Genomic DNA, 57,671 nt, shown 5'->3' on the forward strand with positions numbered 1-57,671 from the left:
TGATATTATAAAAGATATGACTCGCCCTATTACCTATAATAATACAAGGCATAACTTACCGATTTATTGGAAAACAGGTACTTCCAGCTCATTTAGAGATGCAGTTAGCGTCGGCATATTCGGAAAATACGTACTTGCTGTTTGGGTTGGGGATTTCAAAGGGCAAACTCACGGAACATTTACGGGTAATATTTCTGCAGCCCCTTTATTCTTTAATATTATCAACCATAGCTAGACCAAATAAAGATGAGGATTTAATCCTTTCAAAAATTAATGCACTAAATATTACTAAAGTAAAAGTTTGTGCAGACACGGGAGATATCGATAACGATATGTGTCCGGTTAAAGCAGAAACCTTATTCATTAAAGGCAAATCACCGATAAAACAATCCGGTATTTATAGAAAAATGTTGATAGATTTAAAAACCGGTATGCCTGCTTGTAACTTTATTAAAGGACAAACAGAATATAAAACAGTAAATTTATGGCCAACAGATATGCTTTCGGTTTATCAAAAAGCAGGAATACATATACATATATTACCGAAACCAATACCTACAAACCATCGCAATAGGTTGATAAATTGACATCATCAAAAACCTAAAATTATATACCCGTTAAAAATTCCGTACATTCAATTAAAAATGGTGATAACATTACCTTTTGTGCGATTAGCAATAATAAAAACAACAACATTTCTTGGTTTGTGGAAAATGAATTAATAGCAACCGCAAAACCAAACGAAGCAGTAATATGGAAAGCAAAAGCCGGTGAATTTATTATTAGAGCTATCAGCGATAGCGGCGAAAGCAACAGTATAAAAATTTATATTAAAGAATAGATTAGCGGTTATATATGAAATTTAAAATTCCTACAGAAGTTGATATTAAACCTTTCACAGAAGAAGAAACTGCTCTTGATTCTTTAAAAAGCAAATATTCTAAATGCATTGACTGAAGTGAATTATTCACTAATACCAGCAGGAAAAACACCAGAAGCTACAGTAGTAATAGGATTACCTTATAGCGGAAAAAGCACATTTTTAAATGCTCTTGGGAACAACCTTAAGATTATCGAAAACGGTAAAGAATTTACATTTGATAAATATATTTGATTTTGAAATAACGCCGGAAATTCAGCATAAATATGAACCGGCTATATATGATCCCCAAAAATTTGAAATTGCAGAAAAAGTATTTTGGGAATGCTCTAACGGAGTACCTGATATAGTGCAAGAGTTAATCAATGTATTTTTCATTAAAAAGCTAGTTCAAATGACCGATAAATTAAAATTTATCATAGTAGCAAAAGAAGAGACCGTAAAATCCCCTAGTATCTTTAACAGGATTATAGAAGACTTTAAAAATATTTTTCCTACAGAAGAACACAAAAAATTAAAAGGAAATGTTATATGCATAATAACACAACATAATGAAAATAATCATGAAAACATTATACCGATGTTACAAAATAGCATTGCTATTAACAAGGATATATTAGAATTCTCTGATATAAAATTTTTCTATAAACCTACTTCTCAAAATGGGGAAATAAACCTCTCTCTAGAACTAAAACACCTAGAAGAGAGAAAAGGAGTACAAAATTTAGAGATAAGAAGCTAAGTTCATTGCTAAAGGAACAAGACAGTCTGATAGAAAATTTACATACACAAATATAGATAAATGTAGAATGTATAATTAATACTATCCAATCAATTTTTGAAGACTTTAATGTATATACACCTCTTAACTACTCAAAATTTTTAGATAATAACTATGAGTGTTATATTAAACCATATTTACTCCAATACAATATCCGGCTACAGAAAAAACTCTTTCTTGTTTTGAAGGATTAGCACAATTATCAGAATTTCAAGCTATCATATTAAACAAACAAGCTAATAACCTTATAGGGGTAATATTTCAAATTTTAGACCCTATTGAGAAATTTACAGACAATAAACCGGTTATTCAAGCTTACCGATATGTATTAAACCTACAAATTAAAGAATTATCATTATTTGAAGAAATGTTATCTACAACATGGTTTCAATCCAATGATTGCTATAGTTCCTTAATTGAAATATGTGATTTATTCATACAAAATAACTATCTATCTTCTATAAAAAATATAGAACCTAAACACGATCAACCGGTGCAATATTATAAAGAAGCCATAGAGTGGTTAAATAAGTACTCGGACAAAGCAGAAGTGACTCAAACTATAGCTAGCTGCTACTCTAAAATAGGTGATATATTGAGCGAAGAAGAAGATTATAATGGAGCTCTAACATGTAATGAAGAACTTAAAGAAATGTACAATAAAATCGGCGATATGCTATTTAACTTAGGACGTGAAGACCCAGCTATCATATTTTATAGAAAGAATAATAAATTAGACTCTATATAAAATGTTATGACAGTCTTATAAATAAGGCTGAAAAGCCTATAAAATATGATTTATATATGGCACAAGGAAACGAATTTTGCTTTCAAAAACAACAGGAAACAGATACTGCAGAATCATATTTTAAAGCAGCTGGTGTTTGTACGTGATCCTCAAAAACAACGAGATGCAATACTTATGGCATACAATACTTTCTTAGGAAACCCAAATAATAACGCAATTCAACAAACAGATATTTCAGAACAACAACAAAGAGAGGGATATCTTAATGGTATAATCGGCGATATTATTGATCTGTGATCGTTCACTGGTGTTAAGCGGCTTATTATTCCTCTCTGTCATCCCGTGATTTAACGGAATCCAGTAAAACATATAAAAATAAATTTTTATATGTTTATTTTGCATTTAGTGTAGGTAACAATATTGAAGTTATTTTTTCTGGCCCCCGTGGTCAGGCCCATGGGATGACAATGCAAAACCCATGAACGCTCACATTGATCCATCTATCTCAGTAAATCATTTATGCTTACTTTAGCTCTAGTAGTTTTATCGACTTGTTTTACGATAACTACGCAATAAAGTCCAGGCTTACTGGCTTCCTTAGCAGGTAATACTCCTGGAACTACAACGGAATAAGCCGGAATTCTGCCGTAAATAATTTCACCTGTATCTCTGTATACTATTTTTGTAGAGCTACCGATAAACACCCCCATACTAATTACTGCTCCTTCCTCTACTATTACACCTTCTGCTATTTCCGATCTTGCACCGATAAAACAATTATCTTCAATGATAACAGGCTTTGCTTGCAACGGTTCAAGCACCCCACCTATTCCCGTGCCGCCTGAAATATGGCAATTCTTGCCGATTTGAGCACATGAACCAATAGTAGCCCATGTATCAATCATTGTTCCCTCATCTATATAAGCACCTATATTAATGAAAGAAGGCATAATTACAACATTTTTAGCTATATAAGTACCGGTTCTAACAACAGCTCCGGGCACTTTGCGTATAGCTGCTTCTTTGAATATATTTTTATCAGTATCTGCAGAAAATTTAGGAGCAACTTTGTCATACCAACTATTATAATTGTTATTATAAAGTTGTGATTCCGTAGTGATAAAATATAGCAATATAGCCTTCTTTACCCATTCATTAACTTGCCAACTATTTTCTTTCTTTTCACAAACACGAATCGTACCTTGATTTAAGCTTTCTATACTATCATTAAGAGCTTGCTTTAATGTTATAAGCTTTGAAGAATCTTGAAGAAGTTTGTCCTTAATTTGCCAAGCTTCTTCAATTTCTTTAATAAGAGAGGACATATCTTTTAACTGTTTTATTGCCAAAAATAATAAATGAGATTATCATGAAGTCAAACATAATAATTATAATTAACTATGTATATTACTTGCCCAAATTGCCAAATAAGATTTATTGTTACAAGCAATCAAATAGGTATTAACGGACGACGAGTAAAATGTTCCAAATGTAGCCATTTGTGGTATCAGAAATTAGACTATAATACTAGTACATTAAATGACTTTAAAGATAAAGTAAACACGGAAACTATTAAAACTCCTATTAAAAATCATTACAATGCTAATGTGCCGGTTATTTTACCGTATATTCCTCCTAAGAAAAAATATAATATATTTCCAATATTATGGACTAGCTTTATAATTTTTTGTTTAGTGATATTACTAATAGATAGCTTTAAATTCTTAGGTAAATATGATCAATTAAAGATAGAAGAAATTAATTTAGGCAAATCTCATCATATAGGTGGTATGAAGATATTTTATAAATTATCTAATGAGTCTGATTATTTAATTTCCGATCCTATAATCAAAGTGAGAGTAATGGATACTAATAATCAAGCTTTAGATGAATATGTATCAATTACAAAACTACAAACAAAAATCCCTGCAAAACAAGCAATATATCTAGAAATGAATATTGAAGGGATCCCTATTACAGCAAAATATATTGATATTGCTATAGGTAATAGATTAGGACTTTTATTTAAGTGAGGACGTTGTTGTATAGACCAACAAAATCCACTGTCATCCCGTGGTTTAACCACGTGGTCCATCAAAACAATTAAAACACTATTGAGTATTGTACGAATGTTGCTGTTGACCTGAGTATAAAGGCAATTGATGTTATTCCCACGTAGGCGGGAATCCAGTAAAACATATAAAAACTTGTTTTTACATGTTTATTTTTATTAAATATGTAACCTATATTCAGGTTGTCTTGTCCCTGCCTTTGCAGGAATGACATACTAAACGTTCATACAATAGAGAGAGTCAAGCCACACTATAACACCTAACGCATTTTTCGCCCCACGCAACGATGCCATGTGGGAATGACATAGAGGCTATGCAACAACATCACTTAAAAATAAAAATACCCATAAGCCGAAGATTATGGGTATCACTAAAGATATAATAATTTTTTCGTGTATTAGGAAACACCACAACTTGAGCTATTAGTATCACTTGATACCATATTAACAATATCTGGAGCTTTAAATAATATAATAATTGCAGTAACTACCACTAAAGCTACTTCCCACTGCAATTTTCCTCTTAATGTTTGAATTCCCAGAACAATTATACCGACAACAGCTATACCTTTTGCAGTATTGCCTCTAAATACTTTAATTAACTTACATAATGCATCACCTACAGGATCGGCGACACTACTACTACCTAAGCTATCAAAAGCTACCATAATAATAGCCACGCTTAGAATAGTAAATAATATGCGTAATAATAGATTATAATCGATTAATTCTTCATTTAATTTACGAATAGGAAAGTTCATATGTTTTACCTCAATAAAATAATTAGCATTTAAAAAATAATGTATAATTTATTTGTATATAAATCAACTCCTAAATATATGCAATTTTAATTAATATGCAAAAATATTTTAAAAACACTTATTTTAAGTAACATTATAATCACATATAGTATAATTTAACTTCCAAATATATAAACAAATGTAAATAAAAATAACCAAACTACATCCACAAAATGCCAGTACCATGCAGCACATTCAAACCCTAAATGTCCATTACCTTCTGTAGTAAAATCTCCTCTTTTTGCTCTAAAGTAGCAAATTATTAGAAATATAGTACCTATAATTACATGAGCTCCATGCAAACCCGTGGCTAAATAAAAATTAGAAGCATATATGCCATCTGTAAATTTAAACGCCGCATGGTAATATTCATATGCCTGCATAGTTGTAAAAAATATTCCAAGCAATATGGTAAGAGCAAGTGCAGTTACACAATCTTTTTGATTTTTTTCTTCTAAGGCGTAGTGAGCCCAAGTAACGGTAGTACCTGATAAGAGTAGTATTAAAGTATTGATAAAAGGAATATCAAACGGCTCAAAAGTTTTAATTGTAGGTGGAGGCCAAATGCCCTGCTTTACAACCCATACACCGTCTAAAAGACCTACGGGTGATAGACTTGATTTAAAAAAAGAAGCAAAAAATACACCAAAAAATACTATTTCCGTTAAGATAAATAACGCCATACCTATTTGTAAACCTTTTCTAACAGGACTAGTATGCTGATGTTCGACTATTCCTTCTTTCACTATATCTCTCCACCAAGAATATAAACAGTAACCTACTGAAATAATCCCTGCAGATAAAATATATATATTAAATTTGTAGCCATGCATGAACGAGACGCCACCTATAACCAAAAGAAATAAAGCAAAAGATGTTAGGACGGGCCAAGGGCTTGGGTCTACTATATGGAATAAGTGCGATTTAGTAATAGAATATGAATTATTTAAAATTATCTTTTGACTCATATTGTTATTTTATATTTCCTAATTATCACCAATAATCACCAATAACAAACTACAAAAGTAATCTGCTATTCGCATGAGTGAAAATAAATATAAATTATTATTGATGTAAAAGCAAATTCTAGAAACAGATTATATAAAAAATATAACCAGTAACTCAGAATTACATTATTTATTATTAATGACAACTAAAATCTCTTGACTCTTTATATTATTCAACTAATATATAGACCGCTAATAATGTTTAAGCTCCATTGTTGCAAAACCAATCTGTCAAAACTTAATATTAAGTTATGCTAGGGGTCTATTATTTTATAAGTGAGTAAAATCATGAAGTATAATGGAGGTTGTTATCTTATAGCAACGGAGCTTAACCACTGGCACCTTTATTTATTAATTCTAGATTAGGTTTAGGCATAAATTAAATAAAGGAATTGCCAGTAGTATTAGCTATGTTTGATAAAAATAAAGATTTATTAATTCTAAAAAATACAAATGCAAAAAATTTAAAAAAAGTTTTTCTTTTCATCACCATTTCTAATAATATTATTAATGTTTTTTATTATCTTCTTAATATCTTAGAAGTAAAATATTTCTAGATTTTTCAGCTAATTAAGCTGTTAACTTTAAATTTTCTTACTTAAAATTATAGAGATACGACAAATTATCTTCACTATTTTACTAGTTATTTCTGTAAATATTGCCTCAGTACCATCATTCCTTATAGCAATATTTTTATGTTCAATTTCATCAAGTCGAAATTTAATAATATTATTTAATAATTCTGACTCAACATTTTTATTTTCTAAATAATTTATTTGCTGTTCATAATGTTTTTCTATTACTTCCTCTACACTCTCTGTAATAAGCATCGCAGTTTTTATCCCCATCAAGGAAGATAAAGCACCAAGTAAAAATCCGTAATGATGCCAAAAAAATAATAAAAACGTGGGTCTTACTTCTTTTTCCAGTAATTTTTTTTCAAAATAATTTAAATGCACTTCTTCGTGGTCAAGCATTTCTTTAATCAATATATGATCATCTTGAGATTTAATATATTTTAGCTGTCCTTGATAAATTCTTTTTGCACCATATTCTCCGGCATGATTAACTCTAATTATCTCGTGAATTTGTTTGTCAGGGTCAGAAAAATCAGGTCTAGGCATAATAATGTATACTAGTTTAATTTGAAAAATTGGCTACGTCATCTTATAAGAGTTACAGTGCTCACGTATTAAGTTATACGGTCCGCTCCTTGCCTTATAGTCTCCTTGCTCTTTTCCAAATTAAACTTCGTCTACTCTTCATTTACTTTGGAGTATACTTTGGAATAAATCGAAACTAGCAGGATTTAACTTATAATCCACTTCTGCCTGTTGTAGCACTTTTAAAGTCTTTAGACATTCAGTGAGGCTAAGACCGTTTGCTATCTTCGTAAAATCATTAATATACTGATAGAAAATCGGTGGTGATAATGATTTTATTGCGAGTTCCAAACGCTCACCGCTTTTTACTTTCGACAAAACTATATATAAATTTAAATAATGCCTTATTAATGCTCTAATAATTAAAACTTCATTGATATTTTGTTTTTTTAATATATCAAGCTCTTGCAGAAAATTACTATAATCTTTTTTTGAAAAATACATTGCTAAATCACTACCGTTTGCCGTAATTTCGCTACTTATAACTTCTAGAACGTCGTTTAAAGTAATTTCGCGTGCGTCGTGAACAAAATATATTAATTTATTTATTTCGCTACAAATTAAATCATGATCACCTTTTAAATGAGCTTTTAAATAAGTGATAGCTTCTTTACTTATAACTTTATTAGTTTTTTCTACTTTACCTAAAATAATTCGTTCAATTTTTGCTTCATCGTCATGATAACAAGCAACTGCCGCTAAATATTCTTCGGTTTCAAAAAACTTTCTAATGCTCCCACTAGAAGTCATTTCTTCACCTATAAATACAGGAAAATTTATATAATCACTGCTTAGAATTGTTTTTAAATTCTTATCGATTGAATTCCCAACCGATCTAATTTTAATTAATTCTTTTTGACCAAAAAAATTAGACGAATTAAGTAATATTTCTAAAGATGAAATATTAAGATCTGCGTATTCTATAGAAGTTTGTAGCATATTTAAGCTTTTTACTAAATGCTTACAAATTTTTTCTATATAACCTTTATCAGGACCATATAGTAAAAGAGCTCTAATCTTTCCGGATGTTATTAGTTCAAATAATCTACCTATTTGTGAAAAATAAAATTTCATAGCTTAACTATTTCCGTGTAAAATATAAAATTAATCTGCTACGAATTTCTTCTGCTGCTTGATATGCTAAGTCTATTCCTGTTTCATCTCTTTCAACATTTGTTGCATATGGTGTAAAAATAGCATTATATGACGTGTTTTGGTAAAACTTCTCTTCAATTAAAACCTTTTGGCTTTCTATATCAATTAATTTATATCTAACTAATTGATTAATATATTCCCTTAAAACATTGGAGTTTTTTTCAATAGTAGCAGGCATAGTTGTTGCGATAAGCTTTACTTTAAGCAAGTATTTTGCTTGTGCTTTCTGAGGTAAAATACTAGTTAAACGATGATAAAACTCAGCTCCTTCAACTGTTCCAATCGGTTCAACTTCAATAGCTTCTAAATCATTATTTCTACTGTATTTTTCACTATATAACGGTTTTAAATTACAACTGCTCATTAGAAAGAATATAATTATTACAAATAAAGAACGCATATATTAGATTAAGATTGGTTTTTTATATTAATAACAGTTTATTTCGATTTTGTGAAAGAAAATCATAAATAATAATTAGCATTTATTAATATTTATAGTAATAATATGTTAATTTATGTTGACATTAATAAGTGAGGCTTGTATACTGCCGCTTCAAAATTTTTAAGGTATTAGATGGTATTAAATAAACTTGTTCGAAGTATTCTAATACAAATACAAATAGCATTAGTAAAAATAAGAACATATTTTCCACTCCTAGAAAAAGGAACTTTAACAAAATATAGCTCAACAGAAAATATTGAAACACTCAAAGTAAATACAGATGAAGCTAAAACTGTAAAGATTACAAAAGAGGATTTAGAAAAATCTTTTGAGTTATATGAAGAAAAATTAATAATATTAGCACAAAAACTATCATCACAAACATCAATTAGTTATGATGCTTATAACCCTCAAACAGAGTATTACCCATTGATAGGAGAAGATGGAAATATCAAGTATATCCCTACTACTGAATTATAATTTTTTAAGCTTTAAATTTAATCGGTAAGTTTTACATACTTATCGTTTTTTATTAAAGAACTCTCTATATCTTCCTTGCAAATCTAATACTCTATGTTAAATTTACAAGGAAGATGCTTGTCAGATAATTTACAAATTTTTTATACAAGCTCCATATATTGTATGCTTATTTTTTCCGATTATAGACATATTATCTTCTAAATATTTGTATCTTCTGCCAACCGTGCCATGGTTCTTCTATATTATCTCGTTCACAATTTTGCAATATTTCTAATATTTCTTTACTAGTATTATAATATGATGGAGTAAGACCTGAAGCATCTTTGATCATTACTAAATAAGGATTTTTTGCTAATAAAGCTTTGATAATCTCTTTGTTAGCAATTCCTACTGTAACTGCTGAATGTAACACTGTTGAAGCGTTATAGGTTATCTCTGTTACGTATTTAGCTAATTTTAATATTTTTTCAACTAATGTTTGTTCTTTATCCTCAACCGCATCATGTAAGATATACTTATTATTTTTATCAAATAGAAATGCTTTTAGTTCATCTTCATCATTCTTGTCTATTAATACTTTGAATTTTCTTAAGAAGCTTCTTTTTTAGAAACATCCCTCTCTATATCATCATCATCTGAACGTGGTGATGTTAGTGAATCCTGAGTATTAGAGTTATTATTATTTTTTGTAAAAAACTTAAAAAAAAGATGTTTTTTGTTTTATCTACTGTAGGTATTTGTTCTTTAGTCATTAATTCTCCTAAATTTATTAATTATTAATTATTTTAGGAGGAATTGTTAATTAGCTATGTTTCTTAGGTGGTGAGTAAGGGGCGTTTTTTCTGTCATTGCGAAGAAATTGCATAGCAATTGACGAAGCAATCTCAGGAGTTTGTTATTATTTCATGAGATTGTCACCCAGCCTACGGCTGCTCGCAATGACGATTTTAGTATGTATCCACGCAATAATGCTGTCTCGCTTTTGCAGGAGAATAACATAAAGAATATTTATCAATCCATACAAAAATGACCTAGTTGGCGAACTACTATGAGCTAATTTGCAATTCTCCTAAAATATAAGATTATAAATTTAAGAATAATAACACAACAAACCAAGTTGAATTATATACTACTTCATTGATTAAGAATTGTTAATTTATCACAATGTCATTAGTTACTGAAGTTTTATATTTTCCATATCCCAATCATGAGAAATAGTATTATACTTTAATATATAAGGCTTAGTATCTATAGAATCTAGAGTTACATCAGCAATCATATCATCATGCGACGAGATAAGTTCATTATAACCGAAATTAGCATAATAAGGTTGATAATTTCTAAATCTAACCGTTATAAACTTCTCTTTAGTAATAGCAGGTAAGAATTTCACCAAATCATCAAGATTACTTAAAGCTAAATCTTTCATCTCAAAAATTTGCAATCTATAAACATTTTTATAATCTTTAGTAAAAAACGTTGGTATAGAGCTAAAGCTACTACCGGATTGAACGGAAGCTATACTTAGAGCTTTAAGCGGAATACCTGATTTATTACTAAAATAATCATCGGCTTCAAAAAATACTGCACCGCCGAAATTTATCATTTTAGCGATTTTATTATTGTTCACATCATATAAATCTACTACTTGTTCTAGCTTTTTCCCGTCACGAAATATAGTAAGTTTAATAGCTATTCCTTTGAAATTATCCATTTCTCTATCAAATAATGCTAAATTGCCGCCGAGTTCCTTATCATTAACTGCCCAAATAATATCACCGGCTTTTAAAGATTTCGCGGCAGGTGATCCGGCTAGAACTGCCTTAACGCTTATCACTCTATTTCTACTATCAGGAAATTTCTTTATATATTTATCCATTTCTTCTTTAGGAAAATTGTGATGTCTAACTGCTTTATTTAAAGAATATAACTCGCTTATTATTCCTATATGTTTTCTGCCTGGTTGTTTATTATTCTTTAAACTTTCTAAAGTGCGAACTACATAATCACCGTGCAGCGCTAGAGAGTGAGTTTTACCACCACCATATAATACTCCTATAGCCTCAATCTTATCATTTAATACCGGTGAACCGCTAGCACCTCCTGTAGTATTTAAATTAATAACATAAGTACATTGCGGCATTAAACCTTCAATATTATAAAGATCGGACAAATAACCGGTATGGAAAGAAAAACCTTTTGCTTCTGTGTTACCGACTACAAAAACCTTTTGATTTAATTTTGGAAGTTCGCTTGCAAAAGATATTTGCGTTGCTGATGCCGGTATATCTTTACTCTCTACTTTTAAAACGGCATAATCTTGCCAAATATCGTAATAGATAAGTTTTGCTTCTGCCTGCTCACCGTTATAAAAAGTAACAAAATAAGTTCCGATGGACGCACCGCCGACAACATGAGTATTAGTAATTATATAACCGTTGTTCTTATCGTTGATAAATCCCGTTCCAGTCCAACTACTTGTATCGTCATATGCCGATACGGCAATTCTAGTATCGATCGTTACGATTGCTTTCTTTGCTTTTTCAAATATAATAGTGCTTGTTTCGCTAGATGCTAAAACTATATTATTTAGGAAAACTAAATTAATAATAAACAAAAGTTTTAGTAAAATCGGTAGTTTTTTCATTGTCACCTCTTGTAAAACCATTTAAGCCGCACTATATCAAATCAAAAGTCATAATAAAATAAAAAAAAGAAAACGAGGAATCTTATGGGAAAAGTAATAGGTATCGACCTTGGGACTACCAACTCTTGTGTTGCGGTCATGGAAGGTAAAGAACCAAAGGTAATAGAAAATGCAGAAGGTGAAAGAACTACGCCATCAATAATAGCTTTTGCAAACGGCGAAAAATTAGTCGGGCAATCTGCTAAGAGGCAAGCAGTAACTAACCCTCGCAATACTATATATGCGGTAAAGCGATTAATCGGTAGAAATTTTATCGATCCTATGGTTAGGAAAGACCAAGGTATTGTACCGTATAATATAGTTAAAGCCGATAACGGGGATGCATGGGTCGAAGCAGATAATAATAAATATTCACCAAGTCAAATTAGTGCATTCATTTTACAAAAAATGAAAGAAACTGCTGAGAATTATTTAGGGGACAAAGTAACACAAGCAGTAATTACCGTACCTGCTTATTTTAATGATGCACAGCGTCAAGCAACGAAAGATGCCGGTAAAATAGCAGGTCTTGAGGTCCTTAGAATAATCAACGAGCCGACTGCTGCAGCTCTTGCTTACGGTTTCGAGAAATCGGCAAGTAAAACTATTGCAGTATACGATCTTGGCGGCGGGACATTCGATGTTTCAATTCTTGAGATCGCTGACGGTGTTTTTGAAGTGAAATCAACAAACGGCGATACATTCCTTGGCGGTGAAGATTTCGATACAAGAATATTAAACCATTTAATAGATGTATTCAAAAAAGAAAACGGTATAGATTTAAGTAAAGATCCTTTAGCACTTCAACGTTTGAAAGAAGCCGCGGAAAAAGCTAAGAAAGAACTATCTTCTGCAGTAACTACCGATATTAATTTACCTTATATTACGGCTGATAGTAGCGGTCCAAAACACTTAAATATTAAATTTACTAGAGCTGAACTAGAAAAATTAGTAGATGATTTAATTGAAAAAACAATTGAGCCTTGCCGTAAAGCATTACAGGATGCAGGTTTTAAAGCTTCTGATATTCAAGAAGTAGTATTAGTAGGCGGTATGACTAGAATGCCGAAAGTACAAGAAGCCGTAAAAAAATTCTTCGGACGTGAGCCGCATAAAGGCGTAAATCCCGATGAGGTTGTAGCTCTCGGTGCTGCTATTCAAGGCGGAGTACTTAATAAAGAAGTAACGGATATATTATTATTAGACGTTACACCTCTATCCCTTGGCATTGAAACTCTTGGCGGCGTATTTACAAGATTAATTGATCGTAATACTACTATACCTACTAAGAAAAGTCAGGTATTCTCAACTGCTGATGATAACCAGCATGCCGTAACTATTAGAGTATTCCAAGGTGAACGTGAAATGGCAAAAGATAATAAATTACTTGGTCAGTTTAATCTCGAAGGTATACCTCCTGCACCAAGAGGTTTGCCGCAAATAGAAGTAACATTTGACATTGATGCTAACGGAATAGTACATGTTTCAGCTAAAGATAAAGCAAGCGGTAAAGAGCAGAAAGTAACTATTCAAGCTTCCGGTGGTCTTAGCGATGCGGAAATTGAACAAATGGTTAAAGATGCCGAACAAAATGCTGATGAAGACAAAAAGCGTAAGGAACTTATTGAAGCAAAAAATGCTGCTGATAGTTTAGTTTATTCTACTGAAAAAACTCTTACAGAATATGGCGATAAATTATCATCAGACGATAAAGGAGCTGTTGAAGAAGCACTAGCCGCTTTAAAAGCCGTGCTTGAGTCGGAAGATGCTGCTTTGATTAAAGAAAAGACCGAAAGTTTAACTGCAGCTAGCATGAAAATCGGTGAAGCGATGTATAAAGCACAAAGCGAGAGCCAATCTGCTGAAGAAAGTGCCGCTAATGATGAAAAAATAGTAGATGCCGACTTTCAAGATGTAGAGAAGAAGTAGAAGTAATTTCGTCATTGCGAGCAGCTATAGGCTGCGTGGCAATCTCGTTAAATATTCTGAGATTGCTTAGTCAAATTACTATGTAATTTTCTTCGTAATGACGTTACAATCTCATTTTATAAATTAAATTATGTCACAAAATTATTACCAAATACTAGGGGTTAGTAAAACAGCTAGCCAAGCTGACCTTAAAAAAGCCTATCTCAAGCTAGCCAAGCAATATCACCCTGATACTACTGATGCTAAAGATGCTGAAAAGAAATTTAAAGAAATCAATGCCGCTTATGATGTTCTAAAAGATGAGCAAAAAAGAGCTGCTTATGACCGTTTTGGACACGATGCTTTTCAAAATCAACAATCACGAGGGGGAGGAGAAAATCATGGCGGTTTTCACCCCGATATTAACGACATATTCGGTGACTTCTTTAGCGACTTTATGGGAGGCAGCAGAAGATCATCACGCCCAACTTCAGCTAAAGTTAGAGGCTCAGATTTAAAATATAATCTGACAATTAACCTAGAGGAAGCATTTCACGGTATAGAAAAAAATATTAGTTTTTCTAGCGCAGTAAAATGCGATACTTGTCACGGTAGCGGTTCTGAAAAAGGTGAAACCGTAACTACTTGCGATGCTTGCAGCGGTGTTGGAGCGACTAGAATGCAGCAAGGATTCTTTACGATCGAACAAGCTTGTCATAAATGCCAAGGTAACGGACACATTATAAAAAATCCTTGCAAGAAATGTCATGGCATGGGACGTTACCATAAACAACGAAATTTATCAGTAAATATTCCTGCCGGTGTTGAAAACGGTACTAGAATAAGACATACCGGAGAAGGGGAAGCAGGTATTAGAGGCGGTAATAGCGGTGATTTATACGTTGATATAGCAATAAAACCACATGATATTTATAAAGTAGACGGAGCACATCTACATTGTAAACTACCTATTAGTTTTGTGAATGCTGCTCTTGGAGGAGAGATAGAAGTACCGGTAATTGAAGGCGGAAAAGTAAAATTAACAATTCCTGCAGGCACACAAAACGGTGATCAATTAAGGCTACGCAACAAAGGTATGTCTAAAATGAGATCAACTATTAGGGGTGATATGCTTACGCATATTCATGTCGAAGTACCTAAAAATTTATCTAAAAGACAACGTGAATTACTAGAAGAATTCAAAAAAGAATCCATAAATGAAAAAGAGAATGACGGCAACTTTTTTAATAAAATGAAAAGTCTGTGGTCGTAAATTTTATTTACCTTTCCTATAAAAATGAAACCTCCAATATTATAAAATATTTGCATAATATTACCCGAGGTTTTTATGCCTTATAAAAATAATAACGATTTACCTGATTCAGTTAAAAATCATCTTCCGAGCCATGCTAAGGATATTTATCGCGAAGCTTTTAATCATGCATTTGAACAATATAAGGATGCCGATAAAAGACGTGGCAATGACTCTAGAGAGACAGTTGCACATAAAGTAGCATGGGTCGGCCGTAGAAAACAAATACCACAAAAATGATAAAGGACATTGGGTAGAGAGAAATAAGTCCAAGAATATAGACCTATTCAGAAACTCGTTTATAGGGAGGAATTTAAAGGAGACACAGAACGCAGAACCGCGGCTTACACTTGTACGTGAGGATTCGAGTACCGGATCGACGTACAAATTACCCCTAGAAGTAGAGTTTCTAAATAGGTCTAATTTATAAGTTTGTGAGATTTTAAATTGAATCCTTGAAATTCTGTAAGTCTATATGTATATTTAGTTATTAACTGAATTTAAGTTCTTATGAAATTAACAAAATTATTGAGTACCCTTTTAGTTATAGGGTTAGTTTTAGGCGGGTGCAAAAACAAAAAAAACAGTGATGACATAGTAGTCCCTATGCCTACCCTTTATAATGAAGGTATTACCTTATTGGAAAAGAAAAAATATAAGAAAGCTGCAGAAGAATTCGGAAGAGTATTTTACCAGCATCCAGGTAATGAAATGACGCCGCAAGCCGAATTGATGCAGGCTTATTCTTTATTTCTCGCCGCTCAATATGAAGAAGCGGTTGATGTGCTTGATATGTTCATTAATTTGCACCCTGCAAATGTTGACATTGCTTATGCATATTACCTTAAAGCATTATCATATTATATGTTAATTTCAGACGTAAATCATGATCAATCTAGAACTTTCCTAGCTAAAGATAGTTTTGAAGACGTAATAGCAAAATTCCCAAATACTAAATATGCTATTGATTCATCTTTAAAAATTGACCTAGTAAACGATCATTTAGCAGGTAAAGAGATGGTGGTAGGTCGGTTTTACTTAAAGAAAAAGAATCCGATGGCAGCTATAAATAGATTTGAAGAGGTAATTGATAATTATCAAACTACTTCTCACTCGGTAGAAGCTCTTTACCGTTTAGCCGAGAGTTATATGATGCTCGGACTTCCGGATGAAGCAAAAAAATATGCCTCAGTGCTAGGTTACAATTATCCTGATAGTCAATGGTATAGTTATGCGTACAGGCTAGTTCAGAACCACCAAAATTAAGCAACATATGTTCTGCAATCTCTCAGTTAAAAACTTCATTCTGATAGACGAGCTGGAAATTGAGTTTAATAAAGGTTTATGTGTTATTACCGGTGAAACGGGAGCCGGTAAATCTATTTTACTTGATGCTATTTTATTTTGCTTAGGTTATAAAACTTCAAATAATATAATAAAGCGTGGAAAAGATTACGCTGTTGTTAATCTAATATTCTCTTTAAATGAAGAAATAAAAAATTTTCTGATTCAAAATTTTATTGAACCTGAAGAGTTATTGTTTGTAAAGTGTCTGCAAAAAGCCAAAGGACGAAAAAATTTTTTCATTAATAATCAAGTGGTTACTAAAGCTCTTATACAGCAATTAGCTACTTATTTATTCGAGCTTCATGGACAAAATAATAATGTTTCTCTTCTAGAAGCAAATACGCAGCGTGATATTTTAGATAGTTATGGAAATCTTTTGGACTTTCGAACGGAGCTTTCCAAATGCTATCAGACTTGGCAAAATACTCGGAAAGAAATGGCCGAAATAACACTTAAGCAAAATTCTATAGAACAAGAAATTGATTATTTGAGCTTTGCAACGGAAGAATTAACTAAACTGAACATTCAAACAGGTGAAGAAGAAAAATTAGCAAATCTACAAAAAGATTTGCAAAATAAAGATAAGGATTTACAGCTAATAAAAGATATTCTAGAACAGATTAATAACCCTGAAATAAATACATCGATTAATAGAGCAGAGAAATTATTAGTAAGGCAAGGCAACAATGAGCGTTTTGGAGCTATCGTTACAAGTTTAGAGGAAGCCTATAATAATCTAGAAGAAGCACGCCAAGAATTATCAAATCTGTTAGATAGTTTTAATTATGAAGAATATAATCTTGAAGAAACAGAAGAAAGATTATTTTTAATAAAAGCTATTAGCCGTAAATATAATGTTCCTGCTGATGAGTTAGGTGTATTTTTAGATAAATCTTTAGAGCAGCTCAGTATATTAAAAAACAAAATAGCAAATAGTAATGAGTTAAAAGCTCAAGAAGTACTACTGCAGAAAAAATATTATGAACTAGCGAGTAATTTATCTGCAAAGCGTCTTATTGTTGCAAAACATCTAGAAGAATCGTTGCATCAGGAGCTAAAACAGCTTAAAATGGCGAAAGCAATTTTTGAGATTGAGATAAATGCTAAAGAACCAACAGCTGACGGTAATGACGATATTGTGTTTAAAGCGTCTACTAACCCAGGAACGGCAGCTGCAGTAATTAATAAAATTGCTTCCGGCGGTGAATTATCAAGATTCATGTTAGCTTTAAAAACTTCTTTGTTTGATAAAATGGTAAAACCATCTATTATATTTGATGAAATAGATGTCGGGATTGGCGGAGAGGTCGCAGATAAAGTAGGTGAGCGATTTAAAAAACTTAGTAGCGTTACTCAAGTAATAGTTATTACGCACCAGCCGCAAGTAGCAGGTAAAGCGGATTTGCATATAAAAATCGAGAAAACACAGCTAGAGAAAGAAACGAAAGTAACGGTAAAAGCTTTAAATTTAGCTGAAAGACAAGAGGAACTCGCCCGCATGATTTCAGGTAAAACAATCACGAAAGCAAGTTTAAAAGCAGCAAAGGAGTTGTTGCATTTGTAATAGGCACTAGCGGTACGGTTTTTATGTCATTCCTGCGAAAACGGGGATGACATAATAGGGAACATATGAACAACAACTACACAGAATTAGAAAACGAATTTGCAACCATCTCACATTTTAATAATATCTTGAGCATATTATACTGGGATGTTGCCGTAAATATGCCTATGGTTTCAGGTGAGAGTAGGACAAACGAAATAGTAACTTTAACGTCGCTAGTTCATTCTATGCTTAAATCTCCTATTCTAAAGGAGCTACTTAGCAAGGCAAAAGAAGAATCAAAGAACCTTGATGAATGGCAGAATGGTAATATTAGAGAGATTGAGAGAAAAGTAACAGATGCAAATTGTATTGACAAGCAACTACAAAAGAAATTGGTAGCAACTACTACTAAAGCCGCACTTGTTTGGCGAGAAGTAAGAAAACATAACGACTATAATTTATTCAAATCACACTTACAAAAAGTTTTAGATTATACGAAAGAAGTTGCTAAAGTACGAGCAGATGCTTTTAATTGCTGATTATACGACTCATTAATAGTAATAGATATGTTTGATCCAAGTAGAAAAAGTAGCGAGATCAAACAAGTTTTTTCAGTACTTAAAAAAGAACTCCCGCAGCTCATAAATAAAGTTTTAGAAAAACAGAAAACCGAGAAAGAACTAGTAAAGAACAGCAAACTAGCTCCTGAAATGCAAAAGCGTATCGGAAAACGCATTATGGAAATTATGCAGTTTGATCTAACAAAAGGACGATTAGACGAATCGACTCATCCTTTTTGCGGTGGAACGCCAAACGATATACGTTTAACTACTAGGTATGATAAAGATAATTTCATAAGCGGTTTAATGGGGATTATTCACGAAACAGGACATGCTTTATATGAGCAGAATCTACCGGAAATGTATAAAGGGCAACCGGTTGGGCTTACTAAAGGTATGACCTTCCATGAAAGCCAATCTTTATTTATGGAAATGCAAGTAGGTAGATCAAGAGAATTTACCGAATTTTTAGCTAAATTACTTAGAGATGAATTTGCGAAGAATATTCAGCGGCAAGTTTATATAGAAAAATTACAAGAGTTACGCCTGATTTTATAAGAGTAGATGCAGATGAAGTAACTTATCCAGTGCATGTAATATTACGTTTTGAGATAGAGGAAATGCTTATCAATGGCGACTTGAATCTCGATGAGTTACCAAGCTGTTGGGATAGTAAGATGCAGGAATATTTAGGCGTTAAACCGATAAGTTTTAGTAACGGCTGGCTTTCAAGATATTCATTGGTCACACGGAAATTTCGGTTACTTTCCCGCCTATACAAACGGTGCAATTATCGCATCAATGGTGATGAAAAAAGTAAAAGAGATACATTCAAATATAAAAGATGATATATTAAAGAGTGATTTTAGTAATCTAAATAAGAATTTTAGAAATCTCGGTTCGTTAAAAAATTCAGCCGATTTATTAAAAAGTGCTAGCGGTGAGGAAAAAATTAGCCCTGAGGTGTATATAAGATATTTAGAAGGGAAGTATTTATAGTAATAAAATCGTTATTGTGAGGAAATTACGAAGTATATTGACGAAGCAATCTCGGGAGAATTGCTGAAATTGCCACACTTCTTGCAGTCGCTCGCAATGACAATCAGGTATCTTCGCAATGACGACTTATGACAAAAACTGAACAATACAAACAATAATATGGAAGAAGACTTTAAAAAAACAGGTTATTTATTTGGCGGGAATGCTGTTTTTGTTGAAGAGCTATATAAGCAATATCTAGCCAACCCTGCCTCGGTTGATCAAACTTGGCAAGAATTTTTTGCCGGCATTAAGGATAATAATACTTTACTCAATAAAAATACGGCAAAAATAATTATCCCTGGTGAAATAAAAAAAGAATCGTTAAATAATAATTTATCTTCTGAAGACTTAAATAGTTTAAAAGCTAAGGAAATGATCAATGCTTATCGCAAGCATGCTCACTATTTAGCGAATCTTGATCCACTTGGTCTTGAGCTACGTAAAACAAAAAATGATTTAAAGCTTAATATAGAAACTTTTGGTCTTGATAGCGGTCAGCTAGAAGAAAATATCAATATTACGGATGAATTTGTCGGTACTTGGAATTGTAAATTATCTGAATTAGTGACCAAGTTCGATAAAGTTTATACAGGTTCTATAGGTGTAGAGTTTGAGCAAATAGAAAATGTAGAAGAAAAAAACTGGTTATATAATAAGCTAGAAAGCGAAGTTACGTTTTCTTCTGAAGACAAAAAAACTATTTTAAATGATTTAGTAGAAGTAGAAGGGTTTGAGCAGTATTTACATACAAAATTTCCCGGAGCTAAGCGTTTTTCCGTTGAGGGTGGTGATGCTTCTATAGTTGCTATGAGTAAAGCTATAGATTTATCCATGCATCATGGCGTCTCAGAAATCGTTATCGGTATGGCACATCGAGGGAGATTAAACACTCTAACTAAAGTAGTAGGTAAGCCATATAAAGCGGTTATTGCGGGCTTCATAAGCGGCAACGTATTTCCTGATGAGCTAAATGTTTCAGGCGATGTAAAATACCATTTAGGCTATTCGTCCGATAGAACTCTAGAGGATAAGAAAATACACTTGTCGCTAGCCTATAACCCTTCACATTTAGAAGCGGTAAATCCTATAGTTGCAGGGAAAGTAAGAGCAAAGCAAGATATTCTTGGAGATACTAAACGCAGCAAAGTCAAAGCTATTTTAGTGCATGGCGATGCTGCTTTTTGCGGTCAGGGTGTGGTTGCCGAGAGTCTATCAATGTCACCTTTAGCTGCTTATGATATCGGCGGGATATTGCATTTCGTCATTAATAATCAGTTAGGTTTTACGGCTAATGCTGCAGATACTAGAGCTAGTAGATATTCTACGGAGTTTGCTAAAATCATAGCTGCCCCGATTTTACACGTTAACGGTGACGATATAGAAGCAGTATTAAAAGCCACCAATATTGCGGTAGAATACAGGCAGAAATTCGGTAAGGATGTTGTAGTAGAAATTATTTGTTACCGTAAATACGGGCATAATGAGGGCGATGAGCCGATGTATACTCAAGGCAAGATGTATAACATTATTAAAAACAAACTGACCACTGGAAATATTTACGCAAATGAGTTAGTAAAAAGCGGTGTAATCGACAATAATTATTTTGCTAAGTTAAAAGAAGAATTTAAAGCAAAACTAGATAAGGAATATGAGCAGGCAAAAAGTTATAAGCAAGAAGCACATTTCTTAGGCGGATTATGGCAAGGTATTTCTCATACTCGTACACAAGCTACAATAACGGGTATCAGTAAAAAAACATTACACGATTTAGGAACTAAACTATGCGAAATACCGAAAGATTTTGCCGTTAATCCAAAACTTGTAAAACTATTTGAAGCTCGAAAAGCCACTCTAACAGCTGATCAACCTATTGATTGGGCGACGGCAGAACAACTAGCTTTTGCAAGCTTGCTTGCTTCAGGTACAAATATAAGGCTAACCGGGCAAGATTCGGGCCGCGGTACTTTCTCGCATCGTCATTCAGTGTTGCACAACCAAATTGATGATACTACCTATATACCTCTAAATAATTTATCTAAAGAACAAGCAAAATACGAGGTAGCCGATAGTAATTTATCTGAATATGCGGTGCTTGGTTTTGAGTATGGTTATTCACTCGCAAACCCAAAAAATTTAGTTTTATGGGAAGCACAATTCGGTGATTTTGCTAATGGAGCTCAGATTATTTTTGACCAGTTTATTTCAAGCAGCGAAACTAAATGGCTTCGCATGAGCGGGCTTGTGGTTTTGTTACCTCATGCATTTGAGGGACAAGGACCGGAGCATAGTTCGGCAAGACTTGAGAGGTTCTTACAACTAGCGGCTGAGAATAATATGTATGTTACATACCCTACTACCCCTGCTTCGATTTTCCATCTGCTACGTCGCCAAATACTTGATGATACCCGTAAACCGTTAATCGTAATGTCGCCGAAATCATTATTACGTCATAAATATGCCGTATCTAAACTTGACGAGCTAGGTGAAAATACTACTTTCTTACCGGTTTTAGATGAAGTAACTAAAGTAGATACAAACAATATTACTAAAGTAATTTTATGCAACGGTAAGGTATATTACGATCTATTTGAAATGCGTGGCAATAACAGTAATATAGCGATTATTAGGCTTGAGCAATTATACCCTTTTGAAAAAAAACTTGTAGTATCGCTATTAAAAAAATATAATAGGACGCAGGAATTTATTTGGTGTCAGGAAGAACCAAAGAATATGGGGACTTGGTGTTATATAGTTTCTCACTTAAACGATGCTTTAAAAGAAGCAGGAATTAATAATAAATTTAAATATGTAGGTAGAGAGGAATCAGCCTCTCCGGCAGTAGGTTCGCTGCAAGCACATAATAAACAGCAAGAGAAGCTATTAAGGGCAGCATTGGGAATATGATTCTTAGGGTATTGCCTAATAATCGTCATTGCGAACGACTAAAAGGAGCGTGGCAATCTCAGGAATTTGCCTGAGATTGCTTCGTCTACGCTTATAGCGTCTTCTCGCAATGACGATAAAACTATACAGGGCGATACTATACAAATATAGGAGTAAAATAAATTATGAGCGTTAAAATTATAGTACCGTCACTTGGGGAGTCCGTAACGGAAGCAACTATTGCCAAATGGTATAAGAAAGAAGGCGATTCGGTTAAAACCGATGAATTACTGTTAGAAATCGAAACTGAAAAAGTGACTTTAGAGGTGAATGCTCCTTGCAACGGTACTATAGGTAAAATATCGAAAACTGACGGTGCAAATGTAGCAGTTGGTGAAGAAATAGGCGAAATAAACGAAGGGGCAGCTGCAAATACTACCGGTACTCATAATGAATCTGCTAAAGCTCAAGCAATGACGCAACCTACTTCAGAAAAACCTGCCGTGGCTAATAATACTCTTGCTCCTTCTGTACAAAAATTAGTTACCGAAAATAAGCTTGCCCCCAATAATATAAAAGGAACAGGTAGAGACGGTAGAATTACCAAAGGTGACGTGCTTGAAACAATAAACACTACAGCTACTTCTGCTCCTGCAATAAGTAAATCTAATGAAGAAAGAGTACAGCGTGTTCGTATGTCACGCTTGCGTAAAACTATTGCACAGCGTTTAAAAGATTCACAAAATACAGCAGCTATTTTAACTACTTTTAATGAAATCGATATGTCAAAAGTAATTGCTTTGCGTAATCAATATAAAGAAGAGTTTGAGAAAAAGCACGCTGTGAAACTTGGGTTTATGTCTTTCTTTGTTAAAGCAACAATTGAAGCTTTAAAGCTTATTCCGTCGGTAAATGCTGAAATAGACGGCGATGATTTAGTATATAAAAATTACTATGATATAGGTGTAGCTGTCGGAACAGAGCAAGGGCTTGTTGTACCGGTTGTTAGGGATGCCGATAAAATGGGATTTGCCGAAGTGGAGAAAGCTATAGGAATTTTGGCTAAAAAAGCTCGTGAGGGTAAGCTTTCTATGGCTGATTTGTCAGGTGGGACATTTTCGATTTCTAACGGAGGCGTATATGGCTCATTATTATCTACACCGATTATTAATCCTCCTCAATCAGGTATTCTAGGCTTACATAAAACCGAGGAAAGAGCTGTAGTTATAGACGGTAAAATTGGGATACGTCCGATGATGTATATAGCTTTATCTTACGATCATCGTATAATTGACGGGAAAGAAGGAGTATCGTTCTTGGTAAAAATTAAGCAGCTTATTGAGAATCCTGAAAAGTTATTGTTAGATTTGTAAAAAATTGTCATTGCGAGCAGCCGTAGGCTGCGTGGCAATCTCATGAAATAATAACCAAACTCCTGAGATTGCTTCGTCAATTGCTATGCAATTTCCTTGCAATGACGTGGTCCCGTTTTTACTCTTTGAAAAAAAGTAAAATCATTCAAAGGAAGGAAGTATATAAATGATAAAATGTACTCGTCGTATTGAGTTCGATGCAGGACATAGAATTATAGAACATCAAAATAAATGTCAATTCCTGCATGGTCATCGCTATGTTCTTGAGATCGCTATAGCCGCAAACAAAACCGATAAACTTGGTATGGTAATCGATTTTAGTTTAATTAAGGATTTAGCTAAAAAATGGATTGATGAAAATTTTGATCATAGCTTAATCCTACATCAAGACGATAAGGAAATGGGGCAGCAAATAGAAAATTGTACCGGTCAAAAAATATATTACATGCAAAATAACCCGACTGCAGAAAATATAGCAACGCATTTAAAGAATGAAATTTTTCCTAAACTTTTCGTAAGTCAAAACTTCTTCGTAACGAGCCTCAAACTATATGAAACACCGAATTGTTTTGTTGAGGTTTAGGCATGCAAGATTGCTGTTTAATTTTAACTACTACTAATGATTTACAAATTGCCGAGAAAATAGCATCTGTTTTGTTAGAATTAAATCTTACTGCCTGCATTCAAATTGACGATATCAAAAGTTACTTTAGATGGGATGGTAGAGTAACTTTAGAAACTGAATATAGACTTGTAATTAAAACAAAATCTTCTAATTATAACGAAATTGAAAATAAACTCCTTGAAATTCATAATTATGAATTACCGCAAATAATAAAAATAAATATTGACTATGGCTTTCAAAAGTACTTAGAATGGATTGACCAAAATAATAAATAAACTCATAGTTGAGCAAATTTAAAAATTAAGTAAGTAAATTATGAAATTATGGCAAAAAGTTACCTTAGGATTAATCTTAGGTATTATATATGGTATATACTTACCACAATATGTTAATTATATTAAACCTATCGGTGACATTTTCTTACGTTTGATAAAAATGATCATTACCCCTTTAATTTTCTTCAGTTTGGTTTCCGGTATCACTAGTATGAATGATAATTCTGCCCTTGGTAGAGTAGGAATGAAAGCGGTAGCCGCTTTTTTAGGTACTACTTTTTTTGCCACGGTTTTTGGACTCACTGTTGCCTTAGTATTAAAGCCAGGAGTAGGCATACATATAGATTTCACCTCTTCAGGAACAACAAGCAGAACTTCATTTAATATAATTGATTTTTTTGTAAATATCGTCCCTGATAATGCTATTGGGGCTTTTGCAAACGGTGATGTCTTACAAGTTGTATTTTTTGCTATTTTTGTTGGGATTACCTTAAACAAAATGAAATCTATCGGTGAACCTATTACTGATTTAATTCATGTAATATCAAAATTAATATTAAAAATAATATCGTTTGTTATTCAATTATCCCCTTACGGTGCTTTTGCTTTAACAGGCTGGATTGTAGGTATGCAGGGAGTTGAGGTAATGATTAGTTTATCGAAACTTGTTGTAGCGGTAGTTGTGGCGATGACATTCCAATATTTAGTTTTTGGCTTACTTATATGTGTATTCTGTCGTGTTTCACCTATACCTTTTTATAAGAAAAGTTTTGAGTATCAGATACTTGCTTTTTCTACTTCAAGTAGTAAGGCGACCCTTGCAACTACTATGCAAGTTTGCCGTGAAAAGCTTGGCATTTCAGAGTCTAGTACTTCATTCATACTTCCGATAGGTGCGTCAATTAATATGGACGGCTTTGCTATAAATTTATCTCTTACCACCATATTTTTTGCTCAGATGATGGGAGTAACGCTTGCTCCTCACGACTATTTAGTAATTATTCTCACCTCAACACTTGGATCTATCGGTGGTGCTGGTATTCCTGGTGCCTCTTTGATAATGCTTCCTATGGTTCTTTCTTCGATTCACTTACCTATAGAGGGAGTAGCAATTATTGCTGGTATTGACCGAATACTTGATATGCTACGTACTACTATCAATATTACAGGCGATGCAACAATTACTATGATTATAGATAACAGCGAAGATACTTTAGATAAGGAAGTATATTTATCTTAATGATATTGCTAACTAAGGCCAGACATTGTCATTGCGAGCAACTATAAGCATTGTTGTCTGGATTGAAAAATGCGTTTTATTCCCACGAAAGCAGGAATCCAAGGAAAAACAAAATTAAAATATAGTTATCAAAATCGTTTTGGTATTCTATCGCTAAAAATAACTGTGATATTAATTGGGAAAATATACCATTACAAAAAAATCCTTTTCAGATTGTTACTACTAAAGGTTTAATTCAAGCATTAAAACCTAAAACCATAATTGAATTTGGAAGTTTTAAAGGAGCTCCCGCCCTTTGGTTAGCAGATATACAAAGTTTATGAATATTTTCATAATAATATTTTTGAAGAAGGGGATTATTTCATCATTGAAGATACTAATATTGACTATAATAATGCGTGCTATGATGTTTGGAAGAAAATTTTAGATAAAAAAACTTGTATAGCAAAATTAGAAAATTTAAACAATAAAATCGTTAGATTAAACTAGCTGGTTGAAAGAAAACAAAGATTTATTTATATTTAGTAGATACAAAATATGTAGATCCTTTCGGTATTATTAGTGCTTCTAAAAAACCGTTTTACATAAAAGAGATAGCTATACTCCTAAATGGGATGGGAAAGACCGTTATTTTATTAGAATATATTCAGTGAAAGATATATAAACCACGGTATATTAGCAAAAACCTTGGATATGGGTATAATAACCATTATACCAGACGGCTTTATGTAAATCACGTAAAAACGTCATTGCGAGCATTCATAGAATAGTGGTAATTGTCCAGTAGATAGGATCTTGTTGCATGGATCGATTTTTCAGTTGTCATACCGCGACTTGATCACGGTATCCAGCTTAAAATACCAAAATTATTAGCATCATAAGTTGTTTTATAGATATAATAGTCAAACCACAGCATAACATCACATGCATTTGTCTGATACATGCAACAACATCGCAGTCGTAGACTGCATGGCACTCCCCCAAAAATAATAAAAAAATTCTGTAAATCAGAATTTTTTCTCTTCCTTACTTCGTCAATTGCTATGCAATTTTCTTGCAATGACAGAGACAGAACATAAGGCAGAAAATTAAGATAGGTTTTTATCCTAACTTGTGAAGTATAAATAGAAACACTACAAAAATTTAACAGTGAGAATTGAAAAGCTTTTTTATTTCTTTTTTCTTTTCTTTGTTTTGAGTCTTTATGCTATTTCTTTCTTTTATAATTTTCAGTTTAGTTTTAAATGGAACAACAAATAAAGCAGTATAGTATACTGCGTCAGAAGCATGTAAAGTTCTATTAGCATCCACCGCTATCCAATCTAAAGGCTCTTTTCCCTTTGAAATCTTTAATTTTTTGATCTGCTCCATATTCTAATAAAATACGAGTAGGTTCAACATTAAGATATGATGATGCATAATAAGGGAAGTCATTCTGGTTTTAGAATTTTGAACATTAGGATTAACACCTAACTTAAGCAAAAGTTTTATTAAATCAAGATTATTTCTTTCTGCGGTTAGCATCATTCCGGTAATACCGTCTTCATATCTTAAATTAGGACTCATTCCCTGATTAATTAAAAGTTCGGCAATTTCTGGCTTCATAAATCCTACATTTATATGGATTAAATTCATGGATGCACTACACTTTAATAAAAAATCGGCAATTTTTATATTATTATTCGATATAGCATAATCTCAAGGAGTCCAGCCCAAGTATGGTTGATTTACTCCATATCCCTCATCTAATATTTTTTTACTTCATCAATATTATCTGCTTTAATAGCATCTGCTATCGGTGTAATTGGATCCCCGACTTTTTGATCATACTCAACACCATTCACATATATCTTTTCGGTCTTAAACTCAAGTTTACATTCCATAATATGAATAGAAGAAATAATAAAAATAATTATAAACTTTAAAATTACTTGAATAATTCTCATATAATCAATCTAGGTACTATGTAGCTATGCAGCATTAAACCTTTATCGGTAAGATAGATATTTTTATCTAGTCTAATTAAGTCTAACGCTTGATAACGCTTAAGATTATTCATGTCTAAAATATTCTCTAATTTCGTGTTTAATTTCTGCTCTAATGTAGAAATATTTATACCTTTGCTAAGGCGTAAACCCATCATTAGCATTTCTTCAATAATCTCTTGATGTGTTAACTTAGTATTAGTTTGAATACCAACATTTTTTGTTTTAACCAAATCTAACCATTTTTCAGGTTTATGCCACATCATAATTGCCGATACCGAACTTGAGGATTCAATGATTCTACTATGAGCTCCGGGGCCTATACCTAAATAGCTATTATAATTCCAATAAGTTAAATTATGCAAACATTCATGCCCTATCATAGCATAATTGGATATTTCATATCTAAAATACTTTTTAGATTCTAGATAATGATTCGTCCATTCATACATTTCAGCTGCTGCATCTGAATGCGGCAAAATCAGATTACCCTCCTTAAATAATTTATAAAACGGCGTGCCTTTTTCGATAGTCAATTGATAAAGAGAAATATGCGAGGTAGCGAGCTGCATAGCTTGCTTTAATTCTTCTTGCCAGTCTTTTAATGTCTGACCGCTACATGCATATATTAAATCAAATGACACTCGTAGAAAAATCGTATTTGCCACCTCAATTGTTTTAATGGCCTGCACACAATCATGAGTTCTACCTAATTTTTTTAAATCGTCTTCTTTTAAGGATTGCACTCCTATTGAAACACGATTAATTCCGGCGGCTTTGAATGCTTTAAATTTTTCAGTTTCAAAGGATGTGGGATTAGTTTCTAGAGTTATCTCGGTTTGATTATCAATAATTGCTAGATTACTGATTTTATTTATTATTCCTTCAACTATTACAGGATTCATTAAAGAGGGAGTACCACCCCCAAAAAAAATAGATTTTATATATTTATTTTGAATAATATCCTTAAAATATTCAATTTCAGTTTCATAAGATTTAAGCCACTGATTATGATCTATTATAGTACTTGCCACATGAGAATTAAAATCACAATACGGACATTTTGACAAACAAAAAGGCCAATGAATATAAATACTTAAATCATTAGCCATAACTCTCATATTTTGTATTTTTGCTAGTGCTAACTTAGGTTTTGTGGACATTTCTAAAAATATTTAATTTTGGTTATTTTTTGCTACAAATTATAAGATTTTTTTGAAATATGAATAACTATTTCTACAAAAATCTTATAATTTGTAGCAAAAAATAACCAAAATTAAATATTTTTAGAAATGTCCACAAAACCTAGCATTTTCTTTGATTTTATTCAAGGTGTATGATAAAATACTATTCTAATTCAAAGAAAACTAAATAAAGCTTTTAATTTAATAGATATTATTAAAATTATGAAAAAAAATTATCCACTATTTTATAATTTTTTTATTAACTTTTTGTGTTCAAGATATGGGAAGTAATAATGAACAAATATATAACCCAAAAGACACTAAATTTCTAGAAGAAGCTGAAGCTCTAAAATGGGCAAAAGAGCGTACTGATAAAATAGAAAAGACTTGCCAATCTATGCCTACTTATAAGGTAGTTAAGAAAGAAATAGAATCTGTTTCCATGATCAAAGAAAAACTCCTTTTGGTGCTATACGTAAAAGTTACGTGTATAATTTTTGGATGGATTATAAAAAACCACAAGGGTTATGGCGTTAGGACATTGGTTGAGAATTACTCGAAAGATAAACCAAATTAGGAAGTTCTAATCGATTTTGATAAATTATCCAAAAAACTCGGTAAAAAAGTAATGTATCGAGGTGGGAGTGATTGTTTTCAAAACCCTAATCGTTTCTTAATTACCATGTCATTTGACGGTAAGGATGAGATGTTTTTTAGAGAATGGGATTTAGAGAAAAAAGATTTTGTAAAAAATGGTTTTGAGCCAAAAACAAGTAGCGGAAAATTACTAGAAGGTAAATCTACTGTCCCTACTTGGGTTGATCAAGATACTATTATATTTAATCCAGTTTTGTATCAAGAGGAAGTGACTGACTCTTTATATCCTAGCTCACTCTACATATGGAAGTGAGGAGAACCTATAGAGAAAGCCAAAAAACTATTTGAAATACAAAAGAATTATATACGTGTATCAGCCAGTAAGCTTTTATCCGATAATATTTCTTCATCTTTAATATTTATATCTGCAGATAAGGATTTTTATAATTACGATAATTATATTTTAGATACTAAAGATGAGAGCTTAAAATTACAAAAAATAAATATGCCATCAGATGCAACACCTGAAGGTTCTTTTAAAGAATATGTATTTTGGCTACTGCGTTCCGATTGGCAATTTAAAGATAGTACTATAAAACAGGTTCACTTGTTGCCATACACTACGCTGATCTTCTAAAAGAAGATAGCGATAAAGCTAGGCTTAAAAATATTATTTACCCCAACAGAAAGGGAAGTATTGTATCTTGTAGGAATTACTGAAGATACGGTATTTTTAACTAGCTATGAGAATGTTATTTCAAAAGTAGTAACATTTACATTAGAAAATAATTAATCGACAAAACCGGTAACTTTAAAACTGCCTTATGAAAATACAATTTTTGGTATTGTTGTCTGATGATGAGGAAGAAGATGCATTAATTACTATAAAAAATTCTATAGTTCCTCCAACTATCTATTTATGGGATAAAACTCATGAATTAAAAGTTATTAGAAAGCCTTTATATCCGTTTGATAGCAAAAATTATGTTGTAGATCAAAAGGAAGCTACAAACTCGGATGGAGTTAAAATACCATATTTTATTGTCTATAAAAAGGTACAAAATGATTAAGAATCCAACATTAATTGAAGCATACGGCGGTTTTCAAGTAATCAACTCTCCATATTTCTCTCGCATGGAAAATGAAGTATGGGTTAAACATGGCGGGGTTAGCCGTTCTTGCTAATATTAGAGGTGGCGGAAAGTTTGGTCCTGAGTGGCATAAGGCGGCTCAAGGAATAAAACGTCAAACCGGCTTGAATGATTTTATTGCAGTAGCAGAGGATTTAATAAAGCAAAATATTACTAGCCCTGAGTATTTAGGAATTAAAGGAGGAAGTAACAGCAGATTGCTAGTAAGTGTTACAATGACGCAGGTCCTGATTTATTTGGAGCTATAGCATGTGAAGTGCTGATACTTGATACGATATAAAGAATTCGGAGCAGGACATTCATGGGTTACAGAATATGGTGATCCAGCAAAAGTAGAAGATTTAGTACATATCAAAGAATATGCACCGCTAGAGAATTTATCTTTAAGGCAAAAATACCCAACTGTGTTAATTTACAGATTCAGTATTAGAGCAGCGTGTACACCCATGGCATGGAAGAATTCTTGAGTATGTGCTTGAGAAAAAACCCAAATACTAAAACTTACTTTCTAGAAAGCGTAGATAGTGGGCATGGTAGTAGTAGTGATTTAAAAGATAGTGCCAATTACTTGATCAATATTTATACATTTTTTGCAAATGCTTTGAAATTATGTTACTTAATTATACTACCGGATAGTTTAAAAAAACCGTCGATGTCATTCCTGCAAAGACACATGGGTATCAACTTAAGGAAAAGGGCACCCCGTGCCCCGTGGTTTGACCACAGAGTCTATATAATTTTAGTATTTTTAACTGGATCCCGCGATCAAGTTGGCATTGTTGCATGGATCGGGAAACCTACTCGATGTCATTCCCGCGTAGGCGGGAACCCAGAAAAATAACTTCAATATTGCTACAGAAGTTACATACTTGATAAAATAACCATATAAAAACTTGTTTTTATATGCTTGACTGGATTTCAGCCTTCGCAGGAATGACATAATGTAGATATAATATAAATTCAAGAAAACAATTTTCTAATTCCGCTACGTAATAGATTTTTAGGATTCATTTTACTGGCTTTTTTCATCATCTCGCTTATTTGTTTATATTGCTTTAGCAAAATATTTACCTTTTGTACCGTAGTTCCTGCTCCAGCAGCTATACGTTTCCTACGAGAAGCATTAATTATATCAGGATTTTTACGTTCTTTTGGCGTCATAGATAAAATAATTGCTTCTTGATGTTCAATTATTTTACTATTTAATTTTGATTGATCTATTTGATCCATAATTTTACCGCTACCCGGTAACATACTAAGTATACTTCCAAAATCTCCCATTTTTTTTATACTTCTCATTTGCTGAAGATAATCATTTAAGTCAAACTTACCCTTTTTTAATTTAGCTGCCGTTTTTTCGGCTTCTTCTCTATCAACGATACTAGCTGCTTTTTCAACAAAAGAGATAATATCACCCATATCCAGTATTCGAGAAGCTAAACATTTAGCATCGAATTCTTCTAAATCAGTTAGGTTTTCACCGCTACTTAAAAATTTAATCGGCTTTTTAGTAATATATTTTACACTGAGTGCTGCACCACCCTTGGAATCGCCGTCAATTCTAGATAAAATTAATCCTGAAATTTCTAACTTTTCATTAAAACTACTTGCTGTAACTACTGCATCCTGCCCTGTCATACTATCGATTACTAACAAAGTTTCTGTAGGTTCCACTATCTTTTTTATTGCAAGCGCTTCCTCCATCATCGCTTTATCAATGTGTGTACGACCTGCCGTATCATAAATTACGACATCATAAGCAGAAATTTTAGCCTCGGCAATAGCTCTTTTGACAATATCAAGTGGTTTCTCACCTTGCACAATAAGTAATGAATTAATCTGTACTGAGTTTGCAAGTATAGCAAGTTGCTCTTGTGCGGCCGGTCTGTAAGTATCCAAAGAAACAAGTAAAACTTTCTTATTTTGATTTCTAAGCCGTAAAGCAAGCTTACTACTCGCCGTAGTTTTACCGCTCCCTTGCAGCCCTACCATTAGGAAATTTACGGGCGGCTTTGAATTTAAATTTAGCTTTGTCTCACTTTCACTTGAAGCTAAGAGATTTATCATCTCTTCATGGATAATTTTAATTATCATCTGTCCAGGTGAAACAGACTTAATAACCTCCTGCCCTAAAGCTTTCTGTTTAACTTCCGCTATAAAATCTTTTATCACCGGTAATGCAACATCTGACTCTAAAAGAGCCACTCTTATATCCCGCATAGCAGCATCTATTTGGGCTTCCGTCAAAATGCCTGAGCTAACTAGCTTATCAAAAATCTTCGTTAAATTTTGTGTTAAAGTTTTAAACATGCAAATAATTTAATTTATAAAGTTCCTAAAACCTAATACATACTACGAGTAAATGAACAATAGTCAAAATAAAACATAAATTAAATTTATATTCTAGAGGGAAACCCCTTTCTATCTTGAATATCTATTAACTATTTTTAAAAAAAAGGAGTATATTCCTCTCAATATATTTTGTTGTTTTATGGATAACATAGAAAGGAACGTAGTGATATCATGTTAATTACTAGAAAACTCATTCACCACTAATATATAACTTGTTTTTAAGTCCAAATCATAATCAATGGTATTATATATTAACTTTTTTATGTCGGTAAATTTTTGCAGTAAATATGAAGGGTGTCTATTTGATAGTTTATTAAAAATCTTATTTTCCAAATCTAGAAGTTCAATATTAACGTTGGCAGATTTTTTAAGGATTCTATTCATTAATAATAATAAATTATCAATAAAATCTAGCCATAATTCTCGGTCTTTAGTAGTAAAGCGATTAATAAAATCTAACGTTTTGTTATCTGCTATCGACTGAATAAACTCGGAATATAATTCGTTTTTAGTATGATGGATAGATGATCTAACATTAATTTTAAAACATCTTGATCTAATTGTAGAAATAATACTTGCAGCTCTTGAAGTAATTAAAAAAATGTAACTATTCTTTGGTGCATCTTCAAGAATTTTTAAGCATGAATTCGCTGTATTCAAATTCATAAGATCCGCTGAATAAATTATTGCAACTTTATAACCTGAAATTGTAGAAGTTTTACTTAAGAAGTCTTGTAATTTTCTTATTTGTTCAATAGAAATATTTTTAGCATTAGATGTAGCTGAAGTTTCCCTAGCGATGAAATGATAATCAGGATTGTTTTCAAGAGGAATGCTATTCTTAAAAAGCTTAATATATATAAACTCTTCTAAATCTTTTAAAGCTTGCTCTATATTTTCGGCTTCGATAAGCCAACTATTGTATAGCTTATTATGTTTTAAGTTAAATTCTAGGCGTTCAATTATCAATGGTTGTAATATCATTATGAATTGTACTTAAGTAAGTATGCTATATCATTCCGGCTTTTGCAGAGCATTGTTGCATGAGCAGGTTTTTCTAGTGTCACCCCGCAAACTTGTAACGGGGTTCGGAAATTATTAGTACTGTAAATACGTTACTTCTTTTAATTACAAGCTTCTTTCATTTTTCTTCCGGCTCTAAAAGTAGGTTGATTGTAAGCATCTATTTTCATTTTTGCTCCGGTTTTTGGGTTACGCCCCTCACGTGCTTTTCTATGATGTATTTCAAATGAACCAAAACCTGTTATATTAATATTATGGTGGCTCTTTATAGCACTAATCACACTATCAAGAACTAAATTAAGTGCTTTCTCGGCCTCAGCTTTTGTTAATGTTTTATGTGAGGTATGACCATGGTCGGTCATAAATGCTATAAATTCAGTTTTATTCATTTTTTTTGGTTCTTTTTTGTTATGTGTACTCATAATAAAATCAACTCTCCTTTGATAGGTTAATATGTATTGATGTTTTTTTATAAAACAATATATACAACTGGCAATAATATACATCAATATATTTCTTATGTGAGTTAATTATAACAAACTACCCACATACTGCAAATGCCAGTTATTTACAAAGTTTAAAATATATACGTTATTATATTAATTTACAGAAAAATGTAGCCATTTTACATCAGTAATACTGTTAAAACTATCTTAATCAAGTAATTAAAGTGAAAATTTATCATTTAAACCCTAATTTATTGTCAGTAGTAAATTACAAAAACTAATTTTCTACTCTATAAAAAATTATAAGTTTTTTAATAAAAAACAATATATACTTAATTTACATAAAAAGTGGGAACCATCTTTCACCTTTTATATAGAATATTTCTAACCGAATAGCAGATTATGTAATAATTCGCTATTCACATTAATTTAGAATAAAATTTTTAAAGAAAAATATATTAAATCCAATGTTATTGTCTGAAATTTGTATTAAACGCCCTGTCTTTGCTACAGTTTTGAATTTGGTTATCGTAGCTCTTGGAGCAATTTTTTTTACCAAACTACAAATTAGAGGCACTCCGGATATTTCAGTTCCCATTATAAATGTCAAAGCTCATTATGCAGGTGCCGATGCCTTATATATGGAGCAAGAAATAACGACACGTATAGAAAAAGCTTTAAAGACGGTTAAAAATTTAGATTATATAACTTCTCAAAGTTCTACCGGCGAAAGTAGTATTACTTTATCGTTTCTATTATCTACCGATATTGAAGTAGCACTAAACGATGTCCGCGCCAAAATATCGGATATCACTTATATGTTCCCGCAAGATATGAAAGCCCCGTCAGTTGCAAAACTTGATGCCGATAGTTTCCCAAGCCTCTTCATAAGCGTTGAAAGTGATCAATACAGCGATTTAGAATTAACAAAGATCGTCGAAGATAATCTACAAATACCGTTAGATAAACTTGAAAGCGTAGGACAGTCACAAATTTACGGCGGTCGGGAATATATAATGAGAATAGAACCCGATTCTAAAAAATTATATCAACATAAAATTTCTTTATTGGAGATTGAATCCGCAATAAAAGAGCAAAATAAAGATTATCCCGTAGGTACGATTAAAACAAAAAGTAATAATTTTATAGTAATTCTTGAAGGTTCTTTATCTACACCGGAAGAATTCGGTAATATTATTCTAAAAGTACAAAACGGAGGTATCATAAAATTACGAGATATAGCAACAATATCTTTAACTTCTCCCGATGAGGACATAATTTTTAGATATAACGGCAAAAGCTCTATTGCCCTTGGTCTTATAAAAGAATCAAAAGCTAACGTCATAGATTTATCACATGAAGTAACGAAAGCACTAGAAAGAATTAAAGAATCCATGCCCAAAGGAATAAGCATGGGTATCGCATATGATGGAGCGACTCCTGTAAAAGCATCAATTTATGCAGTATTTCAAACAATTTTTGAAGCCTTAATATTAGTAGTTTTAGTCACTTATTTATTTCTTGCTTCTGCTAAAATTACCTTAATTCCATTTGTGACGATTCCGGTATCGTTGATCGGTACTTTTAGCGTAATGTATGCTTTTGGATTTTCTATTAATATATTTACGCTCCTTGCTATGATACTTGCTATAGGTTTAGTGGTCGATGATGCGATAGTTATGCTTGAAAACATTTTTAGATATAATGAAATGGGGCATAAACCCATGGAAGCGGCTATGCTTGCTTCTAAAGAAATCGGCTTTGCAATCATTGCTATGACTATTACGCTTGCTGCCGTATTTTTACCCGTGGGTTTTATAGAGGGTTTTATCGGGAAATTATTTATTGAATTTGCTTGGACTTTAGCATTTTGTGTTTTGTTCTCAGGATTTGTTGCTTTAACTTTAACTCCTATGATGTCAAGTCGTATGATTACAAAACATAATACGGACTTACCGCAATTCTTAGTAAAGTTTAACGACATTCTACAATTTATTCAAAATAAATATATTTACTATCTAACGCTAACTTTTGACAATAAAAAGCAATTTGTCCTCATTATTGCATCATCATTTATAGTGCTGATTATTAGTTTTAAATTTACTCAAAAAATTTTCGTCCCCCAAGAAGATGATGGATTTTTACAAATTTCTCTTAAAGGTCCTGAAGGTTCTAGTTTAGAATCTTCTACTAAAGTAGTGAAAGAAGCCGAAAAAATCCTTGCTAATTATAAAGATATATTAGGTTATCTGATGGTAATAGGTGCAGGCGGCAGTGATAATGTTTTTGGATTCATTCCTCTAAAAAATTGGGGTGAGCGTTCTTGTTCCCAAGAAACTATTAAGAATATGTTAAATAAGCAGTTTTCTGAAATACCGGGCATGTCGATTTGCGCTATCGATCCACGTTCAATGGTTAGCGGGAATGCAAGTAGCCCTATCGAGTTTACTATTCAAACGAACCTTAAATATGATGACCTAGATAAAATATCACAACAATTTATTGATATAATGAAAACAAATCCTATTTTCTCAAACGTCAATAGAAATTTACAATCGGCAATGCCAACTATAAGTATAGAAGTCAACCGTGATAAGGCTTATTTATACGGAATGGATTTGGCAAGTATAGGCAAAACGGTACAATATTTACTTGCAGGTCAACAAATCGGGAATTTTAGAATGAGTAATGATTTATATGACGTTATATTACAATTTAATCAAAAAGATCGAAAAGATATTAGCGATTTTAGTAAAATTTTAATCAGAGCAAAAAATAATAATATGTTACCACTTGAATCGATAGCCAATATTACGGAAAAAATATCAGTAAAATCATATAGTCATTATAATAATTCAAAATCCGTTACTATTTCTTCCGATCTTGCTCCTGACGGGAAAATTGATGATGCAATTAATGAAATCAATAAAATAGCCACTAAGTTACTTGATCCTAGTAATACTATAATTGAATATATCGGAGAAATTAAACAAATGAGAGAGGCAGACAGTAATATGCTTATAACATTTGTGTTTGCTCTTATATTTATCTATTTAGTGCTTGCAGCTCAATTTGAAAGCTTTACTGACCCCTTATTAATATTACTCGCCGTACCTTTCTCAATAACCGGCGGTGTACTTGCTCTCTGGCTTGCCGGTAATAGCCTTAATATGTATAGTAATATCGGACTTATTACTTTAATTGGATTAATTACTAAGAATTCTATTATGATAGTAGAATTTGCTAATCAGCTAAGAGAAAAAGGAGTAAAGGTTCAAGAAGCTATAATAGAATCCTCAAAACTTCGCTTGCGTCCAATTCTTATGACTACTCTTGCTGCCGTAGTCGGAGCTTTACCTCTAGTTTTTGCAGATGGGGCCGGTGCTGCTGCTCGTAATTCTATAGGCTTTGTAATAGTTGGAGGATTAAGCATCGGTACTATATTTACAATTTTTGTTATACCTGTAATATATCAAACTTTTAAGAAGGATTAATAAATTATAGAATTATAAAATTTAGTAGACATATAGCTCAAAATGAGAAATGATTATTTTACGTTAGTTTTGTTGCATGGCTCGGAAAACACACACAGTGTCATCCTGAGGCCTTGCCACGGGATCCAAAAATGTAACCCATAATACTAGTAATTTTAGTATTTTTAACTGGACCCCGCTATCAAGTTGTGGGATGACAGAGGTATGATGAGCCACGCAACAAGGTCTTTCACGTTTAACTAAAAGGAGCTTAGATATGTTAATAAATACTTCTAATAATCCGCTTATTACTACTGTACATTTATTATCTTCTATAGGTGCTATAAATTGGGGCTTAGTCGGATTATTTAATTTTAATTTAGTCACACTTTTATTTGGCTCATTTCCAATTATTGTTATAATACTTTATATAATTATAGGCTTTTGTGGTGTATATTCTTTCCTTTGTTTAGGTAAGCTATTTTGTAAACCAGGAATAGAAAAGGTGAAGTAACTCTACCTTTTCGTCATTGCGAGCAGCAGTAGGATGCGTAGCAATCTCATGAAATAATAACAAACTCCTGAGATTGCTTCGTCAATTGCTATGCAATTTCCTCGCAATGACGACCTAACAACCTCACTTGTGCTATAGCAGTTATTGCTGCTGTTTCAGCACGTAATATATTACTTCCTAAACTTATAGATTTTGTATTCTTATATGAGGCAAGAAGTTCCAGCTCATCATTAGTAAAGCCTCCCTCCGGTCCTACAATAATAGTTATATCACTATTACTAAGTGATGATGAAATTCGTAATATAGAATTTTTCTCTTTTTCATGTTCATTAGCATATAACATCAAATTATTATTCTTTTTTAGATAATCTTGTATTGTGATAGCTTTTTCAATTATCGGGGGAGTAAGACGTTCTGATTGCTCTGTTGCCTCAATAACACATTTCGTTAAACGTTCGATATTTACCGATCTAAATTGACACCGCCTAGTAATTAACGGAATAATTTTAGTTATACCGAATTGCGTAGCCATATTTATTGCAAGCATTAATTTATCTTGCTTTATTATAGCAACAGCAAGAGTTAACGTAGATTCTGTATAAGGCTTTTTTAACTGTTCTTTAAGTCTAACCGATAGGTTATTTTTACCTATATCGTTAATTTGTGCTAGAAATTCTCCATCCGTACCGTTAAAGAGACGCAATCCATCATTTACTTTAAGACGTAGCACCGTTTTTACATAATGAACATGATTACTTGCTAATTCTATCTTGCTATTTTCAGCTAAACGACTATTAATATAAATACGGTTATATTTCATATATTTAGTACTATGGACGATAAAAAAGATAATAGACATCTTTCCAAACCAGCTTATAGAGAGGAATTTACAGGAGACACGGAACGCAGCACCACAACGTATATGGGCATACGTGAGGATGCGAGTACCGGATCGACGTCTAAATTACCTCTAGAAGCGAAGTTTAGAAAGATGTCTAATAATATATCAGAAGAAGAAAATTTACCAAAAGAAAAAGAAATTGGCGGTGTTAAAGGTCTAGAACTGACAAGATACGGGGACTGGCAGCATAAAGGTAAAGTCACAGATTTCTAATGCCTTGCCTTCAACACACTAAAATTTTACCCTATAAACCGCAAGAATTGTTTGATTTGGTCTGGGATGTAAAATCTTATCCTAAATTCTTGCCTTGGTGTTCTGCTTCTAGAATTATTTCAGAAAATAATCAAGAGGTTATTGCTGAATTAGTAATTCAGTTAAAAGGCTTTTCAGAAAAATATAACTCACGAGTTACAAGCGAAATAACAAATGATGGAATATATTTGATTAATACGGTAGCTATTTCAGGACCTTTTGAATATTTAAAAAGTACTTGGCAATTTGTTCCATACACGGCAGGAACTGAATTAAAATTCTTTATTGATTTTAAAATGAAATCCGTAATACTGGATAAATTAATCGGCACTTATTTTACCAAAGCAACCGAAAAAATGATTATAGCTTTTGAAAGGAGAGCTAAAGAGGTTATTAAATAAAAAAGAGTAAGGTTATAGATCTATAACCTTACTCTCTAGAAAGTTTTGTATTTAGTTACTAGGCAATATCAGATATATATCCTTCATCTCCCTCATCTCCTAAGATTTGAGTTTGATCATCATTAAGATTATTATAATCAAGGCTATAAAACTGCTCTTCTTGTTTTTCACTAGTGGAAGTATGATAATTAAATAACATTTCATAAGCTTCATTTATTTCAGCATATTTCTGTATTTCTTTTGAAAGTTCTACTTCTTTATTTTGCATAGCTTTTTCTGTACCATGCCATAACTTACTTGCCAAATTTGGCTTGTATTCTGCTAATTGCTTATTTTTGTAACTTTCTCTCTTTGCAACAGTTCCTAAACTTAAAGCTTTTTCAATATCTTCACTTGAATAGCTATTTTGTATTAGCTGCTGAATAATACAAGCATGTAAAGGAAGAATACTAGTATCTAGAACTAAGTTATTTGTATATTGTCCTTTCACGCCAGGTATTTCCTGATATAACGCACGATCTGTTGATTCTACTATTTCATAGCCACCATTATGTTTGTAACCAACGCCGTCTTCCGTTAAACTTAAGGTTGGTACACGAGTTATTGCATTAGATATTATCTTACCGTTTATTCCTTCAATATATTTACCGGTAAATTTATCTATACCGTTTTTATCTACAGCAGTACCGTATACAAAACTTCCTAACCCAGAAGTAGCCAAATACTCTTCAACTTTAGTTGCTTCATGAGCTTTAGTAAAAAGCTTCATTTGTTCATTACTATCCATAATGCCTTTTGCCCCATAACTAGTACCAAAAACAGCCCCTATTATTAAAGGTATTTTGCTTAACCAACTACTAGATAAAAAACAACTACTTATTCCTGTAAAAAAGCTTCCTGATGCTAATTTTGTATAAAAACTATAATCTGCTTTTGCTTTTTCTATTAAAGATAAGTAAGTAATAGGTTTATTACTTCCGAATAAATTATGTGCTAATAATGTAAACATAGTCTATCTCCTTTCTTCTTGTTTAAATCACCATATTTCATGGTTATAAATGCATCATATAACAAAAGTAATCAAATGTCAATCTTTATTTAATAATAGATTAATAAGTATTATATAGACTTGACATTTTTTAGAAAAACCATATTTTATGGTGAAATTGATCAAAAAGAGGTAGATATGTCTACGTATAAAAATTCTAAACATATTAGCACTAAAAAGCTTGCTTATATAGGGTTAGACCTCGCATATAAAACAGATGATTTAAATATTTATAAGCTAAAAGCATCAAAGGTCAGTGAACAATTAGCAGATAGCGGCTGGGAAATACTGACTGCTTCATGTGATAATATCAGCACTGCTAAATATGATTATAAAGCCGTCGCATTTATAAATAAAGAAACTAAAGAAGTTCATATTGCTAGTGCCGGCACAAAATTCAATATATATGATTTATTAGACGACTTGCTTATCGCTCTGCACTATTTACCTACTAAACTAACTCCACTTCAGGATTTTGTTAGTGAAATAATTAACAAATTAGGCGGCTTAAGTAAAGCCACAGAATATAGTTTTAATACTAGCGGTCATTCACTTGGAGCAATAATTGCAGATTTAACCTTAGTAGAAATACATTCTCGCAACCTACATTTTAATAAATCTACAACTTTTGATAGCCCTGGCTCAAAACCAATAATTGAAAGAGGCATAGAAAAAAATTTATTTACCGGAAAAGTAACAACTCCAATAAAAGAGCTAGCTACCCATTCTAAGATATATAATGCAAAACATAATCTTATTAATATTACTAATAAGCATTTGGGAAAAACAACAATGGTACTTCCTGGTAAAAAAACAGAACTATCACAATCAGAAGAATGGGCATCATATTTATATAATTTTGCCAAACAAAAAGTTATAAAATATCTAGGAATTAATGGAATAGTCGAAGGCTTTGAAGAAATCATAACTGGAATCAGTAAACATGGACTTGTTAATTTTTCTGATTTGAAACAGAATATTACTTTAGCCGTAGATGATTGGGAAGCAGCAACACAAAAATATGCTAAAAATACTCTAAATTTAAAAAATAATTTATATAATCAAATAGTTGAAACTGAAACCGGAACTAATTTAGTTGGGATGTATAATAATTTTCAAAGCTGCAGTCAAGAATATGCTCAGGAAGTCAAAACAACAGGAGATATAAGTAATTATCATCTATATCCTCTAATATGCTAAATAAAAAAATAACATAATATAATAAATTTATAGGCAGAAATCACCTTTCGCCTTTCATATTCATTATTTCTTATTTAGAGCAACTAAATAGATTTCCGTAGATTCACTGCGGCTGGATGAAGGTTTAAAATGTTTCACTGTTTTAAATTCACGCTTTACTTTATTTAATAATTCATTTTCTGCACCGCCACGAAAAATTTTAGCAATAAAATGACCGGAGGGTTTTAATACTTTTAAAGCAAATTCAAAAGCTTGCTCACATAAAAGTAAGGTTCTTATATGGTCTGTAGCTTTATGACCTATGGTATTTGATGCCATATCACTCATTACTATATCAGCTCTACCGTCTAAAGCCTGAATAATTAATTCTTCCGTAGCTGCTTCAAAAAAGTCCTTTTGAAAAAATTCAACTCCAGCAACAGGTTCGATTTCTAACACATCGATAGAGATTATTTTATTATTTAGGTTATTATCCGAAGCTTTAATAAGCTTGGAAGCTACTTGACTCCATCCCCCAGGAGCTGCTCCTAGATCAACAATTTTCATGTTAGGAGTAAAAAGTTTAAATTTTTCATGAATTTCAAGTAGTTTATATGCAGCTCTCGACCTAAAGCCGTCTATACGTGCTTTTGCAACATACGGATCGTTTAATTGGCGTCTAAGCCAATTACTAGAAGAGACGGTGCGTTTTTTAGAAGTCTTAACTCTAATGAATTTATTTCTATAACCGCTTAAATTATTTGTCATAAAATCTTTTTTATACTTATAAATAAATGAAGAATAAGTAGACGAAGTTTAATATGGAAAAGAGCAAGGAATCCACAAGACGAGGAACGGAAGCCGTTAATAATACTTGAGTACCACAGTACTTGTAGCCAATTTTTCAAATTAAACGAGTATGCTCTTTTGCTATTTTATCTAATACAGAATTAACAAAACCAATTTCATGCTCATTTAACATATCATTTGCTATATCCGTATATTCGTTGATTACTACTTTAGCAGGCGTAGTAGGGCAAAATAATAGCTCACATATACTAACACGCAATAAAGCTCGGAGTAAGATCGGCATATGTGCAGGATCTTTATCATTTGTTAAATGATTGTCGATAATTTCGTCTAATTTATTAATATTTTCAAATACTAACTTTACCAGCATTTGAAAATGACTTATACTTAATGATACTTTTAAATTCTCAGGTAAATCTGTTATAGAATTATTATTTTGATAAAAAGAAAGTACATTTTGCATGATATCATCCATATCGTCGTTATTTTGCAATATATTTTGATAAATAGCTTGCACTGCTGCAATACGTGCAATCGATTTTTTATTAATTTTATTTGAACTCATAGAGAAAAGAAATTTAAAATTTAATTTTCGTCATTGCGAGTGTGATATGGCGTGATGTCATTCCCGCGAAAGCGGGAATCCAGTAATTAAAAAACATAAATACTATTAGTTTTTAAAACTAATAAATTTGGATTACTTCATTTTTTGTGGATTCCCGCTTTCGCGGGAATGACATCGGAAACCAAGGAGCAGCGTCCACTCACAACTACGAAATGATATCTATAACCTTACAATGTATACCTTAAAATAATTTATTAGTAAACTTATAAAATTTTTATGCTCTCTATAATAGGATTTATTATAACAATTAGTATCTTGGTATTTATCCATGAATTTGGGCATTATTGTATTGCTAGGTATTTTAATGTAAAAGTTGAGGAGTTCTCGATAGGTTTCGGTAAAGCACTAATAGGCATTACCGATAAAAAAGGAGTTAGGTGGAAGATTTGCCTTATACCGCTTGGCGGTTATGTCAAGATTTACGGCTATGATCGCAGCCTTATGGATAAGACTAAAGAAGTTAATGAAAAAGTAGCTTTTGATGCTAAATCTTGTTTAGAACGTTTTTTAATAGTTGCAGCAGGTCCGTTAATTAATTATTTACTTGCTGTAATAATATTTGCAGGTTTTTATTGTTACTTTGGAAAAACAGTGATTCCTCCTATAATAGGTGATGTAGTAGCTTCATCACCGGCAGAGAGAGCAGACTTAAGAGCAGGAGATAAAATTGTTAAGGTTAACGATAAATCTGTTAAAGATTTCAGGGACGTGCAGAGAGAGATATTAATTAACGGTTTTAGTTCTTCTACTTTAACTATAGAAAGAAAAAGTGAGGAATTTATCGTTAATATAATGCCTCAAGAAATAATTATATCATCTCCCGAAGAAAAGCAAGTTAAGAAAACTCTTCGTATCGGTATTATAGCTAAAAATAAACCTATTCATACTAAAATAGGAATTTTAGGAGGATTCTGGGAAGCTATTAATACTACTATAGATATGTCTGCTTTAACTCTAAACGCAATATCGCAAATGATTGTAGGAAAACGTTCATTCGATGAGATAGGAGGGCCGGTAGCTATTGCTAAAGAGTCAGGCAAATCTATAGCTGGTGGAACCCAAATGTATCTGCTATTTATAGCAATGCTTTCTGTTAATTTAGGGTTACTTAACTTACTACCTATACCGGTGCTTGACGGCGGACATTTAATATTTATACTATATGAAGCAATTACAGGTAAATTACCGAATCCTAAGATTAAAAATATTTTGTTACAATTAGGAGCAATAATCATAATTTTTCTTATTATAATTTCTGTTTCCAACGATATACAAAATTTGTTTTCCTAAATTATAGATTTGCTTGCTCTCGTTTATATTATCTACTATAGTGGAATACATTAATTATGTTTGAATGCATTAGTTAGGAGAACTTTGTATTATTCTTAGCTAAAAGCGGGAATCCAGTTCTTTGTCATACCACAACTTGAACACGGTATCTAATTTATTATTTTTACCGTGGTCAAGCCACAAGATGACATCGGGTTTAAACACAGAAATTTAAATTAAATCTTAAAGAAGGTTTTAGGTGACAATCAGATCAATTAGTAAGTTAACAATTTTATTATTAACGATTTTTTATTATCATATTTCATTAGCTGACTCTGTAATTCGTAAAATAACTATCGAAGGTAACCATAGGGTTGAGCGTTCTACTATTGAGAGCTATTTAAAGCTTAAGGTAGGAGAAACTTATAATAATTCTAAAGAAGATGAGGCAATAAAGCGTTTATATACCACCTCACTTTTTAGAAATATAAATATGCATATAACAAATGATGGTCATTTAATAGTTAACGTTACTGAAACGCCTTTTATAAGTAGTGTAGTATTTAGCGGTAATTCTAAAATCAAAACTAATATGCTCGCTAAAGAAATTTATACAATGTCGGGCGAATCTCTTAGCCAAGCTAAAATTGAATTAGATGTAAAGAAAATATTAGAAATTTATAAACGTAGCGGACGTTTTGCTACTACAGTAACACCTAAAATCGAAAATTTAGAAAACAACAGAGTTAAGGTTATTTTTGATATAGCAGAAGGACCAAAAACCGGTATTAAATATATTTATTTTAGCGGTAATGAAAATTATATTGATTCAGAACTTAAATCTATTGTTTTAACTAAAGAATCTCGTTGGTTTCGTTTTTTAGAAAGTAACGATACCTACGATCCTGATAGAGTGGAATATGATAAAGAATTACTGAGAGAGTTTTATCAATCTGTAGGTTTTGCAGATTTTAGAGTAATTTCGGCATCGGCAGAACTCAATAATACTAAAGAATATTTCACCCTTACCTATTCCATTGAAGAGGGAGAAAAATATAGCTTCGGTAATATTACAATAGACAATAAATTAACTAATATAGATATAACACCACTTAATAAAATTGTTAATATTAAGCAAGGCAAGGTTTTCAATATGAAAAAGGTTGATGATATAGCTGAAAAAATCGGAGAATATTTTACAGCGAACGGTTACCCTACGGTAAATGTTTATCCGGATATAATGAAAAATGCTAATCATACTGCAGATATTAAATTTATTATTGAAAAAGCCGATAAGGTTTATATTAATAAAATTAATATTATTAATAACCTTAAAACCGAAGACCATGTTATAAGAGGAGAATTTAAAATAGAAGAAGGTGATATAATTAATCGTTCATATATTGAAAAAGGTGAGCGTAATCTTAGAAATTTAGATTATTTTGAGAAAGTAGCAATTAGCTTAGCTCCGACTAAAGCTAAAGATAAATATGATGTTAACGTTGAAGTTGATGAAAAATCTACTTCCTCTATAGGTTTTGATTTAGGATATAATACTGCCGGCGGTTTATTCGGACGTTTCTCTTTCTTAGAGCGTAATTTAGTCGGTACCGGGAAACTGCTTAATGCCGGTGTACAAGTAAGTAAAAACACTACAAGCTATTACGGTGGTATTACCGCACCACACTTTTTAGATCGTGATTTATCACTTGGCGTAAACGCATTTAGAAACTATACCGGACGCGGTGCTAGTGTATTAAATACAACTGATCAAAGCTATAAGTTACACTCTATAGGAGTCAAAACTTCTCTTGGTTATGAAATTAAAGAGGATTTAGGTCACGAAATAGATTATTTAATCAAACGTGATATTTTAAGTGCTCCAACTCCATCAAGCTCAATATTCTTAAAGGAGCAAATGGGAAGATTCATTACTTCTGCTATAGGACATACTATTACTTATGATCAAACCGATAATAAAATTGTTCCAAAAAACGGTTATTTAGTAAGCAGCACACAAGAATTTGCCGGCGTTGGAGGTGATAACAAATATATAAAGCATGAAGTTAACGGTAAATATTATAAATCTTTCATACATAACAAGTTTACTTTAAAATTATCTGCTTCCGGAGGCGATATTGCAGGACTTGGAGGAAAAATTATTAGAATTTCCGATCGCTTCAATTTAGGTGATTATAGTTTAAGAGGCTTTGCAAGCGGTGGTGTAGGACCTCGTGAAAAGGTCACTAACGAAGGACTTGGCGGTGAGCGATATTACACATTTTCAACAGAGCTTAATTTCCCCACACCTGTACCTGAGGAATTTAATTTAACAGGTGCAGTCTTTATGGATTTAGGAAGCGTTTGGGGAGTAGGCCTAAATAAGAAACAATATCAAACTCCAAACGGTTTTTATAACGATAAATCTCTTAGAGCTTCCGTTGGTTTCGGCTTTATTTGGGTAACACGTTTTGCACCGATCAGAATGGATTGGGGTTTCCCGGTTAAAAAGAAGAAATATGACGATACGCAGCATTTCCATTTAAGATTTTCGACACATTTATAAAGATGTTTCATTGTCACCCCGTGGCGTGACCACGGGATCCAACTAATGATGCTAGTTTTGAGCATTTTAAAATTTTTTTATTGGATTTCCACGCTCCTTATCAGTCGCTCGCAATGACGAAACATGTCTCGTAGGAATCCATATCTCAGCATAATATAATCATATTTCAGCCGATGTAGCTCAGCTGGTAGAGCGGCGCATTCGTAATGCGTAGGTCTGGGGTTCAAATCCCCACATTGGCACCATTTTCTAAATAAAACTATAGACCTATTTGTGATAGGCGTGGTAGAACCTGATATACTAATAATGTGTAGAAAAACGCATTCGTGTCATACCGTGACTTGACCATGATAAAAATAATAACTTAAAATACTAATCATTTATTATCACCATCAATCCAAGTGGTCAAAAAGTCCAGCATCTAAAGAACCTAAAGCGATTTTGAAAAATGCTTATAAAATAAGTAATGATACTGAAAGACTTATTGCTGTTGATATAAAAAATGACCAGTTTGTAATATTTGATAATACAGGTGGTAATGTAGCTCATGTAAGGACATATAGACATATAAAGAAATAGAGAGAGACGCTGTTTTAAAAAATAACCTAATCACAACAAAAACATGCAAATAAGGTAATAAAAACTTTAATGAAACCTTGAAGCAGTATAAATTATTGGAATAACAAAATGAAATAAACAATATTTCTGATCCAAATATAAAAAACTAAAATAAACAATGACAGATAAATTATGGTATGAAAAAATAAATGAAGAAGATGCATATATCAGAAAAACACTTCAAGAATATATAGATTTATATTTCTTTGATTCTGTAGAATTTAAAGCAGTAGAAGATATAACCTTAGATTAGAAAATTTAGGTGAATTTTTAGAAGTAATGTTAAAATATTATCAACAATATCATTTTCATTTAGGCGAATTATATGATACTGGAGAAATATTAGAAGAATATTTCGATTATGTTTTTATGGATGATGAAAAATATATAAATTATCCTAAATATTCTAAAGAGGATAGACGTAATTTAGGTTGGTTATTGATAGTAAATTATATACAAATGTGTAATCCAAGACTATTTCCAGAAGATGTCCCGCGAATTTTTACACGCTAAAGATGGAGAAGTGACAAAGGCTCAAGAAAAGCTAAATACCTACCTTGCCCAATTTGATTTAATGAAAAGACAAGATGAAGATTACAGATGCTGAGAAGCAATCATGAAAGAACGTCAGCAAGTTATAGCAGAAAATAAACCTTTACCAATAAGATCTATGAGTATTGAACTATCAAAATGCTTGAAAGATTGAAGTTGGAAACTTTTTTAAGACCATCATAGAGCTAGCGAAAGCATCGGGAGTACAGCTGGTGAAGATGATAGCGATAGAGAAAGTAACGGAACTTGCAGTAAATGCTGTAAATAATAACGCACTATCTATCTGATTTAGGGAAAAAGATAGAAAATAAAATAACAGGGAGCGTTACTCTGGCTTTAAATTCTAATAACGGGATATTGCTAAGTGCTTACAGTGGTTTAGAGCAGGACGGTAACAAGAGAATATGACGCCATTCGTGATTCCCTGAGCCATAATATAGGCAAGATTGCAGCAACTGCGGTAATGCACTTTATTAACCGCAAGGTCACCTTAGTATTTTAAACTGGATCTCGCTACAAATGAGCTAGGATGATAGGGTAGAATTAATCCATGCAACAACACCAATGCTACACGGAAATGACAATAAGGTCTTTTTAAGAGTGGCATAAAACAAAACTACCTTTTTTAGGTAATTCCATTATATTTTGTAAAGAATTTTATAAGTTTTTGCTAAAAAATAATATATACTTAGCTTTATATAAAAAGTGAAAGCCAATTGTCACCTTTTATATCAACTTCTTAAGCCGAATAGCAGATTATGTAATAATTCGCTATTCGTGTTAATTAACTATTATCTTTTTTCTTGGAGGAATATAGATTGTTTCATCTTCAGCATGCGAAATCTTTTCTAAAAGTCCAATAAAACGGTCTTTATTAGGTACTAGCTTTACTATCGCCCACCCCTCTTCTATTGATTTCTTTATGCGTTCTATATCAGATTTATGCTCTGAAAAAGATATAACTTTTTGTGCTGGGTTTTGCATATTGATAAATCAATTATAGTTAATAAATATTAATGTTATAGTAAATATTTTTATTTAATAAATCAATCACATATTTATTATTTGCTAAATATAAATAACATGATTACCTTATATTATGTCTTGTCTATTTATATATCCTAATAAATAGTTTAATTGAAGATTAAAAGTTGTACAATAATTTTTTATTTTAAACATATATGTCACTTTTAAACATATATGTCACTTATTAACTTTATTTAATTTAAACTGTATAATTTAATTATGTCAAATGATAATTTACAACCACCTGCTCTTTCTAAAAAGCAATTATTTGCTTTTTTTGGTATGGTTGTCGGCATGTTTATGTCGGTACTTGATATTCAAATTGTCGCTAGCTCATTATCCGTAATAGCTGCCGGTCTTTCCGCTTCAAGCGATGAACTTTCTTGGGTTCAAACATCATACTTAATAGCTGAAGTTATCATTATTCCTATTACCGGCTTTTTAGCAAGGTTACTTGCTACTAGAATTTCTTATTTTATTGCAGCTTTAGGGTTTACGGTTATGAGCGTATTATGTTCGCTTGCAACTAATATTGAATCCATGATTATCTTTAGAGCATTACAAGGCTTTTTTGGCGGTGCTATGATACCAACGGTCTTTAGTGCCGTTTTTATACTTTTTCCTGCATCACAACGTCCTATCGTTACTATCTTAATTGGACTTGTCGTAACTGTTGCCCCTACTTTAGGACCTACACTCGGTGGATATATTACGGAGATTTTATCATGGCATTTTATGTTTTTATTAAACGTCATACCCGGTATTTTCGTATGCACGGTAGTTTTTTTATATGGGGATTTTGATAAACCAAATTATAAATTACTGAAAAATTTTGATTTTCTCGGTATATTATTAATGGCTTTAACGCTTGGCTTATTACAGTATGTGTTAGAAGAAGGGAACAAAAAAGGTTGGCTTGAAGATAATTTAATATTATTCTTAAGTATTGCAGTAGTTTTAGGTTTTATTTTATTAATCATTAGAGAACTAACCTTTATTAATCCAATTTTAGACTTAAAAACATTTCTTTATAAAGACTTTACTTTTGCTTGCCTTTATTCGTTCGTTATAGGTATCGGATTATACGGGGCAGTATATATATTACCGCTATTTCTCTTTACTATTGCCGGATATGATACATTACAAATCGGGGCTACTATGATGGTGATGGGCGGAGCACAATTTTTATCTGCACCACTCGCCGGTAGAATGTTAGGGCTAGGGGTAGACTTACGCCTGATGCTTATTATAGGGCTTGGAGGGTTTGCTCTTGGATGTCATTTGAATAGTTTTCTAACGCCTGATTCTAAATTTGCTGCATTTGTACTTCCTCAATTTGTTAGAGGGCTTTCATTAATGTTTTGTTTTATACCGACTAATAATATAGCTCTTGGCAATATGCCGAAAGAAAGAGTAGGCAACGCTAGCGGGCTTTATAATCTTACTCGTAATTTAGGAGGAGCGGTAGGGCTTGCAATAATCAGTACTACACTTACTAATGATACTAAAACCTTTATGCAATATTTATCGGAAAATATCTCGTCTACTTCTATAATGGCATTAGAACAACTAGATTCTTATACTGAATTATTAAGCGGGAAAGTTTTGAATCCCGAAAAAGCATCATATTTGTTATTAGCAAACAAATTAAATCATGATGCTTTTGTAATTGCAATAAATAATATATTTAATATGATAGGGCTGTTATTTGTATTTATAATGCTACTAATACCTTTTACTTCAAATATCAAATTAACCGAAAATATTAATGCTCACTAAAATTAAATTTATATTATATTTTCCTTGGTTATTATTAGAAATATGGAAATCGACTTTCGCGGTTATTAAAATAATTTGGCAAAGAAAGATAGGAATAGAGCCGGTTTTTGAATGGGTGGACGCAGAAGGGCTAGAAGAAATAGGCGAAATAATCTATGGTAATTCGATTACTCTAACTCCAGGTACAGTAACACTTGATATAAATAATAATATGTTATTAGTGCATGCACTCAATAAATCATCGATTACCGACCTACAAAGAGGTATAATGATTAAAAAAATTAAGCAGATATTATAAAAACAACTTGAAGTAGAAAATGATATCAGATATAAACGCTCTAAAGTATAAAAAAGTTTTACTTAAAGTGTCAGGGGAAGCTTTAATGGGAGATAAGCAATTTGGGCATAAATATGACGTAATAAAAAAGATTGCCGGCGATATTAAAGAAGTTATCAATTTAGGAGTAGAAGTCGCTATTGTAGTCGGCGGTGGAAATATTTACCGCGGAATTAATGCAGCACTTGTCGGTATGGACCGAGCTTCAGGGGATTATATAGGTATGCTTGCAACGGTGATTAATGCTTTAACTTTACAAAACGTTATGGAAAGCCTCAATATCTATACAAGAGTTCTATCGGCTATTCCTATGATGAGCGTGTGCGAGCCTTATATTCGCCGCAAAGCTAAAAGACATATGGAAAAAAAGCGTGTAGTCATTTTTGCCGGCGGTACTGGTAACCCGTTTTGTACAACCGATAGTGCCGCAGTACTTCGTGCAATCGAAATGAATTGCGATATTTTATTAAAAGCAACTCAGGTTGATGGTGTATATGATTCCGACCCTAAAAAAAATCCGGATGCTAAAAAATATTTCACTATTAGCTATAAAGATGTTATAACTAATAGCCTGCAAGTCATGGATACGGCAGCTATTGCAGTTGCAAGAGAAAATAAATTACCTATAAGGGTATTTTCGATAAAAGAACAGGGAAATTTTGCTAGAGTAATACAAGATAAAGGGAAATATACGACAATTGAGGAATAACATATTGTAGTGTGAATTGTTGGCATAGGTGTTGTTGCGTAGAGACCAAATCATCATTGCGAGCAGCCGTAGGCTGCGTGGCAATCTAGTAAAAAACTCTGTAAATCAGAATTTTTTACTAGATTGCTTCGTCAAAACTTATAGTTTTTCCTTGCAATGACTAGAAAACCAATCTACGCGGGGATGATATCGGGGGCATTTCCTAATACATATAACAATGTCTCAATTCGTGTACTAATAATAATATATGGATAAATAAATATGGATAAAGAGAATTTAAAGAAAAACTTACAAGAAAAGATGGAGAAAGCTCTAAAAGTTTTAGATCATGAGCTTAAAGGACTACGTACCGGTAGAGCCTCAGTTAATTTACTTGATAGCGTAACCGTGGAAGCTTACGGGAGTAAAATGCCGCTTTCACAAGTTGCTTCTCTATCCACCCCTGATGCACGAACAATTAACGTGCAGGTTTGGGATAAATCTATGGTGTCATCGGTAGAGAAAGGAATTACGATAGCAAATCTTGGCTTAACTCCTGCAACGGACGGTCAATTAATCAGACTGCCGATACCGGCTTTAACTGAAGAAAGACGTAAAGAACTGGTAAAGCTTGCTCATAAATACGGTGAAGATACTAAAATTTCATTACGTAATATTAGAAGAGACGGCAATGAAGAACTTAAAAAGCTAGAAAAGGATAACGTTATCGCAAAAGATGAGCATCATAGCTTATCTGAACAAGTACAAAAGCTAACCGATAATTATAGTAGTAAAGTTGACTCGGTAATAAAACAAAAAGAACAAGAAATAATGACTGTTTGATTTTCTATGTCATTCCCGCTTTAGATTTGTTGCGTGGATACTGAATCGTCATTGCGAGGAGGCATTGTTGCGTAGGCCGGTAAAATTCACTGTGCCACCTCGTGGCTTGACCACGGGATCCATAAAAACAATAAAAAATACTAATAATTTTAGTATTTTTAACTGGGTCCCGCAATCAAGTCGCAGGATGACAGCGGTGGAATCGATCCATGCAACAATGCCAAGCGAGAATGACATAAATTGAATCTATACTGACAAAATAAAATGACAAAATTAGTTAGAGATTTAATTCCAGAAATTATCTTAAAATCAAGCAGGATACCAGTTACTCATATTGCTGAATCATATGAGTATAAAGAATTATTAAAAAATAAACTACTAAAAGAAGTAGAGGAATTTTTACAAGATGAGTATATGGAGAAGTTGCCGATATATTAGAAGTACTTGAAACAATCTGTAATATTAATGGCTATAAACTAAAAGATATATTAAAAAACAAAAAAGAAAGTTAATGGTGGTTTTGATAATAAGATAATTTTAGAAAAAATAACTAATTAGCTTTTTTGCCTTAATAAAATAAAGGAGTCATGCAATAAAATCGGCTATAGAGCCTTGTATCACAGGCTGTATCCAGGATCTAGCTCACAAGTCGCAGGATGATAGAAATACCGTTACACACAGGCAAGCCTTCACGGGAATAACATCAGACTATAACACTCAAAATAATAAAACTATGATAACAAAAGAAGAAGCACAGAAAATAGCAAAATTAGCTAGATTAAAATTTGAAGAAGATACTGTAGAAAAATTTTCTACTCAGCTTAGTACTATTATGGATATGATCGATATTTTAAATGAAATAGATTGCAAAGATATAGAACCTTTAACTTCGGTTTCTAATATGAATGCTAGAATGCGAGAGGACGCCGTTACAAGTTCTGATTTATCAAGTGAGTTATTTGATAATGTAAGTGGAAATAGTGCTCAGCTGGCTAAAGAAGTAAAATATTTTATCACTCCAAAAGTTGTTGAATAATTATGACGGAACTAAACAAACTAACAGTAGCAAACAGTATAAAAGGTCTAAAAAATAAAGATTTTACAAGTACGGAATTAATAGGTGCACATATTAAACAAATAGAGAAGCATAGAAACCTAAATGCTTATGTTACCGAAACTTTTGACTTAGCTTTAAAACAGGCTGAAGTAGCCGATCAAAATTATGCTCAAAATAACGCAAGAACCCTTGAGGGTATCCCGTTTACCGCTAAAGATCTTTTCTGCACGAAAGGAATTAGAACTACAGCATGTTCTAATATACTGAAAAATTTTATACCTAATTATGAATCAAGTGTTACACAAAATATTTTTGATAAGGGTGGTGTGATACTCGGCAAAACCAATATGGATGAGTTTGCTATGGGTTCAGCAAATATCACTAGTTGTTTTGGAAATGTAATTAACCCTTGGAAAGCAAATGATGATAATGCTGATTTAGTTCCAGGCGGTTCTTCAGGCGGTTCAGCTGCAGCAGTTAGCGGATTTATGGCATCTGCTGCTCTTGGTAGCGATACGGGCGGCTCGGTACGTCAACCTGCAAGCTTTACGGGTTTAGTTGGTTTTAAACCGACATATGGTCGTTGCTCAAGATACGGAATGATATCGTTTGCTAGCTCCCTTGATCAAGCAGGAATATTTACTAGAAGCGTTTTAGACAGTAGCATTATTCTTGAAGTGATGATGGGGTTTGACGAAAAAGATTCTACTTCGATTAAAGCAGAAGTTCCAGAGCTACAATCCGCTATCGGAAGTTCTATGAAAAATATGAAGATAGGCGTACCTCTTAGCCTTGGTGAGGGCAGTATTATTGAACCTGATATTATGAAAATGTGGCAGGATACCATAGAACTACTTAAAAACGCCGGTGCTGAAATAGTTGATATTACTTTGCCGCATGCTAAATACGGTGTTGCTGTTTATTACGTAATAGCACCGGCTGAAGCTTCTTCAAATTTATATAGATATGACGGCGTTAGATACGGTCTTCGAGTAGAACGTGAAAATATGACGCTTGACGAAATGTATGAAATGACTAGATCAGCCGGATTTGGGGAGGAAGTAAAACGTCGTATTATGATTGGAACATATGTGCTATCATCTAGTGGTATGGATGCATATTATCTAAAAGCTCAAAAAGTACGTCGTTTAGTTGCAAACGATTTTAATAATGCTTTTGCAAAAGTTGATGCCATTTTATTACCGGCTGCCCCAACCGCAGCTTTTAAGATTGGTGAAAAACAAAATGATCCGACTATTATGTATTTAAACGATTTATTTACTATTCCTGCAAGTTTAGCCGGTTTACCTTGTGCATCGGTTCCGGCCAGATTATCAGCACGCGGTTTACCTCTTGGGATGCAGATTATAGGTAAACAATTAGACGAATATAATGTTTTGAAAGTAGCATCGACAATTGAGTCAGGTGTAAAACATATTAAATTTGAGCCAAAGGGTTTTTAATTATGACATATATTGAAGGTGATACGGGGAAATGGGAATATGTAATAGGGCTTGAAATCCATGCTCAAATTTCCTCAAAATCTAAGCTTTTTTCAGGAAGTAGTACTATTTTTGCAGCAAGTCCAAATTCACAGGTTTCCTATGTTGATGCAGCAATGCCCGGGATGTTACCGGTATTAAATAAGCATTGTGTACACCAAGCAATTAAAACAGGGCTTGGGCTTAAAGCTAAAATAAATAAATATTCGGTATTTGATCGTAAAAATTATTTTTATGCCGATCTGCCGCAAGGTTACCAAATTTCGCAATTTTATTATCCTATAGTACAAAACGGCACTATGGAAATACTGACTAGTACCGGCGATCTTAAAACTATTCGTATTAACCGTTTGCATTTAGAGCAAGATGCGGGTAAATCTATGCATGATCAATCACCACATTACAGCTTTATCGATTTGAATCGTGCCGGTATTGGGCTTATGGAAATTGTGACCGAACCTGATATATCATCACCGGAAGAAGCAGCTGAATTTGTAAAAAAGCTAAGAAATTTGTTACGTTATATTGGCAGCTGTGACGGTGATATGGAAAAAGGTTCGATGCGTTGCGATGCTAATATTTCAGTAAGACGTAGCGGCGAACCACTCGGCACAAGATGCGAAATTAAAAATATTAATTCAATTCGTAACATCATTAAAGCAATAGAATTTGAAGCTAAAAGACAAGTAGACTTGCTTGAAAGCGGTGAAGAAATAATTCAAGAAACACGCCTATTTAATGCCGATAGCGGCGAAACAAGAACTATGCGTTTAAAAGAAGAAGCACTTGATTATAGATATTTTCCCGACCCCGATTTATTACCGCTTGTTATTTCTGATGAGTTAATAAATGAACTAAAAGCAAATTTACCTGAGCTACCTGATCAAAAGATTGAAAAATATATGAAGGAATTTAGCTTAAGTAAATATGATGCCGAAGTAATAGTAGCCGATGAATCGGTTGCTGAGTATTTTGAGAAAGCAGCAAATGAATGTAACCCTAAAATGCTTACTAATTGGCTAACTAGTGAATTGTTCGGCCAATTAAATAAAGCATCGATAGGAATAAATGAATGCAAAATTACCCCTAGTAACTTTGCAAAGCTGGTAAAATTAATAGAAAATGATACTATTTCCGGTAAAATTGCAAAAACCGTTTTTGAAATTATGT

The 57,671-nt window shown here is 32.5% G+C and carries 53 protein-coding genes, 1 tRNA gene and 7 pseudogenes (2 of these 61 only partly in view); 41 read left to right on the plus strand and 20 right to left on the minus strand.

From position 1 onward, the window contains the following. The 5 genes and pseudogenes from pbpC to AB4K15_RS00720 all read left to right on the plus strand — a co-directional run. Positions 1–841 (plus strand): annotated as a pseudogene (pbpC, locus tag AB4K15_RS00700) (penicillin-binding protein 1C); it begins 1,473 nt to the left of the window's first position. A gap of 108 nt (positions 842–949) precedes the next feature. After that, positions 950–1,114: a hypothetical protein gene (locus AB4K15_RS00705; protein WP_500224896.1), complete on the plus strand. Its 165-nt coding sequence runs from the start codon at positions 950–952 to the stop codon at positions 1,112–1,114. Between the two features lie 115 nt (positions 1,115–1,229). Further along, positions 1,230–1,500: pseudogene (locus tag AB4K15_RS00710) on the plus strand (hypothetical protein). 528 nt (positions 1,501–2,028) lie between these two features. Further along, complete coding sequence (locus tag AB4K15_RS00715) at positions 2,029–2,409, plus strand: hypothetical protein (RefSeq protein ID WP_500224759.1); 381 nt, start codon at positions 2,029–2,031, stop codon at positions 2,407–2,409. 132 nt (positions 2,410–2,541) lie between these two features. Next, positions 2,542–2,706 carry a hypothetical protein gene (locus tag AB4K15_RS00720; RefSeq protein ID WP_500224756.1) on the plus strand — a complete coding sequence of 55 codons (165 nt, stop codon included), beginning with the start codon at positions 2,542–2,544 and terminating at the stop codon, positions 2,704–2,706. A gap of 203 nt (positions 2,707–2,909) precedes the next feature. Here AB4K15_RS00720 and dapD read toward each other — a convergent pair whose 3' ends face one another. Further along, positions 2,910–3,734, minus strand: coding sequence for a 2,3,4,5-tetrahydropyridine-2,6-dicarboxylate N-succinyltransferase (gene dapD / locus AB4K15_RS00725; RefSeq protein ID WP_032073929.1), 825 nt, complete (start codon positions 3,732–3,734; stop codon positions 2,910–2,912). A 75-nt stretch (positions 3,735–3,809) separates the two neighbouring features. Here dapD and AB4K15_RS00730 point away from each other — a divergent pair, with 75 nt between their 5' ends. Continuing rightward, complete coding sequence (locus tag AB4K15_RS00730) at positions 3,810–4,442, plus strand: MJ0042-type zinc finger domain-containing protein (protein ID WP_032073928.1); 633 nt, start codon at positions 3,810–3,812, stop codon at positions 4,440–4,442. A 436-nt stretch (positions 4,443–4,878) separates the two neighbouring features. Here AB4K15_RS00730 and AB4K15_RS00735 read toward each other — a convergent pair whose 3' ends face one another. Next, positions 4,879–5,241 carry a TrbC/VirB2 family type IV secretion system protein gene (locus AB4K15_RS00735; RefSeq protein ID WP_032073927.1) on the minus strand — a complete coding sequence of 121 codons (363 nt, stop codon included), beginning with the start codon at positions 5,239–5,241 and terminating at the stop codon, positions 4,879–4,881. Positions 5,242–5,396: 155 nt separating this feature from the next. Further along, a complete protein-coding gene (locus AB4K15_RS00740) occupies positions 5,397–6,248 on the minus strand; it encodes a cytochrome c oxidase subunit 3 (protein WP_032073926.1) in 852 nt (283 codons plus the stop codon). A 431-nt stretch (positions 6,249–6,679) separates the two neighbouring features. Between AB4K15_RS00740 and AB4K15_RS00745 the strand changes: the two genes are divergently transcribed. After that, a complete protein-coding gene (locus AB4K15_RS00745) occupies positions 6,680–6,844 on the plus strand; it encodes a hypothetical protein (protein ID WP_500224754.1) in 165 nt (54 codons plus the stop codon). A 27-nt stretch (positions 6,845–6,871) separates the two neighbouring features. On the opposite strand, the gene AB4K15_RS00750 is transcribed toward AB4K15_RS00745, so the two are convergent. From AB4K15_RS00750 to AB4K15_RS00760, 3 genes are all read right to left on the minus strand, one after another. Further along, positions 6,872–7,411, minus strand: a complete 540-nt coding sequence (locus tag AB4K15_RS00750) for a 3-demethoxyubiquinol 3-hydroxylase (protein WP_032073925.1) — start codon at positions 7,409–7,411, stop codon at positions 6,872–6,874. 138 nt (positions 7,412–7,549) lie between these two features. Continuing rightward, positions 7,550–8,524 carry a DNA polymerase III subunit delta gene (gene holA, locus AB4K15_RS00755; protein ID WP_032073924.1) on the minus strand — a complete coding sequence of 325 codons (975 nt, stop codon included), beginning with the start codon at positions 8,522–8,524 and terminating at the stop codon, positions 7,550–7,552. A 7-nt stretch (positions 8,525–8,531) separates the two neighbouring features. Next, positions 8,532–9,005, minus strand: coding sequence for a hypothetical protein (locus AB4K15_RS00760; protein ID WP_500224751.1), 474 nt, complete (start codon positions 9,003–9,005; stop codon positions 8,532–8,534). A 174-nt stretch (positions 9,006–9,179) separates the two neighbouring features. Between AB4K15_RS00760 and AB4K15_RS00765 the strand changes: the two genes are divergently transcribed. Beyond that, positions 9,180–9,527, plus strand: coding sequence for a hypothetical protein (locus AB4K15_RS00765; protein ID WP_500224749.1), 348 nt, complete (start codon positions 9,180–9,182; stop codon positions 9,525–9,527). Between the two features lie 190 nt (positions 9,528–9,717). Here the strand turns inward: AB4K15_RS00765 and AB4K15_RS00770 are convergent, their stop codons facing one another. Next, the gene (locus AB4K15_RS00770; protein ID WP_500224747.1) at positions 9,718–9,939 is read right to left on the minus strand and encodes a hypothetical protein; all 222 of its coding nucleotides are present in this window, start codon (positions 9,937–9,939) and stop codon (positions 9,718–9,720) included. A gap of 762 nt (positions 9,940–10,701) precedes the next feature. Then, the gene (locus AB4K15_RS00775) at positions 10,702–12,195 is read right to left on the minus strand and encodes a S1C family serine protease (protein WP_500224746.1); all 1,494 of its coding nucleotides are present in this window, start codon (positions 12,193–12,195) and stop codon (positions 10,702–10,704) included. A 63-nt stretch (positions 12,196–12,258) separates the two neighbouring features. Here AB4K15_RS00775 and dnaK point away from each other — a divergent pair, with 63 nt between their 5' ends. The 13 genes and pseudogenes from dnaK to AB4K15_RS00840 all read left to right on the plus strand — a co-directional run bounded on the left by dnaK (position 12,259) and on the right by AB4K15_RS00840 (position 26,646). Next, positions 12,259–14,142, plus strand: a complete 1,884-nt coding sequence (gene dnaK, locus AB4K15_RS00780; protein ID WP_032073919.1) for a molecular chaperone DnaK — start codon at positions 12,259–12,261, stop codon at positions 14,140–14,142. 130 nt (positions 14,143–14,272) lie between these two features. Further along, positions 14,273–15,394: a molecular chaperone DnaJ gene (dnaJ, locus tag AB4K15_RS00785; protein WP_032073918.1), complete on the plus strand. Its 1,122-nt coding sequence runs from the start codon at positions 14,273–14,275 to the stop codon at positions 15,392–15,394. A 75-nt stretch (positions 15,395–15,469) separates the two neighbouring features. Next, positions 15,470–15,673 carry a ChaB family protein gene (locus AB4K15_RS00790; protein WP_032073917.1) on the plus strand — a complete coding sequence of 68 codons (204 nt, stop codon included), beginning with the start codon at positions 15,470–15,472 and terminating at the stop codon, positions 15,671–15,673. Positions 15,674–15,712: 39 nt separating this feature from the next. Further along, a pseudogene (locus tag AB4K15_RS00795) lies at positions 15,713–15,839 on the plus strand (palindromic element RPE1 domain-containing protein); the annotation flags it as partial. A gap of 104 nt (positions 15,840–15,943) precedes the next feature. Next, positions 15,944–16,699, plus strand: a complete 756-nt coding sequence (locus AB4K15_RS00800; RefSeq protein WP_032073916.1) for an outer membrane protein assembly factor BamD — start codon at positions 15,944–15,946, stop codon at positions 16,697–16,699. A 7-nt stretch (positions 16,700–16,706) separates the two neighbouring features. Continuing rightward, a complete protein-coding gene (gene recN / locus AB4K15_RS00805) occupies positions 16,707–18,344 on the plus strand; it encodes a DNA repair protein RecN (protein WP_032073915.1) in 1,638 nt (545 codons plus the stop codon). Positions 18,345–18,409: 65 nt separating this feature from the next. Then, a pseudogene (locus AB4K15_RS00810) lies at positions 18,410–19,885 on the plus strand (carboxypeptidase M32). A gap of 159 nt (positions 19,886–20,044) precedes the next feature. Continuing rightward, positions 20,045–22,831 carry a 2-oxoglutarate dehydrogenase E1 component gene (locus tag AB4K15_RS00815; RefSeq protein WP_500224742.1) on the plus strand — a complete coding sequence of 929 codons (2,787 nt, stop codon included), beginning with the start codon at positions 20,045–20,047 and terminating at the stop codon, positions 22,829–22,831. A gap of 164 nt (positions 22,832–22,995) precedes the next feature. Further along, positions 22,996–24,183: a 2-oxoglutarate dehydrogenase complex dihydrolipoyllysine-residue succinyltransferase gene (gene odhB / locus AB4K15_RS00820; protein WP_500224740.1), complete on the plus strand. Its 1,188-nt coding sequence runs from the start codon at positions 22,996–22,998 to the stop codon at positions 24,181–24,183. Positions 24,184–24,349: 166 nt separating this feature from the next. Next, positions 24,350–24,766, plus strand: coding sequence for a 6-pyruvoyl trahydropterin synthase family protein (locus AB4K15_RS00825; RefSeq protein ID WP_032073912.1), 417 nt, complete (start codon positions 24,350–24,352; stop codon positions 24,764–24,766). Positions 24,767–24,768: 2 nt separating this feature from the next. Next, positions 24,769–25,083 carry a divalent-cation tolerance protein CutA gene (gene cutA / locus AB4K15_RS00830; protein WP_032073911.1) on the plus strand — a complete coding sequence of 105 codons (315 nt, stop codon included), beginning with the start codon at positions 24,769–24,771 and terminating at the stop codon, positions 25,081–25,083. 40 nt (positions 25,084–25,123) lie between these two features. Then, the gene (locus tag AB4K15_RS00835; RefSeq protein WP_032073910.1) at positions 25,124–26,323 is read left to right on the plus strand and encodes a dicarboxylate/amino acid:cation symporter; all 1,200 of its coding nucleotides are present in this window, start codon (positions 25,124–25,126) and stop codon (positions 26,321–26,323) included. A 170-nt stretch (positions 26,324–26,493) separates the two neighbouring features. Then, a complete protein-coding gene (locus AB4K15_RS00840; protein ID WP_500225658.1) occupies positions 26,494–26,646 on the plus strand; it encodes a CmcI family methyltransferase in 153 nt (50 codons plus the stop codon). An 820-nt stretch (positions 26,647–27,466) separates the two neighbouring features. On the opposite strand, the gene AB4K15_RS00845 is transcribed toward AB4K15_RS00840, so the two are convergent. The 4 genes from AB4K15_RS00845 to hemW are packed head-to-tail and all read right to left on the minus strand — an operon-like array spanning position 27,467 to position 29,471. Further along, positions 27,467–27,694, minus strand: a complete 228-nt coding sequence (locus AB4K15_RS00845; RefSeq protein ID WP_084698788.1) for a hypothetical protein — start codon at positions 27,692–27,694, stop codon at positions 27,467–27,469. A gap of 3 nt (positions 27,695–27,697) precedes the next feature. Continuing rightward, the gene (locus AB4K15_RS00850; RefSeq protein ID WP_500224876.1) at positions 27,698–28,012 is read right to left on the minus strand and encodes an ankyrin repeat domain-containing protein; all 315 of its coding nucleotides are present in this window, start codon (positions 28,010–28,012) and stop codon (positions 27,698–27,700) included. Between the two features lie 56 nt (positions 28,013–28,068). Continuing rightward, complete coding sequence (locus tag AB4K15_RS00855) at positions 28,069–28,269, minus strand: hypothetical protein (protein WP_032073909.1); 201 nt, start codon at positions 28,267–28,269, stop codon at positions 28,069–28,071. Beyond that, a complete protein-coding gene (hemW, locus tag AB4K15_RS00860) occupies positions 28,266–29,471 on the minus strand; it encodes a radical SAM family heme chaperone HemW (RefSeq protein WP_048751041.1) in 1,206 nt (401 codons plus the stop codon). The genes AB4K15_RS00855 and hemW overlap by 4 nt, the downstream gene beginning before the upstream one ends. Before the next feature lie 301 nt (positions 29,472–29,772). Between hemW and AB4K15_RS00865 the strand changes: the two are divergent. After that, positions 29,773–31,850 (plus strand): annotated as a pseudogene (locus AB4K15_RS00865) (prolyl oligopeptidase family serine peptidase); the annotation flags it as partial. 350 nt (positions 31,851–32,200) lie between these two features. On the opposite strand, the gene ffh reads toward AB4K15_RS00865, so the two are convergent. The 3 genes from ffh to AB4K15_RS00880 all read right to left on the minus strand — a co-directional run bounded on the left by ffh (position 32,201) and on the right by AB4K15_RS00880 (position 35,037). Next, positions 32,201–33,550 (minus strand): signal recognition particle protein, encoded by a 1,350-nt coding sequence (ffh, locus tag AB4K15_RS00870; protein WP_032073907.1) that lies wholly within the window; start codon positions 33,548–33,550, stop codon positions 32,201–32,203. Positions 33,551–33,766: 216 nt separating this feature from the next. After that, entirely contained in the window at positions 33,767–34,576 is an 810-nt protein-coding gene (locus AB4K15_RS00875) for a DNA polymerase III delta subunit-related protein (RefSeq protein ID WP_500225271.1), read from the minus strand. Positions 34,577–34,716: 140 nt separating this feature from the next. After that, positions 34,717–35,037, minus strand: coding sequence for an HU family DNA-binding protein (locus AB4K15_RS00880; protein ID WP_032073906.1), 321 nt, complete (start codon positions 35,035–35,037; stop codon positions 34,717–34,719). Between the two features lie 491 nt (positions 35,038–35,528). Here AB4K15_RS00880 and AB4K15_RS00885 point away from each other — a divergent pair, with 491 nt between their 5' ends. Beyond that, positions 35,529–38,555 carry an efflux RND transporter permease subunit gene (locus tag AB4K15_RS00885; protein ID WP_500225269.1) on the plus strand — a complete coding sequence of 1,009 codons (3,027 nt, stop codon included), beginning with the start codon at positions 35,529–35,531 and terminating at the stop codon, positions 38,553–38,555. 256 nt (positions 38,556–38,811) lie between these two features. Continuing rightward, positions 38,812–39,048 carry a DUF378 domain-containing protein gene (locus AB4K15_RS00890; protein ID WP_032073904.1) on the plus strand — a complete coding sequence of 79 codons (237 nt, stop codon included), beginning with the start codon at positions 38,812–38,814 and terminating at the stop codon, positions 39,046–39,048. A gap of 88 nt (positions 39,049–39,136) precedes the next feature. Here AB4K15_RS00890 and AB4K15_RS00895 read toward each other — a convergent pair whose 3' ends face one another. Next, complete coding sequence (locus tag AB4K15_RS00895; RefSeq protein WP_032074015.1) at positions 39,137–39,868, minus strand: 16S rRNA (uracil(1498)-N(3))-methyltransferase; 732 nt, start codon at positions 39,866–39,868, stop codon at positions 39,137–39,139. Positions 39,869–39,880: 12 nt separating this feature from the next. Here AB4K15_RS00895 and AB4K15_RS00900 point away from each other — a divergent pair, with 12 nt between their 5' ends. Then, positions 39,881–40,162 carry a DUF1674 domain-containing protein gene (locus AB4K15_RS00900; RefSeq protein ID WP_032073903.1) on the plus strand — a complete coding sequence of 94 codons (282 nt, stop codon included), beginning with the start codon at positions 39,881–39,883 and terminating at the stop codon, positions 40,160–40,162. Then, a complete protein-coding gene (locus AB4K15_RS00905; protein WP_032073902.1) occupies positions 40,162–40,602 on the plus strand; it encodes a type II toxin-antitoxin system RatA family toxin in 441 nt (146 codons plus the stop codon). Before AB4K15_RS00900 ends, AB4K15_RS00905 begins: the two co-directional genes overlap by 1 nt. Before the next feature lie 58 nt (positions 40,603–40,660). Here the strand turns inward: AB4K15_RS00905 and AB4K15_RS00910 are convergent, their stop codons facing one another. After that, positions 40,661–41,611, minus strand: coding sequence for a hypothetical protein (locus tag AB4K15_RS00910; protein ID WP_032073901.1), 951 nt, complete (start codon positions 41,609–41,611; stop codon positions 40,661–40,663). 177 nt (positions 41,612–41,788) lie between these two features. Between AB4K15_RS00910 and rlip the strand changes: the two genes are divergently transcribed. After that, positions 41,789–42,850, plus strand: coding sequence for a secreted effector lipase Rlip (gene rlip / locus AB4K15_RS00915; protein WP_032073900.1), 1,062 nt, complete (start codon positions 41,789–41,791; stop codon positions 42,848–42,850). Between the two features lie 63 nt (positions 42,851–42,913). Here the strand turns inward: rlip and AB4K15_RS00920 are convergent, their stop codons facing one another. Together AB4K15_RS00920 and nusB are read right to left on the minus strand one after the other, a co-directional pair. Continuing rightward, positions 42,914–43,597, minus strand: coding sequence for an RlmE family RNA methyltransferase (locus AB4K15_RS00920; protein WP_032073899.1), 684 nt, complete (start codon positions 43,595–43,597; stop codon positions 42,914–42,916). Between the two features lie 136 nt (positions 43,598–43,733). Next, a complete protein-coding gene (nusB, locus tag AB4K15_RS00925; protein ID WP_032073898.1) occupies positions 43,734–44,204 on the minus strand; it encodes a transcription antitermination factor NusB in 471 nt (156 codons plus the stop codon). A 276-nt stretch (positions 44,205–44,480) separates the two neighbouring features. Here nusB and rseP point away from each other — a divergent pair, with 276 nt between their 5' ends. From rseP to AB4K15_RS00955, 6 genes and pseudogenes are all read left to right on the plus strand, one after another. Then, positions 44,481–45,554, plus strand: a complete 1,074-nt coding sequence (gene rseP / locus AB4K15_RS00930; protein ID WP_032073897.1) for an RIP metalloprotease RseP — start codon at positions 44,481–44,483, stop codon at positions 45,552–45,554. Between the two features lie 238 nt (positions 45,555–45,792). Further along, entirely contained in the window at positions 45,793–48,099 is a 2,307-nt protein-coding gene (bamA, locus tag AB4K15_RS00935; RefSeq protein WP_032073896.1) for an outer membrane protein assembly factor BamA, read from the plus strand. Between the two features lie 169 nt (positions 48,100–48,268). Further along, a tRNA-Thr gene (locus AB4K15_RS00940) sits at positions 48,269–48,344 on the plus strand. A 196-nt stretch (positions 48,345–48,540) separates the two neighbouring features. Then, the gene (locus AB4K15_RS00945) at positions 48,541–48,678 is read left to right on the plus strand and encodes a hypothetical protein (protein WP_500225263.1); all 138 of its coding nucleotides are present in this window, start codon (positions 48,541–48,543) and stop codon (positions 48,676–48,678) included. A 157-nt stretch (positions 48,679–48,835) separates the two neighbouring features. Continuing rightward, positions 48,836–49,423, plus strand: a pseudogene (locus AB4K15_RS00950) (hypothetical protein). 64 nt (positions 49,424–49,487) lie between these two features. Continuing rightward, positions 49,488–49,677, plus strand: a pseudogene (locus tag AB4K15_RS00955) (hypothetical protein). A gap of 372 nt (positions 49,678–50,049) precedes the next feature. On the opposite strand, the gene AB4K15_RS00960 reads toward AB4K15_RS00955, so the two are convergent. Continuing rightward, entirely contained in the window at positions 50,050–50,253 is a 204-nt protein-coding gene (locus AB4K15_RS00960) for a DUF2674 domain-containing protein (RefSeq protein WP_011271433.1), read from the minus strand. A 261-nt stretch (positions 50,254–50,514) separates the two neighbouring features. Between AB4K15_RS00960 and AB4K15_RS00965 the strand changes: the two genes are divergently transcribed. The 8 genes from AB4K15_RS00965 to gatB all read left to right on the plus strand — a co-directional run. After that, positions 50,515–52,074: a DHA2 family efflux MFS transporter permease subunit gene (locus AB4K15_RS00965; protein ID WP_500225261.1), complete on the plus strand. Its 1,560-nt coding sequence runs from the start codon at positions 50,515–50,517 to the stop codon at positions 52,072–52,074. Continuing rightward, positions 52,058–52,372: a monovalent cation/H+ antiporter subunit E gene (locus AB4K15_RS00970; RefSeq protein WP_032073894.1), complete on the plus strand. Its 315-nt coding sequence runs from the start codon at positions 52,058–52,060 to the stop codon at positions 52,370–52,372. Before AB4K15_RS00965 ends, AB4K15_RS00970 begins: the two co-directional genes overlap by 17 nt. Before the next feature lie 19 nt (positions 52,373–52,391). Next, the gene (pyrH, locus tag AB4K15_RS00975; RefSeq protein WP_032073893.1) at positions 52,392–53,120 is read left to right on the plus strand and encodes a UMP kinase; all 729 of its coding nucleotides are present in this window, start codon (positions 52,392–52,394) and stop codon (positions 53,118–53,120) included. A 261-nt stretch (positions 53,121–53,381) separates the two neighbouring features. Then, positions 53,382–53,942: a ribosome recycling factor gene (gene frr, locus AB4K15_RS00980; RefSeq protein WP_032073892.1), complete on the plus strand. Its 561-nt coding sequence runs from the start codon at positions 53,382–53,384 to the stop codon at positions 53,940–53,942. A gap of 264 nt (positions 53,943–54,206) precedes the next feature. Continuing rightward, positions 54,207–54,380: a nucleoside triphosphate pyrophosphohydrolase family protein gene (locus AB4K15_RS00985; RefSeq protein WP_500225258.1), complete on the plus strand. Its 174-nt coding sequence runs from the start codon at positions 54,207–54,209 to the stop codon at positions 54,378–54,380. 295 nt (positions 54,381–54,675) lie between these two features. Next, positions 54,676–54,978: an Asp-tRNA(Asn)/Glu-tRNA(Gln) amidotransferase subunit GatC gene (gene gatC, locus AB4K15_RS00990; RefSeq protein ID WP_014365274.1), complete on the plus strand. Its 303-nt coding sequence runs from the start codon at positions 54,676–54,678 to the stop codon at positions 54,976–54,978. Positions 54,979–54,980: 2 nt separating this feature from the next. After that, entirely contained in the window at positions 54,981–56,462 is a 1,482-nt protein-coding gene (gene gatA / locus AB4K15_RS00995) for an Asp-tRNA(Asn)/Glu-tRNA(Gln) amidotransferase subunit GatA (protein WP_032073891.1), read from the plus strand. A gap of 2 nt (positions 56,463–56,464) precedes the next feature. Then, positions 56,465–57,671 carry the 5' portion of an Asp-tRNA(Asn)/Glu-tRNA(Gln) amidotransferase subunit GatB gene (gatB, locus tag AB4K15_RS01000; protein WP_500225255.1) on the plus strand. It continues 245 nt past the right edge of the window, so only the first 1,207 of its 1,452 coding nucleotides appear in the window; the start codon lies at positions 56,465–56,467; its stop codon lies beyond the right edge, outside the window.

Origin of the sequence: Rickettsia aeschlimannii (genome assembly GCF_047973405.1) — a bacterium.
GTDB lineage: Bacteria > Pseudomonadota > Alphaproteobacteria > Rickettsiales > Rickettsiaceae > Rickettsia > Rickettsia rickettsii.

What these genes read in the sequence shown, in the direction of transcription:
- AB4K15_RS00760 (WP_500224751.1), bottom strand. Translation starts at nt 9,005, where the DNA reads ATGCGTTCTTTATTTGTAATAATTATATTCTTTCTAATGAGCAGTTGT.
- AB4K15_RS00740 (WP_032073926.1), bottom strand. Translation starts at nt 6,248, where the DNA reads ATGAGTCAAAAGATAATTTTAAATAATTCATATTCTATTACTAAATCG.
- AB4K15_RS00715 (WP_500224759.1), top strand. Translation starts at nt 2,029, where the DNA reads ATGTTATCTACAACATGGTTTCAATCCAATGATTGCTATAGTTCCTTA.
- AB4K15_RS00960 (WP_011271433.1), bottom strand. Translation starts at nt 50,253, where the DNA reads ATGCAAAACCCAGCACAAAAAGTTATATCTTTTTCAGAGCATAAATCT.
- ffh (WP_032073907.1), bottom strand. Translation starts at nt 33,550, where the DNA reads ATGTTTAAAACTTTAACACAAAATTTAACGAAGATTTTTGATAAGCTA.
- AB4K15_RS00750 (WP_032073925.1), bottom strand. Translation starts at nt 7,411, where the DNA reads ATGCCTAGACCTGATTTTTCTGACCCTGACAAACAAATTCACGAGATA.
- AB4K15_RS00790 (WP_032073917.1), top strand. Translation starts at nt 15,470, where the DNA reads ATGCCTTATAAAAATAATAACGATTTACCTGATTCAGTTAAAAATCAT.
- AB4K15_RS00730 (WP_032073928.1), top strand. Translation starts at nt 3,810, where the DNA reads ATGTATATTACTTGCCCAAATTGCCAAATAAGATTTATTGTTACAAGC.
- AB4K15_RS00890 (WP_032073904.1), top strand. Translation starts at nt 38,812, where the DNA reads ATGTTAATAAATACTTCTAATAATCCGCTTATTACTACTGTACATTTA.
- AB4K15_RS00855 (WP_032073909.1), bottom strand. Translation starts at nt 28,269, where the DNA reads ATGAGAATTATTCAAGTAATTTTAAAGTTTATAATTATTTTTATTATT.
- nusB (WP_032073898.1), bottom strand. Translation starts at nt 44,204, where the DNA reads ATGAGTTCAAATAAAATTAATAAAAAATCGATTGCACGTATTGCAGCA.
- AB4K15_RS00885 (WP_500225269.1), top strand. Translation starts at nt 35,529, where the DNA reads ATGTTATTGTCTGAAATTTGTATTAAACGCCCTGTCTTTGCTACAGTT.
- dnaK (WP_032073919.1), top strand. Translation starts at nt 12,259, where the DNA reads ATGGGAAAAGTAATAGGTATCGACCTTGGGACTACCAACTCTTGTGTT.
- AB4K15_RS00920 (WP_032073899.1), bottom strand. Translation starts at nt 43,597, where the DNA reads ATGACAAATAATTTAAGCGGTTATAGAAATAAATTCATTAGAGTTAAG.
- AB4K15_RS00800 (WP_032073916.1), top strand. Translation starts at nt 15,944, where the DNA reads ATGAAATTAACAAAATTATTGAGTACCCTTTTAGTTATAGGGTTAGTT.
- recN (WP_032073915.1), top strand. Translation starts at nt 16,707, where the DNA reads ATGTTCTGCAATCTCTCAGTTAAAAACTTCATTCTGATAGACGAGCTG.
- AB4K15_RS00880 (WP_032073906.1), bottom strand. Translation starts at nt 35,037, where the DNA reads ATGAGTACACATAACAAAAAAGAACCAAAAAAAATGAATAAAACTGAA.
- rlip (WP_032073900.1), top strand. Translation starts at nt 41,789, where the DNA reads ATGTCTACGTATAAAAATTCTAAACATATTAGCACTAAAAAGCTTGCT.
- gatC (WP_014365274.1), top strand. Translation starts at nt 54,676, where the DNA reads ATGATAACAAAAGAAGAAGCACAGAAAATAGCAAAATTAGCTAGATTA.
- AB4K15_RS00900 (WP_032073903.1), top strand. Translation starts at nt 39,881, where the DNA reads ATGGACGATAAAAAAGATAATAGACATCTTTCCAAACCAGCTTATAGA.
- AB4K15_RS00910 (WP_032073901.1), bottom strand. Translation starts at nt 41,611, where the DNA reads ATGTTTACATTATTAGCACATAATTTATTCGGAAGTAATAAACCTATT.
- cutA (WP_032073911.1), top strand. Translation starts at nt 24,769, where the DNA reads ATGCAAGATTGCTGTTTAATTTTAACTACTACTAATGATTTACAAATT.
- AB4K15_RS00875 (WP_500225271.1), bottom strand. Translation starts at nt 34,576, where the DNA reads ATGATATTACAACCATTGATAATTGAACGCCTAGAATTTAACTTAAAA.
- hemW (WP_048751041.1), bottom strand. Translation starts at nt 29,471, where the DNA reads ATGTCCACAAAACCTAAGTTAGCACTAGCAAAAATACAAAATATGAGA.
- AB4K15_RS00775 (WP_500224746.1), bottom strand. Translation starts at nt 12,195, where the DNA reads ATGGTTTTACAAGAGGTGACAATGAAAAAACTACCGATTTTACTAAAA.
- AB4K15_RS00985 (WP_500225258.1), top strand. Translation starts at nt 54,207, where the DNA reads ATGACAAAATTAGTTAGAGATTTAATTCCAGAAATTATCTTAAAATCA.
- gatA (WP_032073891.1), top strand. Translation starts at nt 54,981, where the DNA reads ATGACGGAACTAAACAAACTAACAGTAGCAAACAGTATAAAAGGTCTA.
- AB4K15_RS00735 (WP_032073927.1), bottom strand. Translation starts at nt 5,241, where the DNA reads ATGAACTTTCCTATTCGTAAATTAAATGAAGAATTAATCGATTATAAT.
- AB4K15_RS00845 (WP_084698788.1), bottom strand. Translation starts at nt 27,694, where the DNA reads ATGGAGCAGATCAAAAAATTAAAGATTTCAAAGGGAAAAGAGCCTTTA.
- AB4K15_RS00815 (WP_500224742.1), top strand. Translation starts at nt 20,045, where the DNA reads ATGGAAGAAGACTTTAAAAAAACAGGTTATTTATTTGGCGGGAATGCT.
- AB4K15_RS00825 (WP_032073912.1), top strand. Translation starts at nt 24,350, where the DNA reads ATGATAAAATGTACTCGTCGTATTGAGTTCGATGCAGGACATAGAATT.
- odhB (WP_500224740.1), top strand. Translation starts at nt 22,996, where the DNA reads ATGAGCGTTAAAATTATAGTACCGTCACTTGGGGAGTCCGTAACGGAA.
- AB4K15_RS00895 (WP_032074015.1), bottom strand. Translation starts at nt 39,868, where the DNA reads ATGAAATATAACCGTATTTATATTAATAGTCGTTTAGCTGAAAATAGC.
- AB4K15_RS00965 (WP_500225261.1), top strand. Translation starts at nt 50,515, where the DNA reads ATGTCAAATGATAATTTACAACCACCTGCTCTTTCTAAAAAGCAATTA.
- holA (WP_032073924.1), bottom strand. Translation starts at nt 8,524, where the DNA reads ATGAAATTTTATTTTTCACAAATAGGTAGATTATTTGAACTAATAACA.
- AB4K15_RS00765 (WP_500224749.1), top strand. Translation starts at nt 9,180, where the DNA reads ATGGTATTAAATAAACTTGTTCGAAGTATTCTAATACAAATACAAATA.
- dnaJ (WP_032073918.1), top strand. Translation starts at nt 14,273, where the DNA reads ATGTCACAAAATTATTACCAAATACTAGGGGTTAGTAAAACAGCTAGC.
- dapD (WP_032073929.1), bottom strand. Translation starts at nt 3,734, where the DNA reads ATGTCCTCTCTTATTAAAGAAATTGAAGAAGCTTGGCAAATTAAGGAC.
- frr (WP_032073892.1), top strand. Translation starts at nt 53,382, where the DNA reads ATGGATAAAGAGAATTTAAAGAAAAACTTACAAGAAAAGATGGAGAAA.
- pyrH (WP_032073893.1), top strand. Translation starts at nt 52,392, where the DNA reads ATGATATCAGATATAAACGCTCTAAAGTATAAAAAAGTTTTACTTAAA.
- AB4K15_RS00835 (WP_032073910.1), top strand. Translation starts at nt 25,124, where the DNA reads ATGAAATTATGGCAAAAAGTTACCTTAGGATTAATCTTAGGTATTATA.
- rseP (WP_032073897.1), top strand. Translation starts at nt 44,481, where the DNA reads ATGCTCTCTATAATAGGATTTATTATAACAATTAGTATCTTGGTATTT.
- AB4K15_RS00905 (WP_032073902.1), top strand. Translation starts at nt 40,162, where the DNA reads ATGCCTTGCCTTCAACACACTAAAATTTTACCCTATAAACCGCAAGAA.